This window comes from Brevibacterium sp. FME37, assembly GCF_014897485.1.
GTDB lineage: Bacteria > Actinomycetota > Actinomycetes > Actinomycetales > Brevibacteriaceae > Brevibacterium.
On the sequence record NZ_JABUYE010000007.1, the window covers coordinates 57,672 to 115,342 of the forward strand.

Sequence of the window (57,671 nt, forward strand, 5' to 3'; positions counted from 1 at the left end):
TTGGCCGCCGTCAAGGGAGGCGATGAATCCTCCGCCCCACCGTCCGGTGAATGGGGTCTCGGGAGCATCTTCGGGCTCCGGCAGCGTTGGCCATTCGTCGCCGAGGACACTCGTCGTGTCACTGGGGAGCAGGCGCCAGACCCGGGCGTGGACGCTCGTGCGCTCCCCGTGACGCATGCTCGCTTCGATGAGTTCGATGGTCCGGCCAGGTCGGATGACATTGACGTCGATGGTGAATTCTCCCGAATGGATGACGCCGAGGATGTCGAAGCTGACTCGCGAAACCATCTTGTCCGAGGGCAGCCGGCGTTCGATCTCTGCCAACACCAGCCCGGCGGCCGGGGCCAGGTGCTGCTCACCCGGCTGCCACGCGCCCTGACTGTGCAGCGTCGAGACGAAGGTCTCCGGCGCCGTGCGCACATAGTAGGAGTCGGGGCAGGCGGCACCATCGTGACCGAGGTGTTCATTGAGTGCTTCAGGCATGACCCCAGATTATCGGTACCTCACCGGCGCCGAGGTGATGGGGCCGGTGAGTGCGTCATCTGCCGGCTCCGGCCTGCTGAGTTTGGTTTGTGCTCTGAGCTTGGGCCTGCGGCCGGGACAGCTTAGGGTGGGAGCGTGAGAATCGCGAGCTGGAATGTGAACTCGATCCGCGCCCGACATGACAGAATCGGTGCTTGGCTGGATCGCTCAGACGTCGACGTCCTGGCCATCCAGGAACTCAAGTGCAAGGATGAGCAGTTCCCCGAGGACCTGTTCACATCCCGGGGCTATGAGGTCAGCTTCCACGGCCTCAATCAGTGGAATGGTGTGGCGATCGCCTCTCGAGTGGGCATTGAGGATCCCGAGATCGGGTTCGCCGGCATCCCTTCGTTCGGTGAAGAGCCCGTGGTCGAGGCCCGTGCCCTGTCGGCCACCTGCGGCGGAGTCAGAGTGTATTCGCTCTATGTGCCCAATGGTCGCGAAGTCGACCATCCGCACTACGCCTATAAGCTCGAATGGTATCGGGCACTGACTGCCGATATCGCTGCGCAGCTCGGCGATGATCCCGATAAGAAACTCGTCCTCTGCGGGGACTTCAATGTCGCACCTCTGGATGAAGATGTCTGGGACATGGAGGAATTCGAGGGAGCCACCCACGTCTCGGAACCTGAACGTCAGGCTTTCAACACTCTCCTGGACGCAGGACTCACGGAGGTCACCAGGCAGTTCACTCCCGGCCCTGGGGTCTACACCTTCTGGGACTACCAGCGGCTGGCATTCCCCAAGAAGAAGGGCATGCGCATCGACTTCGAACTCGCCTCACCGTCCCTGGCAGCGCAGGCCACGGGCGCAGAGATCGACCGTGAGGAGCGCAAGGGCAAGGGTGCGTCCGATCACGCTCCCGTCATCGTCGACTACGAGGTGTGAGCCGCGGCTTCAGCACCGCGTTAGCGGCCCCAGACAGACCGGGCGCCCTCCCCAGTCGAGCCTCGACCCCACAGCTGTCTCCGCGATCCCCTCTCTCCGCCGCAGAGCAGCATTGACGAAACACCACTTCACCAGTGATCCTAAGAACAACGTGTCGCCGCTCATTTCCCATTAGCGAGCAAAGACATCGCTGAACACAGACTTAGTGAAAATCACAGCGACGTTACATTGAGTAACCAGAATTCGAGCATAGAGATCGGATACATTACTTAGTGGTAGATAATCCCTGAATCCCCACTGCCAGAGGTCCCCAACCATGTATAACTCCGCCGACCAGGGCGTTCCCCCTCCCCCGACACCCCCCTTGCCCACTGATGGAATCTTTCCCGGCGAACGCGAAACGACCGCTCATTCATTCGCGACCCGCCTGACCGAATTCGCACCCGATCTGCCTGAGCACGTATGGAAGGCCCTGTTTCTGCAGACGTCTGGCCACCTCCTCGCGGGCCAAGCCGTTCTGCAGGGCGCCGATGCAATGGGGCTTGGCCTCTCGAGCGTCGATGCCGACCATTATTCGGATCTCCTCGCCGCCGACGTGCTGGCTCAGATCAGACATCAGGCACCGGACAGTCCCGAGCTGCGGCTGGCCCATCTGCTCTCCTTCATGCGCGACATCAACGCAGACACCCTCGCTATCGCCGCCGGTGCCATGCCATGCCTGGGGTCGTTCCCCGTCCCGGCTGCGCCAGAAGGTTCTGATCCGTTCGACATCGCGGACCTCTCTGCGCATCTGGCCGAAGAGGGTCTGCTGCTCCCCACTCTGGACCGCACCGGCCAGCACACGATCCCGGCGGTTATGAGGACGATCTTGAGGCGGCTCTACGATGACAGAGATCGACACAGCGAATCACGGTCGCGGCGCTCGCTGGGGGTGAGCGCAGCCGAATGGCTGAATGCTCCGGCCGCCTATCACTCCGAGGGCTTCGCCGAGGCACTCCGACGGGTCGCGGATGCCGGGGACTGGAACGCGTTGTCCGATCTCTGGGCGAACCGGGGTCATGCGCTCATGGTCGACCATTTCGACGCGACGATCGAGGCATTCTCGAAGGTCCCTGAGGCCCAGGCGCAGAACTCGGCAGTGTTGGCCGAAGCCATGGGCGACTGTCTGCAGGTCGAGGAAGTCAGACGGCACCTGGGAGTCAGCGATGCTCTGACCGTCCTCAACGAGGTCAACTTCGAGCATGCTGCTGTCCCGGCCCTTGACTCGCAGATGGAGAGAATCAAGGACGGCGACTTCACCGTCGATGACATCATGACCATGGCCATCGCGTCGATGCGGCGCCAGAGGCTGCTCGGTCGGTCCGTCCAGGGCCTTCAGCTGGCCCGATTCGCCCAGGAACTCATCAGCGATGATCGACGTTTCCAGTCGGCTCCCAGTCGGCTCTGCGAAGCACGATTCCACCTCGAATATGGGATCACCGCCATGTTCGTCGGCGACCTCACCGACAGTGTCCAACAGCTGCGTCGGTCGATCATCATCACAGAGCTCGCAACCGCATCCTCGCCTTATCTGCTGCTTCCGGCGCACGCCTACAGTGCCCTGGCGCACGCGATGCTCGGCAATGGGCCATCGAGTGACGTTCACCTGCACCAATTCGACGAACTCAAGGACCGAACTCGGTTCAGCAGCCCTCACGCGCTCGCCGCCTACACTCTGGCGCGCATGATCCGCGCCATGGACTCTCTGGACCTCGACGCGGCACGTCGATACTCCGAGCGGCTGGCCGACCCCTCGCTGGGTCATCACTCGTGGATCGGCGTCATTCAGTACAGATCGCTGCTGGGCATTCTGGGCAGTGAGGTGAGCATCGAGGGCAAACGTCTGCAGCAGGTCATCGACACCAACCGCTCATCCCTGCCGCCCGACGGAATCCTCCGCCACACGCTGCAGCACATCCTCGTCTGCATCCATCTCGCGCAGGGCCAGACTCACCTCGCCCAGAACGTCCTCCTCGACGCCGAGTCCGAAGCGCCCTACATCATCTTGGCCAGAGCCCAGCTCCATCTGACCATCGGGGAACACAGCACCGCGGCGCACCTGGCGAACCGGGTCCTGTCTCAGAAGCCGGTCGACCTGCATGCGAAGGCTTCTGCCCAGGTGGTCCAGGCCGCCAGTCTGTTGGGCAAGGGAGAACTTGTCGAGTCGGATTCTGCGTTCGTCGACGCGCTCGAGTACTGCAGGATCACCGCCAGCCTCATCCCGGTGGCACTGATTCCGAAGTCGTTGCGCGATCAGCTGCTCCAGCGCAGCTCTCAGGCTGCCGAGTGGGACCTGCTCGCACCAGTCTTCGCGCCGGGTCGCCGCGCCACCGAGGTGCCCGACTCCGCTGACGCACTCGCCCCCGCTGGCCAGCCCCATTCCGACAGCGCCGGCTTCGGCGATGGGTCCATCGGCTGGCCCAGTCAGGGGTCGAATCCCGACGAGGGGCCCAACGCCGACGAAGGGTCCACTCCCGGCGAGGAGCTTCGCCAACGACTGCTGAAACTCGGGGAGACACTGCACATCCGCGCTGGTCATGCCCTGCTCAACCCATCGCAGAGGCAGCTTCTGGCCCTGCTGGACACCCAGTCATCTGTGTCCGCTATCGCGACTGAGCTGAGCCTCGTCGAAGGAACGGTGAAGAACAAGCTGTCGAATCTCTACGCGCGCCTCGGCGTCCGCAATCGCCGGGATGCGCTGGCTCGCGGCTACGAATACGGGTACCTCCCCGCCGAGAGCTGACCACTGAGCAGGGTTCCGGAGAACAGCGCTGCGCATTCGCGAAGAAAGCTTCGCAAGGAAAGCATGGACATCCACCTCGTCTTCTGGTGAAGTTGAATCAGGAGCTAGGAAGGTGACGAGGATGTCAGCAACAGTCCGCGAACTGGTCGACGAAGCCTACGAGAGGCGTGAGTCGACGTGGAGGGCCGCCCTGGAGACGGTCAATGATTGGGTCGAGGCCGCGTGCTCGGGCTCCGCGCTGTTGTCGGGAGACAGAGTCACCGTCGGAAACGGTCGGATCAAAGATCGGCTGCGGGCCGGAGAGAAGCTGCGCCGGAAGCTTGCCGATGCCAATGACGAGATCCACGAAGCCGTCGAGGTCGAGAACCAGGTCATCGATGTCGTCGGTGCCCGCGCCGTGTGCCGCACCGAGCGCGAGCAGAGCGCGCTCTGGGATCTCCTCACTGACAGCAATGACGAATCGAATCTCTCCGTCGCCGAGGTGCGCGAATACTCCGCCCAGCCCAAACCGTCCGGTTACCGCGGGCGCCATCTCATCGTCGAGGTCCCCTTCGATGCCGAGCCGTCTGTGCTCGTGGAACTGCAGCTGCGCACCGTCATGCAGGATGCGTGGTGCGTGCTCGCCGAGGAACATCTGTTCAAACCCGGTCAGGCGTTGAAGTCCGATGCCCAGCAGGAGCGGCTCTCCGTCGTCCTCTCCGGCCTCCTGGCCCAGGCCGATGTGGTTGCCGGCTATATCGCCGACGACGTCGGAGCCTATTTGGGGATGGGGAACTCCTCACCACCGCGGACTATACAGAATCTCGATGCCGCAGCCGACGTCCCGTCGATCGAGGTCACCATCCGTGAGCTCAATCATTCCTATGTCCTCGCCGCCGATGAGGTTGGTCGGCACGGGATCATCCGCCTGGAGAACTTGGGACTCACACCGGAGAACCCCGAGAAGTCAGCGTTTCCGCACCCAGGAGACAAACTGCAGGTGACGATGGATGAGTCGAACACCACCCGCTACTTCATCCCGGTCGCGGGGCAACGCTGATTCACCTCGGCAAACGGGATGCGTCCTGAGTCGCCAGACCGACTAGACTTGTCTCCCATGGGTAAGAAGTCGAAGCGTTCCAAGGAAGATCTCATTGCCAAGCGTTTGGCACGTGCACAGGCCACGGCCTTCGTTGCACGTCCGTTCGAGGGCCTGCCGTTCGAGGCGGACCTCATCTGCCTGCGGGAGCTGGTGCCGGCGGCGACCGCCTCGGCGAAGCTGAAAGAGGAGTTCGGTGGTCAGGAGATCACCATCACCTCGCTGCTGCCCGCCGCGTGGCAAGCCTGGCACCGTGAAGACGGTGCGCTCTTGGCCGGCATGCAGGTGCCGGTGTCCTCCACCGATGCCTCCCGCGACGTCGCCCACGGCATCCTCGCCGCCGCCGAGGCGACGCCTGGGACCACGATCGAAGCGACCACCGAGCCAGGTCAGGGTCCGCGTCTCCAAGACATCCTCGACACCGACCACCCGTTCGACATCCGCGTACTCGAAACCTTCGAATACTGGAAGCTGCCAGAGGCCGAAACGGATTCCGATGTCGCCGCAGCTCTCGAACAGGCCAACGACTCCATCTCACCGACGGAGAGGATCGCCTCGGTGAAGTCCGCATACTGGACCGAGATGTCAGGCCGCACCTACGTCCGCTGGGCTCGTGCCGAGGGCGAGGATTCGATCGTCGACGCTCTCGCGAGCCTGCAGGTCGAGGGCCTCAACGACCTCGCCGGCCCAGGAACCTTCCTGGGATACTTCCGGGCCCACGGAATCATCGTGCCCGTCTGGGAACTCGAATTCGGCACACAGGTCGACGACATCGAAGAGCCCATCGCCGAGTTCGGCAAGCGCCTCGATGCGACCCTGAACTCAGGTGAGTCTCTGACCACTGAGGCACGCCGTGCGCGTTCAGGCATCGTCGCTCGTCAGCTGACCATCCACTGAGTTCTGTCGTCACGTCCGCCGGTGAGCCCCTGCGCGAGCTCGCCGGCGGCGACGGCGGACAGGAGAAGAGTTTCCATGCCCGAAGAGTCGAACACCCCGTCCTCGGAGACGGCCCCACGAGCGATCGCCGCCATCATCCCCGCGATGAACGAGGCCGACCGCATCGCAGCGACCGTGAGAAGCACCAAGCAGATTCCCGGTGTCGACATCATCATGGTCGTCGATGACGGGTCTTCCGATGACACCGGAGTTCTGGCTCGCCGGGCCGGCGCCGAGGTGGTCACCCACCGTAAGAACAAGGGCAAGGCCGCGGCCATGATGACCGGCGCGTTTGCGATCCGCAATCGTGAGATCTCCGATTCGGATCCCGACCAGCATCCGGACCACCGCGCCCTCCTCTTCATCGACGGCGACCTCGAAGATTCGGCAATCAGCACGGCCCCGCTCGCCGCACCTGTCCTTGCCGGTGACGCCGATATGACGATCGCAATCCTGCCCGCGCAGAAACGCAAGGGCGGCGGATTCGGCTTCGTCGTCGGACTCGCGAAGAAGGGCATCGCCGAACTCAGCGGGTTCGAAGCGACCCAGCCTCTGTCGGGAATGCGCTGCCTGAGCCGTGAGGCCTTCGACGCGGCACTGCCCTTCGCCGCCGGATGGGGAGTCGAAGCAGCCATGACGATCGACGTCGTCAACGCCGGACTGCGTGTCGAAGAGGTCGAATGCGACCTCCACCACCGCGTCACCGGCAAGGATCTCAAGGCGCAGATGCACCGTGCCGCCCAGTACCGCGACGTCGCACGTGCCATCGTCACTCGCCGCCTGCAGGCCAAGAAACTGCGTGGAACGACGCTGAGTGGCCCTAGTTCGCACAGCTCGAAGGGAGCATCGAAGTGAGCGCCGATCGCTACGCCTATCTGGGTCCCGAAGCCACATTCACCGAGGCCGCACTGCTGCAGTACCTCGACGCCCAGGACCTGCGCTCGAGCGCGTCGACCCAGCCCATGCGCAATGCCGTCGCCGCCCTGGAGTCCGTCCTCGACGGCGACTGCCTGGCCGCGGTCGTGCCGATCGAGAACTCCATCGAAGGCGGGGTGCCCGCCACGATCGATGCCCTGACCGATCATGGCAAGCTGCAGATCATCGCCGAGGTGGTGGTGCCCGTGCGCTTCGTCCTGGCGGTGAAGCCGGGAACCGACCCCAGCACAGTGACCTCATTCGGGTCCCACCCGCACGGCGAGGCGCAGGTCCGCTCCTTCATGGCTGCGAACTTCCCCGATGCCGTCTACCTCCCGACCTCGTCAACGGCCGCGGCTGCACGAGATCTGGCCAATGACGCCGCCGACCATGTGGCGGCAGTGTGCCCAGCTCTGGCCGCCGAACGCTATGGCCTCGAGGTCCTTGCCAATGACATCGGAGAACGTCAGGACGCTGAGACCCGCTTCGTCGTCGTCACTCGTCCCGGTGCTGTTCCCGCGCCGACAGGATCCGATAAGACCACCATCGTGGCCTCACTGCGATCAGATCGCGCCGGTGCCCTGTTGGAGATGCTCGAGCAGTTCTCCAGTCGGGGTGTGAACATGTCGCGCATCGAATCTCGGCCCACCGGTGACGGGCTCGGGCTCTACCAGTTCTCGATCGATCTGCTGGGCCATGTGCACGAGTCCAGAATGGCCGATGCGCTGCAGGGAGTCCACCGAGTGACGCGGAGTCTGAGCTTCCTCGGCAGCTACCCCAGTGCCTCCATGACCACGGTGCCGTTGGACCCCACGACGACGGACGATTCCTTCGCCGCTGCTGCTGCCTGGCTGGATTCGACGCTCAACGGCTGAAACTCTCCTGCAGACTTTGGAGGCAGCAGTCCCGGGGGCAGTAGTCTGAGTAGGCACGGGTCGCACGACCCCCAGGATTCGCAGCACCGGGCCCCACCCACACATCGACGAAGGAGTCGCCTTGGGAACCACCTCTCCGACCACTGCCCGCGACGAGGCGCTCAACTCTGACACGGGTCATGGCCCTGACCCGGTCGAAGCCTATGACGCCATCGTCGTCGGGGCAGGTCTGGCCGGACTCGTCGCCGCCCATGAGCTCAGCCTCGCCGGCAAAAGGGTACTCATCCTCGACCAGGAGAATCGGGCGAACCTGGGTGGTCAGGCGTTCTGGTCTCTCGGCGGGCTCTTCCTCGTCGACTCACCCGAGCAGCGCCGGCTCGGTGTCCGCGATTCGCTCGAATTGGCGCGCCAAGATTGGGCCACCTCGGCGGGATTCGACCGGGATGAGGATCGCTGGCCCCGGCAGTGGGCCGAGGCCTATCTGCAGTTCGCCGCCGGGGGGAAGCGCCGCTACCTCCATGACCTAGGGCTGCGCCTGACACCCGTCGTCGGCTGGGCAGAACGCGGCGGGTCGGGCGCTTCCGAACACGGGAATTCCGTGCCGAGGTTCCACCTCACCTGGGGCACCGGCCCCGAGGTGGTCCGGATCTTCCGCGAGCCAGTGGAGCGGGCGGAATCCGCGGGTCTCGTGACGATGGGATTCCGGCATCGTGTCGACGAGCTCCTCGTCGAGGACAGCGGCATTGGTGCTAGCCCCTCGGTCGTCGGGGTTCGCGGGCGGACGCTCGCCCCCAGCCACACCGGCAGGGGGGTCGCATCGAACCGTGACGAGGTAGGAGACTTCGAACTCCGCGCCCCCGCAGTCATCGTCACCAGCGGCGGCATCGGACACAATTTCGAACTCATGCGCCAGTACTGGCCGGTCGAACGCCTCGGCGAATTCCCGCAGACGATGCTCGCCGGAGTGCCCGCTCATGTCGACGGTCGGATGCTCTCCATCGCTGAGGATGCGGGTGCGAGCCTGATCAATCGGGATCGGATCTGGGCGTATACAGAGGGCATCGAGAACTGGAATCCCGTGTGGCCGAACCACGGCATCCGCATCATCCCGGGACCCTCATCACTGTGGTTCGATGCTGAAGGCAATCGGTTCCCGGCCCCGAACTATCCCGGATTCGACACGAACCGGACCATGAAGACCATTCTCTCGACCGGGCATGACTATTCGTGGTTCGTGCTCAACGAGTCGATCATCCGCAAGGAGTTCGCGCTCTCAGGCTCGGAGCAGAATCCCGACATCACGAAGAAGGACTGGCGTGTGACCCTCGACCGCGCCCGATCCTCCGATGCTCCCGGCCCGGTCGAAGCGTTCAAGAGGTTCGGTCCCGACTTCGTCGTCGCCGACACCACCGAAGAACTGGTCGCCGGGATGAATGAGCGGGCCAGGGGGCCCGTCATCAATCATGACCACCTAGTCCACCAGATCGTCGAACGCGATCGGCAGATGGATCATAAATTCTCCAAGGATGCGCAGGTCCAGGCCATCCACAGTGCCAGGAACTACCTCGGCGACAAGATCGTGCGGGTTCAGAAACCGCACAAGATCCTCGACCCTGGTCACGGACCACTCATCGCGGTGCGACTGAGTCTGCTTTCACGCAAGACTCTGGGCGGCTTGGAGACGAACCTCGACGCTCAGGTGATCGGGGCAAACGGCACACCGATTCCCGGACTCTACGCCGCCGGTGAGGTCACGGGCTTCGGCGGCGGAGGAATGCACGGCTACAACGCGCTGGAGGGAACCTTCCTGGGCGGGTGCATCTTCTCCGGGATGCGAGCCGGACGAGCTGTGGCGGGACGTTCGGAAGCCGGCGAGTACGAGGCAACTGACGTGGAACGAACGGAGCGCTGAAAATGGCGAACACGAACCTCACGGTGCTCGTCACCGGCGGCACTTCAGGGATCGGCGCTGCACTGGTGAAGATGTTGGCAGACAGAGGGTGCATGGTTCTGACCACGAGTCGCGACCCGGAGCGGATCCCGCAGTCCGAGCGGACTCCCGGTGTGCGCTATCTTCGGCTCGACTTGGCCGATCCCGACAGCGTCGAAGGATTGGGCGCTGAAGTCGCGAACGTCGACGTCCTCGTCAACAACGCCGGTGAGAGCCAATCCGGCCCCTTCGAGGAGCTGCCGTCCGAGGCCATCAATCGGCTCTTTCAAATCAATGTCTTCGGACCGGTCTGCCTGAGCCAACTCGTCCTGCCTGGCATGCGCACGCGGCGTCGCGGTCGGATCATCATGGTCGGTTCCATGCTCGCCAGCTTCCCCCTGGCACATCGCAGCTCCTACGTCGCATCCAAGGCGGCCTTGCGCGGATTCACCACGGCCGCGCGCCAGGAACTCTCGTCATTCGGAGTGTGGCTCAGCGTCGTCGAACCCGGATCCATCGCCACCGGGATCGGCAACCGACGGACGAAGTACCTCTCCCCCGATTCCGTCTACACCGACGATGTGACCGCGATGCTGAAACACCTCGACGAGAACGAACGGCAGGGAATCTCACCCGAGGCCGTCGCCACGACCATCGTCACGGTCATCGAAGCGGCCAGGCCTCGCGAGTTCTATGCTGTGGGCAGCCGGTCACCACTGCCGTTCCTGCTCAAACGCGCACTCCCACGCGGATTGATGTCACGGATCGTCGCCGGCCAGCACGGACTCAAGCGGTGAACTCTGCGTAGCTGTGCGGCTATTGGAATCGTGAGGGCAGGAGGAACTGTGTCGTAGAGATTCCGAGCACTCGCTGCTGACGAGTCAGGTTGTACGTGCGATCGTGCTGGAGGTACTCGACGAGGAAGAGCTCCGCGCGGTTGCCCCGTTTGAAGAACGTCTTGATCTTCAGTCCCAGCTTCGCGGTGAACAGCGCTTTGTCCTTCGCGATCGCCTCGATGACGACGGGCTCGTACTCCATGCGCGCGAAGTGAGTGGAGACGGCGTCCTTGAGCTTGTACGGGGTCGGGTCGCCGATGTTGAACGGGCCCGAGGCCGACGGCACGTCGACGCAGGCGATCGCCGCGCGCACCAGGTTGTCGATGTGGGTCAGGGTGATCTTCTGCCTGCCGCCGCCGGGAAGTCGCAGGACTCCCTTCTTCGCCACTCGGCTCAGATACGGCATGAGCATCGTCTCGCCGTGGCCATAGACCGCGGCGGGGCGAAGGATGGCAGCGTCGGGACGGATCCGTGTCACGAGCTGCTCTGCCAGGGCATGCGTCTTGGAATAGGCGTCGTGGAAGTCGTTGGGGTCCTTGGGGCCGGCTTCTTCCCACAGATCCGTATGAGGCGTGTTCGTGGAGTAGACGGTCGTCGAGGAGATGTGCACGATGCGCGCCTTCGCGAATGCGTCGAGCACGTTCCTGGTCCCGGTGACCTTGACCTTGTACAGCTCATCGTCGTCGGCACTGACTTCGGCGATGCCCGCGCAGTGGAAGACCGCTGTGGTCTTCGCCGCCAGTGATTTCACCGCCTCGGACGCAGGTTCGGTGAGGTCCCAGGCCTGGAAGTTCACACCCGAGATCTCCGGGTCGCGTCGCCCCAGCGCATAGACCGTCTCATCCCTGGTCGCCAGGGCACGGGCGATGGCGCCACCGATGAAGCCGCTGGCTCCGGTCACGATTACCGCCACGTCTGATCCTCCATCATCGTCTGACCCGTCTCATCCGGTGGTTCCGAAGAAGTCCACAGTCATAGGAAATCACACTGTCAGTTCCGATGCTGCCACTGAGGCTCTCTTCTGCTGAGAAAAGCGTCGATCCCCTCCTGCGCATCGGCTGCGACGGCGTTGCGCGCCATCACCTCTGACATGTGCGCATAGGCGTCAGCCACAGGCAGATCACGCTGTTCATAGAACGCTGCTTTGCCTACTGCCACTGTAGCCGACGAGGCGGACGCGACTTTCCGTGCCAGTTCTACGGTCGCTGCCTCCAACTCGTCATCGGCGACCACATCGGAGACCAGACCGTGGGTCAGGGCATCGGCGGCGTTGAGGAAGTCTCCGGTCAGCAGCATCCGCATCGCCGTCTTCGCCGGCACCGCACGAGTCAGAGCCACCATGGGCGTGGAGCAGAACAGACCGATCTTCACACCCGGTGTCGCGAACCGAGCCGACTGCGCCGCCACCGCCAGGTCGCAGCTGGCGACAAGCTGGCACCCTGCCGCCGTCGCCACGCCTTGGACCTGGGCAATGACCGGCTGCGGGATCGACTGAATGAGCTGCATCAGCTGTGAACAGACGGCGAAGGTCTCCTGCTGCACTTCCAGCTTCGCCCCGCTGATCTCCTTGAGATCATGGCCGGAGCTGAAGACGTGTCCTGCGGTGGCCAGGATGACCGCACGGATATCGGTGCGCCGCCCCACCTCGGCGAGGGTGTCGATGAGCTCATTCATCACCGAACGCGACAGCGCGTTCCGAGTCTCCGGTTCGTTGATCACAATCGTCGCGACCGCGTCGTCGCAGTGTGAGAATACAATTGAGTCAGACATAACAGCATTCTGCCAAAATATCGTTGGTCCGGCGCGGAAATCTGAGAGGGATTTCTTTCGAAGTCCTTGCAAGGTGCCCCTCGAGCAGACGATGTTCTCTGACATCGATGCCAATGCTGCGGTGCGCGGCACATGCCACCCAGACCGAGGAGACGGCCATGACGACCCTGCTGATGATCATCGGATTCGGCGCCGCGACCAGCGTGGTCGTTGGCCTGGGACAGAAGCTGCGCCTCCCCTGGCCTGCACTTATGGTCGTCATCGGCATCGCCGGCGCCTTCATCCCCACATTCGCCGACATCACCATCGAACCCGAACTCATCTTGCCCCTGTTCCTGCCGCCCCTCCTGTTCGCGGCCGCACAGAAGACCTCCTGGGCTCTCTTCGCCATCCGCTGGCGCACGATCCTGGGCATGGCCGTCGCGCTCGTCGGGGTCACGGTGGCAGCCGTGGCCGGGACCGCTGTCCTCCTGATCCCCGGAATCACCATCGCCGCCGCGGTGGCACTGGGAGCCATGCTCGCCCCACCCGACCCTGTCGCCGTCGATGCGGTCGCTGGAACCGTGTCGATACCTCGGCGAATCATGTCCACGCTGCAGAGCGAGGGACTGTTCAACGATGCTGCCTCCCTGGTGATCTTCCAGACCGCGATGGCCGCGGCCATGTCCGGCACCGAGGTGAACTTCGGACATCTGGCTCTGTCCTTCCTGCTTTCCGCTGTCGTCGCCATCACCGTCGGCCTCGTCGTCGTGTTCGTCGTGTGGTGGGTGATGGAGAAGATCGACCACACGATCGCCCGGTCCTCGCTGATGCTGATGCTGCCCTTCGGGGTCTACCTCATCGCCGAACACCTCCACGCCAGCGGCGTCATCGCCGTCGTCGTGGCTGCGCTCGAGGTGCGCCGGCGCGATGTCGAAGGCAACTCCGCCGAGCGCGTCACCCAGGCATCGACGTGGCAGGTCCTCGAGATGCTCATCACCGGCATCGCCTTCGGCCTCATCGGCCTCGACCTGCGCATGGTCGTCGAATCCGAACATGCCGACCTAGGCCGGGCCGTTCTCGTCGGTCTGGGCATCGCGGTCATCGTCATCGCAGTGCGATTCGGCTGGCTGCTCATCGGGACCGTCCTGGAGAACAAGAGCAGAGAAGACGATCCGGATGCGGCGCCGTTGAACATCAGGGATGCCACGTTGATGACCTGGGGTGGGATGCGCGGATTGGCCACGATCGCACTGGCCCTGTCGATTCCGGCGACCACCGCGGCCGGCGAACCGTTCCCCGGCCGTTCCTACATCCTCGTCGCGGCAGCCTTGATCCTGCTGGTCACCTTGGTGCTGGCGGGGCTCACCTTCCCCACTATCGTCAACGTCCTCGGCATCGACGATGAGGCGGAGAAGGAACGCCAAGCCACGAAGGACATCGCGGCGCGGGCGTACAAGGCGGCCCTCCACCAGATCAAGAACGACGACTCCCTGCCCGATGAGGTTGCCGAACCATTGCGAGCCAGGTTCAAGGTCCTGTATGCCCAGCTGCTGGGAACCTCAGATGATCAGGCGAGTTCTGAACAGGCGACGACGCTGCGGGAGCACCGGGAGGTCATGGCGAAGGTGCAGACCAAGGCACTGCAGTCCGCCCGCACGGAAGTGCTCAAGGCCCGACGCGAACGCGGTACCGATCCGGAGATCGCCGACAGGGTGCTGCGTCGGTTCGATCTCCAGTCCGTTTTGCTGCGGTGACGCGGGCGCTACGGGGCAGCATCGCGATGTGCGTGCCGTGAGACGCGTGCTGAGGTGACGTCGATTCTCTGAATATTCTAAAGTTGAGTGGAATAGACTCAACTTTGTTGGTGTTGAACTCTTCGAGAGCAATTACTGTTCACGGAACACTTGTGAAGGAGATGCGCATGGACGCACAGATGACAACCAAATCACGCGAGACACTGCAGTCAGCGATCAACGACGTCGTGGCCAGGCGGAACAATCAGGTCGAACCTGCCCACTTGGTCGCAGCACTGCTGGATCAGCCGGACTCGCTGGCCTCGAACCTGGTGACGAAGGTCGGTGCCGATCCGCGGACCGTCCTGACCGCGGTCCGCAAGACTATCGACGACCTTCCCACAGTCAGCGGGCAGACCGTCGCCCAGCCGGGACTCTCCCGCTCCGGCCTCGAGATGATGAACCTCGCGCAGGAGGAGATGACGAGCCTCGGCGATCAGTTCGTCTCGACCGAGCACCTGCTGCTCGCGGCTGCCGCAGGCAAGGACGGCGCAGGTGAGGCGCTGCGTCACAGCGGTGCCGATCGTGATGCCCTGCTGGCGACACTGCCCGAACTGCGCGGCGGCAAGAAGGTCACCTCGGAGAACCCCGAGGACACGATGCAGTCTCTGGAGAAGTTCGGCGTCGACCTCACCGCCACGGCCCGGGAGGCCAAACTCGACCCGGTCATCGGACGCGACAAGGAGATCCGACGGGTCATCCAGGTCCTGTCGCGCCGGACGAAGAACAACCCGGTCCTCATCGGCGAACCCGGCGTCGGCAAAACGTCCGTTGTCGAAGGACTGGCCCAGCGGATCGTGGCCGGCGACGTGCCTGAGTCACTGCGCAACAAGACCGTGATCAGCCTGGACCTGTCAGCCATGGTCGCCGGTGCGAAGTACCGCGGCGAATTCGAAGAGCGGTTCAAGGCCGTCCTCGAGGAGGTCAAGAACGCCGATGGCCAGATCATCACGTTCATCGATGAGCTCCACACAGTCGTCGGTGCCGGCGCCACCGGAGACTCCGCCATGGATGCGGGCAATATGCTCAAGCCGATGCTCGCCCGCGGTGAACTCCGCCTCGTCGGTGCCACCACCCTCGATGAGTACCGCGAGAACATCGAGAAGGACCCGGCCCTGGAACGCAGATTCCAGCAGGTCTACGTGGGCGAACCCAGTGTCGAGGACACGGTCGCGATCCTGCGCGGACTCAAGGAACGCTACGAGGCCCACCACAAGGTCTCGATCAACGACGGCGCCCTGATCGCAGCCGCCGCGATGTCCAATCGCTACATCACAGGCCGCCAGCTGCCGGACAAGGCCATCGACCTCGTCGACGAAGCCGCGTCCCGCCTGCGCATGGAGATCGACTCGGCACCAGTCGAGATCGATGAGCTCCGTCGCGCCGTGGACCGGTTGAAGATGGAGGACATGGCCTTGTCGAAGGAAACGGACACGGCGTCGATCGAGCGCCTTAACGCCCTACGTGCCGATCTGGCCGACCGGGAAGAGGAGCTGCACAGGCTCGAGGCCACCTGGGAATCCCAGCGTGCCGGCCTCAACCGGGTCGGTGAGCTCAAGACGAAGCTCGACGAGCTGCGTTCGCAGGCGGACAAGGCTCAGCGCGACACCGACCTGGAGACCGCCTCACGTCTTCTCTACGGCGAGATCCCTGCCGTGCAGAAGGAAATCGACCTCGCCGAGGCCGAGGAGGCCAATGCGGAGACCGAGACCGATCCGATGGTCAGCGACCGGGTCTCGAGCAACGACATCGCCGAGGTCGTCTCCTCCTGGACGGGCATCCCGGCGGGACGCCTGATGCAGGGTGAGATCGAGAAGCTGCTGGGCGCCGAGGATGTGCTGGGCAAACGTCTGATCGGCCAGAAGAGTGCTGTGGGCGCGGTCTCCGATGCGATCCGTCGCTCGCGTGCCGGCATCGCCGACCCGGACCGTCCAACAGGGTCGTTCCTGTTCCTGGGCCCCACCGGCGTGGGCAAAACGGAGCTCGCGAAGTCCCTCGCGGACTTCCTCTTCGACGATGAGAAGGCCCTGATCCGCATCGATATGAGCGAGTACGGCGAGAAGCACACAGTCTCGCGACTCGTCGGTGCCCCTCCAGGCTATGTCGGCTACGACGAGGGTGGCCAGCTCACCGAGGCTGTGCGCCGTCGCCCGTACTCCGTCGTCCTCCTCGACGAGGTGGAGAAGGCACACCCGAGTGTCTTCGACATCCTGCTCCAGGTCCTCGACGATGGTCGACTCACCGATGGTCAGGGGCGCACGGTCGACTTCCGGAACACGATCCTCATCCTGACCTCGAACCTGGGGTCACAGTTCCTCGTCGACAAGTCACTGAGCACCCAGGAGCAGAAGGACGCGGTGCTGGGAATCGTGCATTCGACGTTCAAGCCCGAGTTCCTCAACCGCCTCGATGACATCGTGCTCTTCGACGCACTGAGCACCGAGGAGCTGTCCTCGATCGTCGACCTGCAGATCCAACGGCTGGCGTCTCGCCTGACCGAACGGCGCATCACGCTGGAGGTCACCGATTCCGCCGAGGACTGGCTCGCTCTCGAGGGCTACGATCCCGCCTTCGGTGCCAGGCCGCTGCGCAGGCTGGTCCAGCGCGAGATCGGGGACAAATTGGCCCGCGCACTGCTTTCCGGAGATGTGCAGGACGGCGATGACATCGTCATCGGCCTGCCCGAGGACCCGGAGACCACCGGTCTGGAGCTGCGCCCGAAGCGGTGATACTCCGCGGGGTGCTGTGAGGTGCCCGTAGCGTTGGTGCCCTCTGACAGCGTTCAAACTACAGAAACGCCTCAGTTCGCGGAACAGTACACGGGTTGCAACCTGTGTACTGTTCCGCAGACTGAAGCAGACGGGATGCACTCCGCGAGCAGTTAGGGCGCCGTCGATGCGCTGGGGCGCGTGGGGTGCAGCGCCTGGACGCGGCGTTGTGACGGCGCGGATCGGTCGTGTGCGCAGCCGAAGCGGGGTGTGCAGGCACCTCGCAACTGTCGAAGTCAGGCTGAGTTGGTTGCAAACCAGCTCAGCCTGACTTCGACAGTTGATATTCCGACTTCGCTCACGAACAGCGGGCGCTCACGAACAGTGGGTGCTACGACCGAGCGGCGTGTACGCGGTCAGCTCGAGGACTTCACCTTCGCGCGTTCCATGCCCTCGGTCGTCGACGTCCACCAGCGGCTCACGAGTCTGTGGACCTTTTCGAAGCTGCGATCACGGATGAAGATGGCATCGACGGCGATCATCGTCAGCGAGAACCAGGGCAGCCCCATCAACAGGGCGATTCCCAGGTGGAAGGAGAGGATACCCACCAGCCCCACGATTCGCGTGTACCTGTTGAACAGCATGAATGGGAACGCGCACTGGAACAGAACCGAGCCCCAGGAGATGGCCACAACCATCGGCCCCCAGGCGGTCATGAGATCCGAGAGCACAGGCCAGGTTCCGAACTGCTGGGTGTGCAACGGGTTGTACACCGCGAATCCGTGCTGCCAAGCAGCGCCGCCGGCCTTGTACAGACCACCCGACATGTAGATCGCGCAGACCTGGAAGGCCAGCACGACGATCGCCAAGTTGTTGGCCATGATGAGGACCCAGCGGAAGCTGCCGCCATCGGTCTCGGGGAACTTCAGGTTCTGCTTCTTCTTGCGCCTGGCATCCAGTGACCACCGGCGGGTGGTGTCTGCGAAGAGCATGGCGATCATGAACATGCGATACGCATTGTCGCCCTGATCGCCGGCCCCGTCGTTGAGCTCGATGTAGCTGACCCACAGGACAAGATAGAACGGCAGAACGATGCGAGTCCGCCAGCCGAGGATGATGACGACGGCGAGTATGGCCAGACCGAGGATCATGGCGGTGAACAGCGGCGGATTCGTCACTGCACGGTGGAAGAGTGAGAACAGCCAGATGTTCGGGAAGTCGCTCTTGGGTTCAGCGATCTCGCCGTTCCAGGCGCTGCCCACGCCGAAGGCATAGTGCCGGGCGTTGAAGTTCGTCAGCAGAAGCCCGAGTCCGGTGAAGCCGATGAGGATACGGGTCACCGCGAGGCCGTAGGTCGCGTGAAAGCGACCGGTGAGCATCTCCTCTAGCCAATCCCAGCCCTGAGAGATCTTTCCCAGTACGCGGGAAGTGACTGGAATACGTTCGTTCGAGTCCGCCCGCGAATGGGAATCCACTCCCGAAGAGGAAGTCGCACCCGAATGGGAATCGGCCGCCGAATCAGAGGTCGCCCCCGACTCAGAGCTCAGCTTCTTCTTGGACACGGCCTTCTCCGAGGTTGTTTCGTCCACGTCGATCTCTTCACCCTTGACCCGAGTGTTCCTGTCACTGCTCACCTGCGCACCTCACTTTGTCGGAGGCACAGAAGTACTTCGCGAACTCCTCATCGGACTGGTGTGGTTCGGTCACCAGTGCTCGCCACCCGACCGGCACCGGCTGGATCTTCGGCCGTTTCGCGTCGCCGTTGTTGCGCTGCGCAAACGGCACAACATTCTGTCGGGCCGCTTGGTACTGGACGCGCTGGACGTCCTCACCCCAGATCGCCTTGGCCACCTGCGTCGCATAGGCCGTAGCCAGGTGCTCGCTCTTCAGGTATCCGGTGACGGCGTTATCGGGATCGTCGTACTCTCCCAACTTCGACGTCAGGCGGTCAACGGAGTCAGAGCCCTTGAAGTAATCGAGCTTGACGATCGCCTTCTGGTCGTTGGGAAGGTCCTCCCACGACCCCTTGATGTCAGAGGCGACCCCGACACCCAGCCCGGCCGAGCGGGGTGGGAACAGCTTGTAGGTCGAATGGTCGAGTTCGACGTCGGTGGCGCGCACCCAATCCGTGACCTCTTCACCACCGTCAGGAGTCTTCACGACCGCGCGAACATCGAAGTAGTAGTCACCGTTGATCGGCTCGGGAGCGAAGACGCTCCACGACTGGCCCCACAGTGGGATCATGTACTCGGAGAGAAGGTTCCCCGGAATCACCTCCCGCGCCGTCGACGACGGAGCGATCCAAAGGAAGCTTGCGAGCAGGTGAAACGCGGTCAGCAGCATGGCCACAACCATCAGCACGCGTTTGACGACCGGCCGCTTGACGGCATTCGTCTCAGTCTTGTCTGTGTCCATCTCAGTCCTGGAATCTGGTGCGCCACTACGCGAAATCCGCCGTGACCAGAAATGGACTGCTCAGGATCTCCCCAGTGACTAGGGTGCATTCATACAGACTCTAGGGTACGTCAGTGAATCCGGAAGTTCAGCCCGGACACCACTGGACATAGCTCGGAACACGACTCAGAACATGACCGAAGGCATGACTGAGCCCATGACGGTGAAATGACTGCTCTCAGCGTCGGATGCGCAGCCAGTCCTTGACCGCTTCGGTGCTCTCCCCCAACTGCGGTGGTGCCAGATCGTAGCTGGGAGGCGTCTCGGACATGCGGATCGGGTTGGCCACCGTCGGGATCACACGATCCCCGGCCCCTGCCTCGGCGACGGGCTCGAGTCCCATCGAGGCGGCCAGGTCGACACCCTGGGCGATTGTGTTGATCGGGGCGCACGGCAGGCCGGCTGCGGACAGGATGTCGAACCATTCCTGGTTCGTCTTCTGGCTCAATGCCTCGATGAGTTCGGGCTCGAGTTCGGCGCGGTTCTCGTTGCGGTCTGAGAAGTTCGCGAAGCGTTCATCCTCGGCCCATTCGGGATGGCCCAGCTCACCGGCCAGCGACCGGAACTGGTTGTCGTTGCCGACGGCGATGATGATCTGGCCCTCGGCCGTGGGCATCGGCTGGTAGGGGTAGAGGCTCGGATGGGCGTTGCCCATGGCCTGCGGAACGACGCCGCCGGCCACATACGCCGAGGTCTGGTTCGCCAGCCCCGACAGCGCCGAGGACAAGAGGTTCGTCTCCACCAGCTGGCCCTCGCCGGTGTCCTTGCGGTGGGCCAGCGCCGCGAGGATTCCGACCGTCGTGTGCAGACCGGTGAACACGTCGACGACGGCCACACCGGCCTTCACCGGGCCCGATTCCTGCGATCCGGTGACGCTCATGAAACCGGACAGTCCCTGGATGAGCAGATCGTAGCCGGGTTGCGGGTTGTCGCGCCCGAATCCGGTCACCGAGGCATAGATGATGCTCGGGTTCTCGCTCTTGACGGTGTCATAGTCGAGCCCGTACTTCGCCAGTCCCCCGGCCTTGAAGTTCTCCACCAGGATGTCGGCTCGCCGCGCCAGCTCCTGTGCCAGGCCCAGCTCCTCCTCGTCCTTGAAATCGAGGACCACGGACTGCTTGTTCCGATTCGCCGTGAGGAAATACGTCGCATCATCGCCTCGCCGAGGTGGCGCCCAGTGCCGTGTATCGTCACCGGCCCTGCCCTCGACCTTGATGACCGTGGCACCGAGGTCGGCAAGCATCATCGTCGCGTAGGGCCCTGCCAGCACACGTGAGAAGTCGGCGACGACCACTCCCGCGAGCGGACCGGTCCCAGTCCGACCGAACAATTCCTGCAGATCCTGCTGTTCCACGTGTTGCCTCCCATGGCGCGTCAAAGCCCTCATTTCCAGGCGCTCTGTCCTCCACGCCAGACTATACGGGCTCATCTTTCACCGCCCGGGGTGGTGCGGAATCCGTTGACCTCCAAGCGCAGAACCTCGCTACACTCGGGACAAACCAGTCAGACTCGAAGGGATGAACGATGACGTTTCACATGCCCGCGGAAACAGCTGCCCACGATCGCATCTGGATGGCGTTCCCGTCCTCCGGCTACGCCTTAGGCGACACCGAGGAAGAGGCCGAGGCGGCCCGCCGCACCTGGGCCGCAGTGGCACGTGCCACCAGCGAGTTCACCCCGGTGACGGTCGTCGTCTCGACGTCGCAGACAGACAATGCCCGCCACCACCTCGGCGAGGGGATCACTCATCCGATCACCGTCGTCAATGCCGAACTCGACGACGCCTGGATGCGCGATATCGGTCCGAGCTTCGTCGTCGACGACGACGGAGCGCTGCACGCAGTGGATTGGGTCTTCAACGGCTGGGGCGCTCAGGAGTGGGCGACGTGGGATCACGATCAGCACATCGGCCGCTACGTTGCGAACCAGGCCGGGGTCCCGATCATCGATTCCCAACTGCGCAACGAAGGCGGCGGAATCCACGTCGACGGGCAGGGCACCGTGCTGGCCACGCGCAGCGTGCAGTTGGATCCGGGACGCAACCCCGACCTGACCGAGGCCGATGTGGAAGCCGAATTCGCCCGCACGATCGGGGCCAAGAAGGTCATCTGGCTCGAGCACGGCCTCCACCGCGACAATCAGACCTTCGGCACCCGCGGTCACGTCGACATCGTCGCAGCCATGCCCAGCCCCGGGGTCGTCCTCATCCACGATCAGCGCAATCCCGAACACCCGGACTTCGAATTCTCTCAGGCGCTCAAGACCCAGTTCACCGCGGAGACCACTGCCGAGGGACAGCCCTTCGAGGTCGTGGCGATTCCCGCTCCTGAGGTGCTGCGCGATGATGAGGGCTGGGTCGACTATTCCTACGTCAACCACCTCGTCACCAATAACGGGGTCATCGCCTGCACCTTCGACGACCCGATGGACGCCGAGGCGGTGTCCGTGCTTGAGAAGGTGTACCCGGGACGCAAGGTCGTCGGCGTCGATGCGCGCGAACTCTATGCCCGGGGAGGCGGAATCCACTGCATCACCCAGCAGCAGCCGACGGTGAGCTGAGCGCCGAAATACTGTATCCACTCCACAAATCTGAGACGATATTCTTTCACTCCGGAACCATCTGCAGTATAAGGTGGAGAACCAGGGCACAATACCGAGGCAATCGACCGACGCTCAACGTTGGTCTGAGCACTCGACAGTGTCGAATGCAGTCACGGCAAGCTGAAAAGGAGAGCAGGAAGATGAAGAAGCGTTTGATTCTCCTGGCTGGTCTGGGAGTCGGTTACGTACTCGGATCACGCACCGGGCGTCAGAGCTACGAAAAGCTCAAGGCCCAGGCCCAGGATCTCTGGACCGATCCGCGAGTGCAGGACACCGTCGAAAAGGCCAACCAGTCGATTCGCGACAAGTCGCCAGCCGTCGCCGATGCTGTCCAGACCGCAGCCGACAAAGTCAACTCCGCAGCAGGATCCGGTTCAACCGGCACCGGAACCGGCGCAAGCGCTGCAGGCAATAAGTCCGCCGGCACATCAGGCAGCAAGTCCGCTGGTGGCCCAGAGGTCAAGGACGATGTCATCGCTGATCCCATGCGCGACATCGACGACGAAGGCCCATCCGGGCTCTCCGAAGACGCCTGAATACCTTTATCTGAGACACTCGCACCGAGGCTCTCGCCTACGCAGATAGGCGGCTGACCCGCTCGGCGACTGTCCTGCAGCCGTCGGCGGTAGGCGACAACGTTCCCGCACACTGGATCAGTGTGCGGGAACGTTGTCATTTCCGGCGCAGTCCATCACGCGATCACGAACTCACAGCAGCGAGCTCGTGAGCCTGGCGACGTTCTCTACATACTTGTTCAGCAGCGGTCGATCGTTCCACTCGTCTGCGTCGAGCTCGACAGAGTTCGGAGTATATTTCTCCGCTTCGAGGTCATACATGCGCTGGGTGAATTCCTTGTCGACGATGAACATGGTGACCTCCATGTTCATTGCGAACGAGCGCTCATCCATGTTCGAAGACCCGATGATCGAGACTTCATCGTCGATGAGAAGGAACTTCGAATGCAGGACGGTAGGTGCGTGATACAAGAAGATCCGGACTCCGGCCCGCACCAGATCGGCGTAATAGGACTGCTGGGCCCGCTGCGTGACCCAATGATCGCTTGTCTCTCCCACATACAGGCGCACGTCGACTCCGGACCGGGCCTCGGTCGTGAGCGCATGCATGAGCGATTCGTCGGGCACGAAGTACGGTGAGCAGACGACGACGCTGCGGTTCGCGTTGTAGATGAGGTGGTTGAACAGGCGCAGATTGTTCTCATCTTCGAATCCTGGCCCCGAGGGCACCACCTGCGCCTGGATGCCACCGTTCTGCGGAGCCTGAAGTTCCCCTTCGGACGATTCTTCGAAGAACTCTCCAGTCTCCGAATACCAGTCCGTGATGAAGACAGCATCGAGTTCATCGACGACTGGGCCGGTGCATTTCAGCGATAGGTCCATCCATTGGAAGCCCTTCCGCCGGTTGCGTCGCTTATTATAGGACCGGTCGATGATGTTCTGGGAGCCGGTGAAGGCGACGGATCCGTCGACGACGAGGATCTTCCGGTGGTTGCGCAGATCGGGCCGCTGGTACTCGCCCTTCCAGGGGCGGATCGGCAGGGCTCGACGCCATGCCACTCCGGAGGAGTTGAGCCTTTTGACCAGTTCCGAGTAGCCCGGATATCCCAGTGAGCCCAGATGGTCGATGAGGATTCGGACCTCCACCCCGCGCTCATGCGCGGCCAGCAGCGATTCGAGGAGCCGCCTCGTCGTGTCATCGATGGCGACGATGTAGAACTCGAAGTGGACGAATCTCGTGGCCGCGTCGATCTCATCGGCCATCGCCTCCATGCACGCGTGGTTGTCGGTCTGGAGCTCGAAGGAGTTGCCATGCGTCATCGGCAGAGCACCCAGATCGTAGTTCAGCTGTGCCGCTGTGCTCAGAGGCTCGGGCATGTGGGCGAAGTCGCCGATGATCGCCTGGTCATCGGTCTGATCACGGAAGATGTCGTTGACAAGCAGCTGTTTGTCCCGCCGCCGCTTCGGCAGCTTGGCGGAGCCGAGCAGCAGGAAAGCGAGAATTCCGAGGTAGGGGAGGAGGAAGATCGCGAGCAGCCAGCCGAGGGCGACAGAAGGTCTGCGGTTGTGCGGAATCCAGCCCAGAGCGACGATGCGGATGATCATATCGACAGTCAGGAGCGTGAATATCAGCCAGTTGGGCCACGCCTGGTCGATCGTGAAGAAAGGATAGATCTCCAGTCCGCTCATTTCCGCACTCTTCCGGTCTGCGGGCTCTCGACGCCCGGTGCCGTGCGCCGATTCTTAAACTCCAGCGCTCAAGTCGACCTGAGAAATTCGCCGTCGTTCTGCTCTGGTTCCATCGTATCCTGCCGCATGTTCGCTCAGCTGATCGCCCCGGCACCTCCCCGACCGGGCCCTACCGCACCCCGCCTCCGCCCGGTGCAGTCCTCAGCGTCATAATGGGAGGTGACGACCAGACACAGAAGCGAGGGTGCTGACAGTGATTCGAGATATCTCCCCCGAGGGGTCCGACCGTTCGGACCTCGCCGACTCCTCCAGCCGCGGCCCCGATGTGCCCGATCCGAGTGCGGTGCCGATCAAGCCCGCCGTGAGCGTGCTCATGATCCGCGATGGCAGCACCGGACTCGAGGTCTTCGTCCAGCATCGCGTGTCGACGATGGACTTCGCCGCCGGTGTCGTCGTCTTCCCCGGCGGTCGCGTCGATCCCATCGATGAGCAGACCGCAGCATCCATCGAGGTCCCCGACCCGCAGAGTCATCAGGCGGCGTGGAAGGACTCCACCATCGCCGAGGTGAGCGATGGGTGGCGCGTCCTGCTGGCCACCGCCGTGCGTGAGGTCGAAGAGGAGACCGGAGCCGTGCTCGATCCCTCCGGGCTGAAGCCGTGGGCGAACTGGGTCACCCCGGTCGGACGGCCGAAACGCTTCGACACCTACTTCTACGTGCTCGCAGGCGGCGTCCTTGAGTCGGCCCATCATCAGACCACCGAGGCACATTCGAGCGAATGGATGTCGGTGCGCGAACTCCTCACCGCCGAGGCCGAGGAACGTCTCAAACTGATGCGTCCGACACTTGTGCTCCTGCGCGAACTCGACACCTTCGCCACCGTCGCCGAGGCGGTCGGATCCGACCGGAACATCGACCCGGTCCGCCCGGAGTTCCCCGGCAAACACGGCTGAACTGCAGCCCAACGTCACAGCTGAACCGCTGGCCGCCGGCCCACTGTTCGTCAGCCCACTGTTCGTCAGCCCTTCGATCGCTTGGCCATGGCGGCCAGACGTTCCTGTACGACCTGGCGCTGTTCGTCGGTGCCGATGAGTGAGGCGAGCGCCTCCTGCTCCGCATCGAGGCCCGTGGTCAGATCGGCCTCATAGGAGAGGTCGACGAGCTTCTTCACCCACACGAGAGCCGAGCGTGACTTCCCAGCGATATCGCCGGCGAGTTCGAGTGCTCGCTCAACTGGGTCCTCGGCCAGTTCTTCGACGAGCCCGATCCGCAGTGCCTCCTCGGCTCCGACGGCCTCACCGGTGGCGATGAGCTTCTTCGACATTCCGGGACCGACCAGGCGCGGCAGCAGCTGAGTTCCGCACATGTCCGGGATGATCCCCCATTTGATCTCCATCAACGAGAGTTGGACGTCAGGACCGGCGATGCGGATGTCGGTACCCAGAGCAATCTGCATTCCGCCGCCGAGGGCCGGGCCTCTGAGCCCGGCGATGACGGGAACCTCGATCAGAGACCAGACGTGCACGGCCTTCTGAGCCAGTGCGCGAGCGGACCCGAGGCGCTCACCCACGTCAACGGTGCCACCGGTCGATGAGGCATTCCCCGCACCCGCCTCGGCGGTGGACGAGGTCTCGGTACCGGTCTCGGTGGTGGCGGTGCCCTCGTCGGCGAGCCGGGACATTTCGGTGAAGTCCAGACCGGCGCTGAAGGCACGTCCTCGACCGGAGAGCACGACAGCCCTGACCTCAGTCGATTCCTTGAGCGCGAGGCCGACCTCGACGAGGTCTTCGAACACCTCTCTAGTCAGCGAGTTGAGCTTCTCAGCGCGGTCGATCTCCACATGGGCGACGCCCCGCTCGATCGCATAGGTGACATTCGAATGTGCTGCGTGGGGCATGAGGTCCTCCGGTTCTTAAGCTGAACGTTTGATCAGCTGCGCTTCTTGAACCCTACCGAAGCCCCGGTCAGGGTCAAGATCAGAACCGCGAACAGGGCGCTCATGCACATGAACGCCACACCCGGCCACGCGAAATCGGTGAACAGGACCGCCGACAGCCACGCGCCCAAACTGGTGCCCAGGTAGTACACGGTGAGGTAGATGGCCGCCGAGCGAGTGGAGTCGATTCCGGGACGGGAGGCGCTCGCTGCCGCGGATGCTCCCGTGTGCCCGAGGAAGAAGCCCCCGGTGAGCAGGGACATGCCGATGATGATCACGCTCAAGGAGTCCACGAGGGTGAGCCCGGCACCGATGAGCGCCGTGACCATCCCGATCAGCGTCAGCGAGGTGCGCGAGAGTTTTGTGGCCAGTCGGCCGTAATACGTGGTGACGACGGTGCCGACGAGGTAGATGAGGAAGAACAGGGCGACCGCGCCTTCGCTCAGTCGCCAGGGATCCTGCTGCAGCCGGGTGCCGAGCATCGTGAAGGACCCGCCGAAGACGAGCATGCAGAGGAATCCGGTGAGATAGATCCGCCACAGCCCCGATCCCAGTGGAATGATCGCTCGCCGAGGTGGTGATGCGGTGTGCGCATCAGCCGAGGGCTGCGCGGCTGCCGAGGACTTCGGCCCAGCCTCGGCAGCCGCCCGAGCGGCTTCGGACTTCGACGTCGTGAAGAGGTCATGGCGGAGCAGCCAGACGACGATGAGTCCGAAGAGCAGGGACACTGTTGCGGTGAACGCCAGTCCGCCGTGCCAGCCGAGGATCTCCGCGGCAAGGCCGGTCAGCAGCCGCGAGGAGAGCCCACCGATCGTATTGCCGGCGATGTAGACGCCGATCGCTCCGGGCAGCGCCGCCGCCGGCAGGCGCAGCGACAGATAGGCCATCGCGGTGGCCGGTACCGCAGCGATCGCCACACCTTGGAGGAAGCGGACGGCGATGAGCAGTTCGGGGCTCGGCATGAAGGGCAGAATGAGTGCCAGCAGCGCGGCCAGGACCACGCCGCCGGCGATCTGTCTGGCATGCCCGATACGCGGGGCGAGCATGGAGAACGGGATGAGGAAGACCGCCATGGCGACGTTGGTGGCCGAGACCGTGAGACTCGCAGTCGGAGCGTCGACGTCGTAGGCACCGCGGATGGCGGGGAGAAGCCCCTGCGTCTCGTAGAGGACAAGGAAGACCGAGACTCCAGCCAAGAAGACTGCAACGATGGTTCGCCGAGTACTCGTCGCGCTCGGTTCACCTGTGCTCATGGAACCAACGCTATGTCGACATTGGGGAAAACCCCAATGCGCTCACACCCATGGGTTTCCTAGGCTGTACTCAGGTCCCCCACCTGACGCCCATCCCCCGGCTCTCCGCATCGCTTCGATCGCATCACGGAGAGCGGCAAGCACGAGAAGGAGCACACCATGTCCGTGCCATCTCTGGCCCCCGACCTGCCTCCCATCGACTCCTCTGCCCAACGGGACCAACCGGACTGGCGGAACCGACCGGATGCTGAGGCCGAAGCCGCACCGGAGCGCGCCAACCGTTCCTTCCTCGTCACCTGGATCCTGTCACTGGCATTAGGATTCCTCGGCGCCGACCGTTTCTACACGGGACGTTTCGCCACCGGCGGGCTCAAGCTTCTGACCTTGGGCGGGCTGGGTCTGTGGTGGATCGTCGACCTCGTCATCGTCATGGCCGGCGGTCTTCGCTATAACCGTGCTCACCTGCGTGGCTATGAGACCGGAAAGGAAGCCGCGTGGATCACCACCGGGTTCCTCCTCATCGTCGGCTATTCGCTCCAGCTCGATTCGCTGCTCCCGGCACTGCTGGCGCAGCTGTTCTGAAATTTAGCCCACCCTTTCCTGAAATCCCCGCGTTCTCGGTCTAGGCTCGCATCAAGTACCGACCGAAGAGGCTCAATGCAAAATAAGTTCCCCAGGGTTCATCTGGTCACCGGTCACTCGACTGGAAGGAAGATGGCTCGTGCCGCCGCAGCCGTCTCAGCCCTCGGGCTCGGCGCCCTTGCCGCCTGGGACGTGACCCAGAAGAAACATTCGATTCTGCGCAACTATCCAATCGCCGGCCATGCACGGTTCCTATTGGAATCGATCCGTCCCGAGATTCAGCAGTACTTCATCGAACGCAACTGGGACGGCCGCCCGTTCAGCCGCGATACCCGTACGACGATCTACGAACGATCCAAGGGCAAGCACTCCGAGCATGCTTTCGGCACCGAGCACGACGTCAACCGCACGGGCTATGAGGCCCTCATGCATTCCGCGGTTCCGATCACCAACTCTCCGACTCCCCCACGCGTGCGCATCGGCGGTGAGGACTGCACCCAGCCCTATGACATCTCCCTGCTCAACGTCTCGGCCATGAGCTTCGGATCACTGAGCCACAACGCGGTGCGCTCACTCAACAAGGGTGCCGCCATGGGTGGCTTCGCCCATGACACCGGAGAAGGATCCATTTCGCCCTACCACCAGGAATTCGGTGGCGATCTGATCTGGGAGATCGGCACCGGCTACTTCGGCGCCAGGACCCCCGAAGGTACTTTCGATCCGGACATCTTCGCCAAGAAGTCCCAGGATCCACAGGTCAAAATGGTCTCTCTCAAGCTCTCACAGGGCGCGAAGCCCGGCATCGGCGGTGTCCTCCCCGGCCCGAAGGTGACCGAAGAGATCGCGGAGATCCGCGGCATCCCCGTCGGCAAGACCTGTATCAGCCCACCGAACCACAGCGTGTTCTCCACACCGATCGAACTCCTGCAGTTCATTGCGAAGATGCGTGAGCTCTCCGGCGGTAAACCTGCCGGCTTCAAGCTCTGTGTGGGCTCGCGCACCGAATTCCTCGCCATCTGCAAGGCGATGGTCGAAAGCGGGATCACCCCCGACTTCATCATCGTCGACGGTTCCGAAGGCGGCACGGGCGCAGCACCCCTGGAGTTCGAGGACCATGTCGGCCTGCCGCTGACGCAGGGCCTGATGATCGTGCACAACGCGCTCATGGGTTCGGGTCTACGCGACCGGATCAAGATCGGCGCATCCGGAAAGATCGCGAGCGGCTCCGACATCGTCAAACGCCTCATCCAGGGCGCGGACTTCACGAACTCCGCCCGCGCCATGATGATGGCCGTCGGCTGCATCCAGGCCCAGGCCTGCCACACGGGCAAATGTCCCGTCGGCGTGGCCACGCAGGATCCTCGCCGGGCACGTGCCATCGATGTGCCCGATAAGTCGACCCGAGTGAAGAACTACCACGAGGGCACCGTCGCCGAGGCTGTGCGCCTGATGGCTTCGATGGGGGCAACGCACCCGGATGAGTTGGAGCCGACCATGCTGCGCCGCAATGTCTCGGCGTCCGAGTCGTGGTCCTATGCCAGACTCTACGACTGGCTCAAGCCCGGCGAACTGCTCAACGGGGCTCCCGATTCGTGGGCCGATGATTGGGCGACGGCACGCGCCGATTCCTTCGCCATTCCACACGGTCACAGCCGCTGAGACACATGAGCCACGGCCGCTGGATCGGTCGAGCCACGGCCACTGAGGCAGCCGAGCCGCTGCGGCTCCTGTCGCGATGCGGCTCGGCTGCATTCAACTGACGAAACAGGAGACAGCCATGACAACCCTCGTTCTGCTCCATTCCGCACTGGGCAAGACTCCCGGTATGGAAGCCATCGCCGGTCGCTACACCGCCGCCGGGCACACCGTCGTCACCCCCGACTTCTACGAAGGACGGACGTTCACCACCGCCGAGGCGGGGGTCGGTCACTCACAGGAGGTCGGGTTCTCGCAGCTCGTCGACCGGGTTGCCGCGGCATGTGCTGATCTGCCGGATGAGATCGTCTTCGCCGGTCTCTCACTCGGGGCCGGCATCGCCCAGCAGATGGGCAAGAACGATTCGCGTGCACGCGGTGCGCTCCTCTTCCACGGCGGCGGCTTCCCCAAGCCGACTCGGTGGCAGGGGAATGTGCCCGTCCAGATCCACTTCTCCGTCGATGATGAGTGGAGAGACTCAGGTGCGCCGCAGACTCTGATGGAGTCGGCCGCGCGAGCGGGAGCACGGGCGGAGTATTTCCTCTACCCCGGCGGGAGCCATCTGTTCAGCGACCCACTGGTCGATGACTACCGTGAGGACAGCGCACAGCTGCTCCTCGACCGCAGTCTGGCGTTCCTCGACCGAGTGTGACCCCAGTCGCCTCAGCCCATCACCAGACCGTTGTCGACGACGAGGTTCTGTCCCGTCACCGCCCGCGAAGCCGGGGATGCGAAGAACACCACCGCCGAGGCGAATTCCTCCGGAGTTGTCACGTGGCCCAGCGGAGTCTGCGCCGCAATCTGGTCGAAGACCTCTTCCGGAGTCGCCGAGGAGGCATCGGTCGTGCGCAGCAGCCCACCGGAGACCATGTTGACTCTGACTCCCGAGGGTCCGAGGTCCTTGGCGAAGGTCCTGGTCAGCGACAGCAGAGCGGCTTTGGCCGCGGTGTAGTCGTGGTAGGGCACGACGGGGTTCTGCACGAGGTTGGACCCGATGTTGATGACGCGTCCCGATCCGATCTCGCGGAATCCACTCATCGCTGCCTGCACGGTGTTGAGCGCGGCCCCGACGGCTCCACGGAACTGGTCGGTGAAATCGGAGAAGTCGATTTCGTCTGCCGGCTGCCGCTCCTCTCCGTTGAAGGAGAAGTCGACGAGAGCATTGTTGACCACCGTCGACACAGGAGCGCCGAATTCGGCGTGCGCGGCGGCGAACAGGGCGTCGACGGCGCTTGAGTCGGTGACATCGGCCTCGATCGCCACTGCACGCCCACCGCGAGCACGGACCGCCTCGGCGAGTTCCTCGGCTGCTTCAGCGGAGTAGCGGTAGTTGATGACGAGCGCTGACTGCTCATGTGCGAAGGCCTTCGCAATCGATGATCCCACTCCGCGTCCGGCACCTGTGACAAGGACGATCTGCTGGTCAAGGGGCATGGCCGCTGTTGTGAATGCCTGGGCGTTGCTCATCGCGATTCTCCTTCGAATGCTGGGCGGACCCCACTGCTTGAGAGCTCGGGTCAGGTCGTGATCTCACCCTACAGTCGCGGCACGACATCTGTGTGAACGTGATTACCGCTCCGTTCCTCCATAGACTGAGCACACGACCATCATTGTCCATCCCCAGGAAGTCCCTCATGAGCGAGCTCGGCGCCAGCATCTCAATCGGAGTCCTCGCGGCACTCGTCGTCCTCATCGTCTACCTCATCGCGTCTCGGATCGGCAGATGGCAGCCGGCTCCGCAGCGTCGACCCCAGGCCGGACAGGCGCCACAGCAGCAGGGCTACGGCCCGGGCGGCTACGGTCAGCCGGGCTATGGCCAGCAGGGCACCGGCCCGGGGGCTCGACCGCGAGGCGGCTCCTACGACCAGTCGACTCGGGCGTACAACCAGTCGACGCAGGCCTATGATCAGCCCAACCGCGTCTACGGCATACCCGAGGACGAGACCCGCGTGCTGCCCGCGACCGGAGCCGACACCGATACGCGTGCCACGAAGGCAGAACTGCGGGACAATATCGGGCAGTCGGGGCAGATGGTCGAAGCGAACCGTCGCGCGGCCACCTCTTCGAACGGTGACACGCTGGCGGTGTTCACCTATATCTTCGGCGCCGCCCTCATCGCCGTCATCGCGTTCGTGTTCTTCAACAATCTGCTCCTTCCCGCCACGGTCGGCGCCCTGGCCGGCGCCATCATCTGCGTGGCGTTGGCGTCGACCTACACGCTGAAGTCCCTCGAATTCTGGCCCGACAATTCGACGATCACGATCATCAACCTCCTCGTGGCCCTTGCCGCCGCTGTCGCCATGTTCATCGGCGCAGAGCGGACCGAACGCGACGGCTTCACTCTGGGCCGCATCACCGATTCCTTCGACGCGCTGCCCTTCAGCGAAGGGTTCACCGGCTTCGCCACTGCCATCGCCGACCGCGTCGTCGACTTCTTCCGCGAATTCGGGTTCATGGGCTTCATCTTCCTGCTCCTCATGGGCATCGGCTGCATCATCGTCTTCACACTGGCGGCGAAGTCCCTCATCGACGTCATGGACTGGCGCATCTTCGTCCAGTTCGGACGCTTCGTCACCGACCGTCCTATGTCCCATTCGCGGGCCGTTCGCTTCCAGTCCTCGAAGGTTTCGCACACGGTGACGTCGATCATCTTGGCCGGGATCGCGGTCCTCTGCGCGACCGGAATGGCCTACGACGGTTTCACCTGGTTCACTCGTTAAGTAACTATTCAGCCTGAGGGATATAAGATAGTCTCCGGACTTCCTCCGTCGTGGCACGCCTCAAAGGTGCGTCGCATCGGCCCTCAGCAGACGACGCACAACCCGCAAAGGGATGAGAACCTCAATTGGCGAATGGCAACGCAACATTCCGGCACTCGAACGTGGCGCTTCTCGGCCTGACCGAGATCCTCGCCCCGAACGAAGTGACCTCTCAAGAATTCGACGAGCGCCTCGCCGATACCCTGTCCACCCTCAACCTGCCCACTGGACTCCTCCAGCGTGTCGCCGGTGTCTATGCCCGGCGCAACTGGGATCAGCCGAGTCAGTTCGCCGACGGTGCGATCGCCGCAGGTAAGAAGGCCCTGGAAGAGTCGGGGGTCTCCCCCGACTCCATCGGACTGATGGTCAACACCTCTGTCACGCGTGAACACCTAGAGCCCTCCGTAGCCGTCGGCGTTCACGCCGGAATCGGTCTTGGTTCTCAGGCGATGAACTTCGACATCGCCAACGCCTGCCTCGGGTTCGTCAACGGCATGACCCTGGCCGCGAGCATGATCGACGCGGGGCAGATCGAATACGCCCTCGTCGTCGCTGGCGAAGACGCCTCCCGAGTCCAGGAGGCTACCCTGCGACGGCTCACCCGAGAGGGCATCAGCCGTGAGGAATACCTCAACGAGTTCGCTTCCCTCACACTGGGATCCGGCGCCTCCGCCGCGGTCCTGGGACCGGCGGACAAACACCCGGAAGGCCACCGCATCCTCGGCGGCATCACCCGCGCCGCGACCCAGCATCACGCACTGTGCGTGGGCGATCATAACGGCATGTTCACCGACACCAAGGGTCTGCTGGCCGGTGGTATGGAACTCGTCGTCGCCGCGTGGGAGGAAGCCCATGAGGACGGCTGGAACTGGCGCGAGATGGATCGCTACGTCATGCATCAGGTCTCCGACGTACACGTGAACTCGATCAAGAAGGCCGCGAATCTCGACTCCGAGCGAATTCCGGTCACCTATCCCGAATTGGGCAATGTGGGACCGGCATCCCTGCCGATCACGCTCGCCCGTGAGGCATCAAGCCTCAAACCCGGCGATCGGATCCTGTGTATGGGAGTCGGATCCGGGCTCAACACCGCAATGACCGAAATCGAGTGGTAGAGGTTCAATGAGATTTCCTGCACGGCCGGCTCAGGCTCCCCCGAAGCTGCCCGAGTGGGACCCCGCCTGGTCCCGAATCGTCGAGGCCACGACACCCGCGGGACCGCATTCCTTCCACGTCCTCGACACCATTGAGGTACTCCGTGCCGAAGGGCTCGAACCGAGCGGCACGATCCTTGCCCTGCACGGCAACCCGACCTGGTCGTACCTGTGGCGACACCTTGCCCAGGCGACCGTGGACACGGCTCGCGCCGGCGGTCGCGTGTGGCGGCTCATCGCCCCCGATCAGCTCGACATGGGCTACTCCGAACGATTGGCCCATGAGTCGCTGCCGACTCCCCACGGCGCCGAGGTGCGCCGCATGTCCCAGCGCATCGACGACTTCGACGCCGTCGTCACGCCCCTCCTCGCCGAGGCAGCCGGCAGTGCCGCACCCACAGACAGCGCCGCGTCCTCCGATCATCCGATCGTGACGATCGGACATGACTGGGGCGGCGTCCTGTCCCTGGGATGGGCGGCACGCAACACCGACCTCGTCTCCGCTTCGATCAGCCTCAACACGGCCGTCCGCCAACCTGAGGATGCGCCGATCCCTGCACCGCTGCGAGCCACACTGGCCGGGCCCATGCTCCCGACTGCCACCGTGGTCACGGACGGATTCCTGCGGGTGACGATGAGCCTCGGCGATCTCGATCCCGAGATCAAGGACGCCTTCCGGTCCCCGTATGAGAATTCTTCCCGACGCCACGGGATCGGCGGCTTCGTCGCCGACATCCCCGTCGATGAGAACCACCCGTCCTATTCCGAGCTGCAGCGTGTGGGCGCCGATATCGCGGCCTTCGATCATCCTGCGCTCCTCGTGTGGGGACCGAAGGACCCGGTCTTCCTGGAACGCTATCTGCGTGACCTGCGTCAGCGTCTGTCCCAGGCCGATGTGCACCGCTTCGAGCTGGGCTCACACCTGGTCAGCGAGGACTACGATGTGGCCGGTGTCGTCACTGACTGGCTGCGGACACAGTTCCCTGCTCGCGGTGCTGGAGCCGACGCCGCTTCGGATTCATCGGCCGCAGACAACGAGGCCACAGCAAAGCGCGCACCCGCTTCGAAGGACGAGTCTGCCGCGGCCCCTGCGCGCGGGGTGACCGCGATCCTCGACGCACGCCACGATGACGAATCGATCGCCTCGGTGGACTTCGCCCAGAACCCGGCGCAGCAGATCACCTGGCGCCACCTCTGGCATGTGACGACGAGCATCGCCAACGGACTGCTCGAACTCGGCGTGCGCCCCGGCGATCGCGTCTCCATGCTCGTCCCGCCCGGCAACAACCTCACCGCAGCCCTTTACGCCTGTCTGAAGGTCGGCGCGGTCGCCGTCGTCGCCGACGCCGGACTGGGACCGAAGGGCATGACCCGGGCGACCACCTCGGCGGATCCGCAGTGGATCATCGGAGAGCTGCCGGGACTCGGTCTCGCCCGTGCCTTCAACTGGCCCGGCCGCCGCATCTCAGTGTCCCCACTGGGCACGGTGGCGGCCAAGCTGTTCAAGGTCGAGACCAGCCTGACCGCGCTCTCGCGCACCACCCACCACGCGCAGCTGCCCCTCCCGGCAGCCACCGACGATGCGGCGATCCTCTTCACCTCCGGGTCGACGGGACCGGCCAAGGGTGTGCGCTACACCCACGGCGACATCTCCGCACTCGCGGCGGTGCTGACCCGAGTCTTCGACGTGCGCGAAGGCACCGGCTTGGTCGCCGGCTTCCCACCTTTCGCCCTTCTGGGACCGGCCATCGGGGCCACCTCGGTGACTCCGGACATGTCCGTGACCAAACCGAAGACGCTGACCGCCAGCGCCATCTCCGATGCGATAATCGCCGGTCATTCGACCATGGTCTTCGCCTCCCCTGCCGCGTACAAGAACGTCGCGGCCACTGCTGCTGAGCTGGATGAGGAGCAGAAGGCCGCGTGCGCACGGGTCGAACTTGTGCTCTCCGCAGGGGCGCCCGTGCCTATGGAGCTGATGGATTCCATCGCCGAGGTGTTCCCGAACGCGAGCATCCATTCGCCGTATGGGATGACCGAGGGCCTCTTGCTCACCGACATCGACCGTGCCGGTGTGGCCGCCGCCGATGCCACACCCAACCTCGGCGTGTGCGTGGGCCGCCCCATCGACGGCGTCGAATTGGCATTGGCACCGATTGATGACACCGGTGCGTCCGCAGACGTGCTGGAACAGGGCAGCGCTGCGCAGGGCCGTTTGGGTGAATTCGTCGTCAGCGCCGCCCACATCAAGTCCGGCTACGACAACCTCTGGGCCACCACGGCAGACTCGGCTCGCGATGACCTCGACGGTCGGACCTGGCACCGGACGAACGACATCGGCCATATCGATGCCGAGGGACGAGTCTGGCTCGAAGGCCGTCTGCAGCATGTGGTCACCACACCTCTCGGACCGGTGGGACCTGGCGGTCTCGAAGCGCTCATCGATTCCGATGCGCAGGTCAGCCGCTCGTCGATCGTGGGCATCGGTCCGGCGGGAACACAGTCGCTGGTGGCCGTCCTCGACGCTGAAGGAACCGATCTCGCCCCAGGTCTGGCTCCGTTGGACCTGACGTCTCGGCTGCGTGAGCTGGTTGCAGAGGTCGTGGGGCACGACCTCACCGCTGTCCTCGTCGCTCCCACGTTCCCGACCGACATCCGCCACAATTCGAAGATCGACCGATCCCGCCTGGCCAATTGGGCCGATCATGTCCTGTCCGGCGGTTCGGTGCGCACCAAGGTCTGAATCTCGCCCGTCTGAGGAGTCCATATGAAGATCACAGTCACCGGAGCCTCCGGGCTCCTGGGTTCGTCCGTCGCTCGTGCGCTTGTGACAGGCGGCCACGAGGTCACGACTCTGCAGCGTCGCCCCTCCTCTGTGTCGGGCGCCCACGACGTCATCGGGTCGGTTACCGACCCGAGCAGTGTGGCTCAGGCCCTCACCGGCGCCGAGGCTGTTGTGCACTTGGCGGCGAAGGTGTCCATGATGGGCGACCCCAGTGAGTTCGAGGCCGTGAACATCGGCGGCACCCGCACTCTCGTCGATGCCGCTCAGGCGGCTGGCGTGAAGCGAATGGTGCACATCTCGTCGCCGTCGGTGGCCCATACCGGTGACTCGATCATCGGCGAAGGTGCCGGTCCTGCCTCCCCCGATCTGGCACGTGGTGAGTACGCGCGGACCAAAGCCGCCGGTGAACTCATTGCTCTGGAAGCCGATTCAACAGACTTCAAGGTCCTCGTCCTGCGCCCGCACCTCATGTGGGGTCCTGGTGACACGCAGCTGACGGAGCGCGTCATCGATCGCGCTCGTGCCGGCCGGATGCCGGTGCTCGGGTCAGGGGCCCCGCTCGTCGATGCTCTGTTCGTCGATAATGCGGTCGAGGCGATCGTTGCCGCCGTTGATGCCGTGGCCACCACGCACGGCGAGTCGTTGGTGGTCACGAACGGTCAGCCGCGCCCCATCGGGGAACTCATGTCACGGATCGCGATCGCCGGTGGCGCTCACGCGCCGAAGATGCGCATCCCCGTGGGCCCCGCGCTGGTGGCCGGTTCGGTCGTGGAGAAGGTATGGGATCTGGGCGAGCATGATGATGAACCGCCCCTGACGAGGTTCTTGGCGGAGCAGCTCTCAACGGCGCACTGGTTCGACCAGCGCCGCACCTACGAGGTTCTTGGGTGGAAGCCGCGGGTCAGCATCGAAGAGGGGCTTGAACTCCTCGCCGCTCACTACACGCAGTAGGGTCGCTCAGCGCTATCGGCGCTCAGCGCGTCGGATTGGTCAGCGCGTCGAGTCGGTCTCGTCGTCGACGGGATCGTCATCGGCGGCTCCATCGGTGTCTGCCGATTCGGCATCTTCAAGTGCGTCGACGGAGATTCCCGGTTCTCCGGTGGGAGGACTCTCCAGTGATGACCCCGTTGCCTCTTCGTCATACTCATCGGGCGCAAGCGTCTCTGGCTCGCCGGCCGCACGGAGGTCCGGCTCATCTTGGTCCGGCTGATCCTGACCCAAGTCTCCTGTGTTCTCCTCGTATCGTGATTCGCCGCCGTTTTCCGGCTCCGCCTCGATCGAGGACTCGTCAGCTTCCGGCGACTCTTCGTCCTCACTGACCGAACGCTTCGGCGGGGCAGCCGCCGCAGGAGTGCCCTCGGCCGGCTTCGCTTCAGTTGCATCATCCTGACCGGCAGATTTCGACTCGGTCTCCGCATCATCTGCCTTCGACTCCGTAGTGCCCTTGCCGGAATCAGTGTCGTCGAGACTCACACCCGCCTCGGCGGCCAATCGAGAGCGACGCTCGGCGCGTGCCTTCGCACGCTCCTCCTCACTCATCGCAGGCTTCGCCGGTGCGGCATCCTTATTGCTGGGCTTAACGACTTCCCAGACCAGGAGGACGATGACCATCGTGATTCCGACGGTGGCGCCCATCGCCAGAGAATTCCACGGGCGTGGCATGGAGAAGAGGTCTGCGAACGCGTTGACGCCGAACAGGGCGCCAATGCCGATGATCAGGGCAACAAGATATCTCATGCCCCCATTGTGCCTTGTCTGCGCACACAATCTGGGGTTAGTGCGCCGCTTCCTCACAATGTATGCAGACGGAGTCCGAACGGCCGACCAGCTGCTGTCCAACTTCGAATTCGGTTTCTGCCACGGGGACCGGATCCGGCTGCATAGACCAAATCTGCCTCCTGCGCAACCATCGCTGACCCGGAAATCGGCCCCTCCCATCCCTGCACTCAGCTGTGCCATGAGTCACAATGGAGCTATGAACACGATCGCACAGTCCCCCAGCTACGACGATGTCATCGCTGCCATCGATGCCGATCCTGAGGAGTTCTGGCTCGACCAGGCGAAGACCCACATCGATTGGGTCACCGAGCCGACTCGCGCCGTCGACGCCGCGAACGCCCCGATCTATCGTTGGTTCCCCGACGGCGAGCTCAACGTGTGCTTCAACGCGGTCGACCGGCATGTGGCCGCCGGGCGTGGAGATCAGGCAGCCATCATCTATGACTCGCCCGTCACCGACACGATTCGCACGATCACGTACTCGGAGCTCCTCGACGAGGTCTCCCGCTTCGCCAGAGCCCTGTCGGACAGGGGCGTAGTCAAGGGCGATCGCGTCATCATCTATATGCCGATGGTGCCCGAGGCTGCGATCGCCATGCTCGCCTGCGCCCGCATCGGCGCGATCCATTCGGTGGTCTTCGGCGGATTCGCCCCCAACGAGCTGGCCGTTCGCATCGACGACACCTCCCCGAAGGCCGTGATCTCCACTTCGTGCGGGGTTGAGAAGAGCCGTGTCCTCGAGTACAAACCCATGGTCGACGAGGCGATCAGCATTGCCGAGAAGAAGCCGGAGTTCACCGTCATCGTCCAACGCGACGAGCATCGCTGCGCGATGGGCGAGAACGATCTCGACTACGCGGAGCTGCTGGCCAATACGCCTGAAGGCATTGACCCTGTCACCGTCAAAGCCACCGATGAGCTCTATGTCCTCTACACCTCCGGCACGACGGGCAAACCGAAGGGCATCGTGCGAGATTCCGGCGGCTACGCAGTGTCATCGGCATTCTCGATGCCCAGCCTCTTCGGGCTCAACCCCGGCGACACGATGTTCACCGCCTCCGACGTCGGCTGGGTCGTCGGGCACACGTACATCGTCTACGCGCCGCTGCTGGCCGGTGTCACCTCGGTCCTGTTCGAGGGCAAACCGGTCGGCACCCCAGATGCCGGCACCTTCTTCCGCATCATCGAAGACCACAAGGTCAACGTCCACTTCACTGCGCCGACGGCCATGCGCGTGGTCCGTAAGGAAGATCCGAACGGCGACCTGATCAAGAAGTACGACCTGTCCAGTCTGCGGGCTTCGTTCCTCGCCGGTGAACGCCTCGATCCGGATACCTATGAGTGGACGACGAACATCCTCGCCGAGGCGACCGGTCGTGACATCCCCGTCGTCGACAACTGGTGGCAGACGGAGACAGGCTGGCCGATCGCCGCCAATCCGCTTGGCCTCACCCGGTTCCCGCTCAAGGCGGGGTCCCCGACGAAGCCGGTGCCGGGCTTCCAGGTCGAAGTCCTCGACCCTTCAGGCAAACCCATGCCGGCTGGCAAAGAGGGACTCATCGTCATGAAGCTGCCCATGCCACCGGGAACGATGGCCACCGTCTGGGGCGATGACTCCAGGTTCGTGTCCTCGTACCTGTCGGCCTTCGACGGCTACTACCTGACCGGTGATTCGGGATATCTCGATGAAGACGGGTATGTCTTCGTCATGGGCCGCACCGACGATGTCATCAACGTCGCCGGACACCGCCTTTCCACGGGTGTCATCGAGGCCGTCATCGCTTCCCATCCGGCAGTCACGGAGACCGCGGTGATCGGTGTTCACGATGACACGAAGGGGCAGAATCCGCGTGCGCTGGTCGTGCTCGGTGATTCCGCCGAGGCGGCCGATCCGGATGCGGTCATCGCCGAACTCGTGGCGCTGGTCCGCAAGGAGATCGGCCCCGTGGCCGCCTTCAAACAGGTCGATATCGTCTCCGCCCTGCCGAAGACCCGGTCGGGGAAGATCCTGCGCAAGACGATGCGCGAGATCGCCGACGGAGTCGATTCTCCGGCCGTGCCCTCGACGATCGAGGACCCTGCAGTGCTCGACGCGCTGGAGTCAGTGCTCCAGCGCGGCTGAGCCCTCAGGACCGGACACCGCGTTTGTAGCCTGCCGCGAATCCGTGTTCGAACGCAGCTCCGACCATCCGGCCCTTGCCTCCGCGTCGGCCCCCGGCGCGGTGGCTTCTGCCCCGGTGGTCGGCGCTGTGAGCATGTGACCCACAGCCTCCGTCACGGCGGTGATGGTCGAAGCGCCCTTCGTCCACGTTGTCCTCTGCCCATTCCCGGCGTGAGCCCCAACCATCTTCCAGATCCCGCTCGCGACGCGGATTCCGATTCCGCCGTGGGCCGCGGTCACCACGAGAGTCGAATCCGCGCCCGAGTGTTCGTACGTGTCCGAGTCCGAACTCTGACTCGAAGTCACGTCCGGGTTCAGGCCCGAACTCTGACCGGAGCCTACCTCCGAACCCATACTCCTGGCCCAAGGCGGATCGTCCTTCAGCGCCGAAACGGCGGGCGCATTCGCGACGAGCCGCGTAGCCGCGCCGTCCAGCGAACTCTCGGCGCTCATCCCACTCATCATTCCTGCCCTCAGCGCTAGCGCCCTCTGCATTCCTGCCGAGCACGTCAACGATTTTGTCCAGAGAGCCCGTCAGGGATTCGAGCTCCCACTCCGATAGCGCCTCATCGACCGCGGCGGCAACCTGCTCACGGATCCCCTGGCCGCGGTGTCCGAATTCCCCTGCCTTCGCTGCGGTGAAGAACTTTCGGCGCAGCAGGAGGCTCGCTTGCCTGAGCAGGTCCGTTACCTCTGGGCTCTCGTCGCGGACGTCGGAACGCTCACTCCCCGCGGCGCGCGTCTGGTCGAATTCATTGTCGTCTTCGTCATTCATCTTTGCACTTTCCTCACTGAGAGCCTCGTGGAGCTTCTCGTTGCCTTCATCAGCACGGTCTCTGTTCTCATCAGCACGTTCATCACGGCCTTCTCGACCATTGATGGTGCTGTCATTCTGCTTGTCGCTGTTGAGCGAGTTCATGCCATCTCCTTTACTTGTCATCTGACATGTATATGTATCATGACATGCAATTAGAAAGCATGTCAACCAACATGTAAAATTGGGGTATGAGCAATGACGGGAAGCGCGATCAGGGTAGGGGTACGGACGATGCCAGCCAGAGGATCGCCGAGGCGCTCACGCGCCTGCAGTGGAGGCGCGGGCTCGGTGGCGGTCCGCGCGGATTCGGGCTTCCCGGAGCTGCGGCTGGCGGCGATGGCCATCCCAGATTCGGCGGACCAGGACGGGGAGACTTTCCGTTCGGACGCGGTCGGCGCCCACACGGCGACGAGGATGAATATTTCCCTCAGAGTCCGCGCGATCCACGCACGAAAGGCGCGCCCCACGACGAGCGTCTCCGGGACAGCAATCGCGATCGGCACGAGGGAGAACACGAGTGGAAAGGCAAGTTCGGGGCTCACTTCGGTGGACGAGCACAGCTGCGACTGCTTATCGCCCTAGCTCAGGCCGGCCGCTCTCTCGGCGTCAGCGCAATCGGTGAATCGATCGGGGTCGATCAGCCGCGTGCTTCCCGCCTCGTGTCACAGGGCGTCGAGCTGGGACTGCTGCGACGTGAGGCTGACCCTGATGATGCCCGTCGCACTCTCATCGCGTTGACGGATAAGGGCAGAGCGATCTCGAGCAGGTTCCGGGGAGCCCAGCGCGAGAACGTCGACCTGGCCCTCGATGGGTTCACCGATGAAGAGCGCGCCCTCTTAGCACAGCTGCTCTCACGCCTGGCAGATGCCTGGCCACGATGAGCAGCTGAAGCCTTCAGCGTTCAGCGAGTGCCTTGAGCCTCTCAACTGATGCCAGCAGGTTCTCAGACTTTGTCGACTGCGCACGTGGCAGTCGTTGCAGGTCTCTCAACTCGGTCCAGTCATAGGTGTGGCGAACCAGGCTTGAACGGTCTCCTGTCGCTGTGACCTCCCACGTCCATTTCTGGCCGAAGGGTTCACCGCCGACTTCGGAGGGCTTCCAGGCGATGAGCCTGCCCTCTTCGAAGTCGACGATGTGGTTCTCGCGGTCGACGCCCTTGGTCAGGGTGGTGATGAAGGAGGTTCCGACTCCGGTCGGTCTCTGCCCCGCTGCGGCTGTGCCGAGGTTGTCGTTGCCGTCCCATTCGGGTTGGCGGGCAGGATCGGCGACGAGTTCGAAGATCTCCGAGGCTGATGCGGCGACCTCGATTTCGATGCTGACCACTTTGAGCGCCGGGTCGATCGTGTCGAAGACTGCGCCGTCGGAGGCTGTGGTTACCTCTGCGGGAACCTTGCCCCCGTCGGTGGGGGCAGATGAGTCAGGTGTCGGCTCGGTCATGGAGTTCCGCCTCTTCGCTTGAATCCGGTTCCGATGGCTGGTTCGCGCCGCCGGAATGCAGTCGAGGCCAGGATACACAGTGTTTACAGTCCACGACTTCTCGCACCATCGATGCATGCCGGCGAATCCTGATTGCACATGCGCTCAGTCTTCGAGGCCCCGTTCCTGACGTTCGGCTCGCAGCTCTGCGGTGCTGAAACGGGTGAATAGCCGTGAAGAATCGCTTGACAATGACAGCAGCACGGCGACCTGCATGGCAATCGTCGTCAAGGCGTACATGTTGGTCGCGAGGTCCCGGTCTCCGGTGAAGTAGTTCGTCATCGATACGATCACAGACACCGTGGAGAGGGTCAAGATCCACAATCGGGCTCGATTGCTGCCTCGGAACACAGAGATGCTCGCGATCACCTGCAGGCACCCGATGAGGAGGCTGAGTCCGATGAGCACTCCCGCCACGATCCGTGTTGCCGCTTCGTTGCCGAGGGTTTCGATGTCGGCACTGTAGTCCACGACCTCGGTGCGCAGGCCGTCCCAGTCGAGCACCGTGCCCAGTACGTCCCAGGCTTGGAAGAGGAGCAGGATGAGAACGAGTGCGGCACCGACGACCGTCTGCAGCGGTCGCCTGTGCCACAGCGTCTTCGTCACTTCTCTGACCGACCGAGCATCGGTGTAGATCTGGGTCGCATCGAGTGCCAGTTCGAGTCGGTCCGGGGAATCGGATTCGTCTGTATCCACTTCGGCAACTTCGATGATCGGGAGATCGCCGTCCGTGATGATCGCGTCTCCGCCGCCGTTGCGTGAGTGGTAGCCGGTCGAGAAGTCTTGGACGTGTTGGACGACAACCGCATCATCGGCCGAAGCCACCGTGTCAACGATGTAGTCACGTTCGACATCGGTGTTCTCTTCGATTTTGTGGGTGAACTGCAACGTGAACAGCGAGATCCCGACGCTCTTGTCGTAGGTGCCCGCGGCCAGCCAGTCCGCCTGATGCCCACCAGGCAGCAACCAGCCACTGGGACATTTCCAGAACCGCACATGGTGACGCTGCCCCGGATCCCCGTCGACCTCCTGCTGATAAGCGAAGTCCTGCCGCCTGCCGAACAGCAGCAATGGCGACACTGGCGCTTTGGGGTAGCTCCGACGCGTCAGAGTGGATCTGATGATCTCCCAGGTCGAGGCCGGGGTGATGCCATCGGCAAGGATCCAGCCTGCGGCTTTCATCGCGTGATGGATCTGAGTCTCGTCACCACGCCATGCGAGGTTGACAGGATCTCCGAGCAGGCCATCCGAGGTCCGGGCTCGACCGATGAAATAGTTCGGGACGTAGATCTGGGAGAGGATGCGGTGCAGTCGCGGAAGTGCCAGGTAGGAGACCACTCCCCAGAATACGAGCAGGGTCAGCACCTGCCACCAGCCCAGTGAGAACCCTTTGAACAGGATCAGCATCGCCAGCCACGTTGACGAGGCGCCTCCGAAGAGGAAGAAGAGATAGTCGAGGACCCCGGTGACAGTGAAATGGTGGCGACGGAATGCGAACGGCTGCCGCTGTCGTCTCTTCGCAGAGGCGGGCGAGCGATCGGGCCCAGGTTCAGGCGTCGTGGTTCCGGAGGTCATGGGACAAGTTTAATGATCGCGGCGCCGATTCAGGGTCGCGGTCGCCGTTGCTGCGACCTCGAAGCTTTCGTCGGTGCACAGTTCGGCAATGAAGTCATCGACTTCAGCACCCGGAATCTCAATGAGAACCTGCAGCACTCGGAACCGCACTGTCGCCTCTGGGGAACGGGCGTGCCGGCGCAGATCCGACATGATCCGTCTCGCGACTTCAGCTCGCTCCCCTTCCTCCGGGGCTTCGTTGACGAAAGCAGCAAGCGCTTCGGCGGCCTCAATGTCCTTTGGTCCCTCCATCGCTATTTCAAGCAGATCCGAAACCGCGACAGGATCCCTCATCTGCCCCAGAATGAGTGCGGCGCCGCTGCGCACCTGAAGATCCGTGTCGCCGAGACCGGAATGCAGGGAGGCGATGATGGTCGCTTCCGCAACGGACCCGAGTTCTTCCTTCGCGGTATTGCGCCGGATTTCATCGAGCGCCTGCAGAGCATTGCGCCGGACGACGACGGACAGGTCTCCCATCCCCTTCGCCAGGTAGCGGACCGCTTCGGGTCCCGACTGAGCCAAGGCCCAGCGCATCGCTCCGGCAGCATTGAGCACCGGCTCGTTGAGAACGGCTGCGGACAGGGACTCAACGGGCACAGCTCCGTCGACACCGCTGCCCAGCGCTGCCTTGTGCCGCTGGATGACGTCGCCGGATTCAAGGGAGCGCATGAGATCGATGGTCAGCAGCAGCGCCTCCCCATCGGCGTGGTGGAGGCGGTCGATCCGCTCGAGGTTCGACAGCAGTTCCTGCTCGACTGCGATGCGTCGCTTCGAGGTCTCGACCAGCTCGTCAATCACTCGACTGGGATCGAATGCGGGATCGTCGAGAAGGGGTCCGATCTCTGCCAGCGACATTCCCAGTTTGCGCAGTCCTTCGATATGGAAGATTCTCCCGATATCGTCCGCGGAATACTCCCGGTACCCGCTCGGGGTGCGCTCATTGGGATCGATGAGGCCCAGGGATTCGTAGTGTCGCAGCATCCGAGCACTCACGCCTGAGCGTTTGGCCACTTCGCCAATCAGCATCAGCACCCCTCTCCTGTCTCCACTATAGACAGGCCACTCTGTCATCGCTCTGCCTTTAACGCGCCCAATCCATGAGGAAGGAGCCCGAGGCGCCGCACGCAGCGCTGCGTGAGCTTGCCCCACCCGGCAGCGCCACCCCGGTCGCCCCTTCCCAAAGTCGACCTATGCTGATGCCTCGGACCCCAGTGCAACCACGCGCTTGGCTTCACTCAAGGCGTGAGCGAAACCGGCGTCCGGATCGGTGAACATGTCCCGGGTCGCCAGAGCGTGTGTCTGCACTGTTTCTCCCTCTGCCTGCAGTCTTTCATCGAGCACTGACACGAGATCCTCGCCCAGGGAGACGATGGCTCTGCTGAGGCTTTTCTGCGTGTCCATGTCACCCCGTCCAAGCTGGGTGACGAGGGACAATGCCAACGTCTCTCGGTCATCACCGGGGACAAGCGCCACGGCGGCCCTCCACGCACTGCGGGCCACCTCGGTGTCGGAATGAGCGATCAGCTTGTCTCCGATGTTTTCCGGGCTCATGGCCGACCAGCTGCGAGGGTCACCGATCTTCGACAGCGTGTGCAATGCCTGGCTCTGGGCCTGCGGCACATCTGAGCTCAGCTCGACAATGAGCGCAGGCACAGCCTCCTCCGCGGGCATCCGGGTGATTGCCCAGGTGAGCATGTCACGGACGAAGAAGTCCGGTTCGTATCTGCAGCGCTGTATGAGTGCACCGAGGTGGCTTCTCTCGGCTGTGGTTCCGACAGACAGTGCCGCCTGCAGTCGCTGCTGCGGGTTCGACGACGACAACGCCGCGACGACGGACTCCGTTTTCGGTGAGGGCCGCGAATCATGGTGCGAGATGTGCTGCACAGGCGTTTCGGTGATGTGTGGATTGGTCATTGTGTCCACCTCCTACAGCCAGTGAAGGCCTTGACACCGTGTCAAGGTCAAGCTGGTTCGCGATAACAAACAGACATCACGAGATTGCTTCAGAGTTCAGTCACCAACGTCGGCGCCCAAAAAATCCAGCCCCGTGACCGTTCTGTGATTATTAGCACGGCGTGGACACATGCGTCCCTCAGTTTGTTGCATTATCGTTATATTCATGGCTGGTAAGACTCGACACCGCAACGGATCTCGGTCCGTGCTTCGTGGTGCCCTGATGGGTCTGGGAGCAGCGGTGATGGCCTTGGTCGTCGCCGCCGTCATCATCGTCAATTCCCCTGTCTCCTTCGGCTCAACTAAGATCAGGCAGATGCAGATGGCTACCGTGAATCAGCTGACCGAGCAGCAGATCGACAACGCCCGGCTCATCATCGGCATCGGGCGGGGCGGCGACTTCGACGACCGAGCAATCAGAATCGCCCTCATGACAGCCCTCCAGGAATCCTCGCTGCGCAACCTCGACGCGGGTGACCGCGACTCGATCGGCCTGTTCCAGCAGCGTCCTTCTCAAGGATGGGGCGAACCAGAGCGCCTCAACGACCCCATCTTTGCCACGAAATCCTTCTACGGAATCAATCCGGATATCGAGAATCCCGGTCTCGAACAGATCGAAGACTGGCACACGATGAGCCCCACCGAAGCCGCACAAGCCGTACAGCGATCCGGCCTGCCTGATGCCTACGAGCAGTGGGAGTCACTGGCAGACGACCTCATCGGCACCCAGGACGACGTCGAAGCTCTGAGCTGAGCGGTGCGAATCGAACAGAGGCCATTGGCCTTGCCCGCCCTGGGGCTCACTGCTGTTCTGGCACTCAGCGGATGCTCGCTCCTACCGAATCAGGCAAGTCACGCCAAAGGTCCCTATCCGCAGACGCTCGACTCTCCCTATGGCAGCACCACGATCAAGACACAGCCGGAGAAGATTGCTGTGACCAGTTCGGTCGACTTCGACATAGCTGTGGCGCTCGGCGCGGATCCGGTCATTGCACCGGCTCTATCGGGGAAGAAGGCCAGCCCGTGGGCCATGGAGGCACTTGATGATTCCGGCATGGAGACTCCGACTCTGTATGACCCGAAGAAGGGGCCAGACGCCGAGGCGATCCGTGAAGCAGAACCCGATGTCATCCTCGCCACCGGCCTCGACGATGCCGGTGAGCATTTCGATGAGCTCTCGGATATCGCCCCCGTCGTTGCGGCCGAAGACGATGCAACGTGGACCGACAGGACCGCCGCCGTCGCCACTGCCCTGAATAAGGGACAAGAGGCCCAAGAAGTCGTCGAGGACGTTACAGGTCAATCCGAGAAGGCCGCTGACCATCACCTCGAATTCGAAGACACGACGTATGCCCTCGCCGACGTCAAGGCCGAGTCGATCGACTACCTGTCGTATGCTGGCAGCGACGACAGCTTCTTCACCGGCATCGGCATGCTCCAAGATTCCGCAGCGCAAGATTACTCGGCCCAGAAGCATTCGGTGACGAAGCCGCAGGTCGACCAGCTCGACGCCGATGTCCTCCTCATACATTTCCCTGACTCTGGTGCTGGCACTGGTGCTGATGCCGGCTCTGGTGCCGACCAGGCGATGCTGGATGAAGACGAGCTGGAGGACCCGTTCTATCGGGAGGTCAAGGTCATTCGCGGCAAGCACTACACCGTGCTCGATGACACCACATTCGCAGCTCTGACCAACCTGTCGCCGTTGAGCTACGACTGGCTGCTGCACAACCTTCCTGACGATCTCAGCAAGGCCGAACAAGGCGTCCTCTGAACTCGAACGCCGCACGGTGTTCGAGTCTTCTGCCGACCGCGTGCCTGCGGCCTGTCCGCCTGCAGCGATGTGGGCGTGAGTTCACGTTGCAGAATTTCCGGTAATCTCTATCCATGGCTTCCACTTCAGATTCCACCCCGGTCAATGCCGCAGTCGAGCAGCTCCTGCGCAACCCCGAGGACAATCTCGAAGCCATCTCCGAGACCGCCGACCTGTTCAAAGCACTGGCCACACCGTCCAGATTGAAGATGCTCCTGGTCCTCGCTCACGGTGAGGCGACCGTGACGCACATCGTCGAGTCGACCGAGCTGTCGCAGCCCCTGGTGTCCCAGCATCTGAAGTTTTTGCGCGGCCTCCACCTCGTCGGGGTCAACCGGATCGGCCGCGAAGCCTACTACTCGCTCAAGGACGACCACGTCGCTCACATCATCCTTGATGCCTTGGCCCACACAGTCGAAGGCCACGAGCACTGAGCTGTTCCTGAATGGGTCACCGTCGACTGCGCAGCGCCTCCGGACCGCCGCCGACGACCCAGACAATCACAACAACCAGCACCGCGCCGATCCACTGCGCCGGCTGCAGTCGCTCCCCGGCGATGGCCGCGCCCAATACCACGGCCGACAGCGGTTGGAGCAGCATGAGGGCGGCCGTCCGCGACACCGTCACAAGCGGGCTCGAGATGCTCAGCAGCACCCATGACAGGGCCTGACCGAATACAGCCAGCGCCACCATCCATGCCCACCCGGCCCAGCCCAGGTCGAAGTCGAGGCCGCCGAGAGTCACACCAGCGATCGCCGTCATCACTCCCGCCCCAAGTGTGCCCACTGCGACGGGTGCGACCACGAAGTTCGGTGCCGCCTTCCGGCAGTGGTGGATGCCGAAGATGTAGACGCCGTAGAGAATTCCAGACAGCACTCCGAAGATCGCCCCACGTCCCGGGTTCGCCGCTCCGGCATCGGCGCCGAAGACTCCCCCGGTCAGCAGCATGCCCGCGATCATGACGGGGATGCATGCAATGAACAGCCAGCCCGGACGTGTTCCTCCGAAGACCCACACCAGCGCCGGAAACACGATGACCTGAACGCTGATGAGGACTGTGGAGACACCGACTCCAGCATCGAGGACGCTCTGTGCCCACAGCACATAGTCGATGCCCAGCGCCGCACCCGAGACTGCCGCGACAACGAGCGCCCGGGACGGCAGCATCCCGTGACGTCGGAGTTCGCGGATGGCCAGAGGCGCCAGGACGATGACAGCGATCCAACAGCGCAGGAATGCTGCGGTCGGGGCGCTCGCATCGGCGAGGATGACGAAGAGTCCGGCCGAGCCCAGGAGCAGCGCAGAGACGATGATGCCCAGTGTCGGCAGCCCAGACGAACTCCGGTTCTGAGCTGCAGGCGAGTTCGGAGTCATCTCATGAAGGCAAGGATTCGATCCAGCGCCTCGGCGGTCTTGTCCGCACCGACGGCCAGCGACAGTCGCACCGAGCGGGACCCATTGAGGGAGTCGAAGTCATCACCCGGCGCCAAGGCGACCCCGGTGGACTCGAGGAGCGACTGGCACCAATCGGTCGCGGTAACGATGTCATCATTCGACCGCTGCAGGATCTCATCGATGCGGGCATACATGTAGAACGCCCCATCGGGCGGCGCCATATCGGTGAAGCCCAGGTCAGCAGTCGCTTCGAGGACATGTTTTCGGGCACGGGCGAAGGACTCCACCGCGGCCTCACATTCCGCATAGGATTCCTCGGTAAATGCCTCCACCGCCGCATACTGGGCGGGAACCGGGGCGCACAGCGAGAGATTTCCGGTCACGTTCTGGGCCGCACTCGTGAGCGATTCTGGCAGGATCGCCCAGCCGAGTCGCCAACCGGTCATCGCCCAGTACTTCGAGAACGAGGAGATGACGATGGCATTGTCGTCATGAGTCAGCGCGGTCTCACCACGCGTGCCGATGTAGCTGATGCCGTGGTAGATCTCGTCAGAGATCACCTGCACACTGTGCTCGGCACACCAGGAGATGAGTTCGCCGAGGTGGTCGCCGGTGATCATCGTGCCCGTCGGATTCGCCGGCGACGCGAGCATGAGTCCTTTGAGCGGAGCCTTCGCGTGTGCTTGTTCGAGGAGCTCGACAGTCGGCTGGAACCCGTGGTCTGCTCCGCAGTCGAGTTCGACGATCTCGCAGTTCAAAGCGGCGAGGATGTTCTTGTAGGCGCCGTAGCCCGGGCGGGCGAGCGCGACGCGATCACCCGCATCGAAGCAGGTCAGGAACGCCGTCTGGAAGGCACCGGAGGAGCCTGTGGTGATCGCGATTCTGTCGGTGGGCACGTCCACGCCGTACCAGTCGCGGTAATGCCCGGCGATGGCTGCGCGCAGTTCGGGGATCCCGAAGATCGGGGAGTAGCCGAGGTTCGTGCCGTCGGTGACAACCTCGGCGGCCTTCCTGCGCACCGGACCCGGCGCACCTTGTGTCGGTTCGCCCAAGCACATGGCGATGGTGTCCCGGCCGTTGCGCGTCATCTCCTGGACTTTGGCCACGATGTTCATGGCTGCGAAGGGTTGAACCAGTCCGGCTCGATCGGAGACCCGGGGTGCGCTCGTGTGGGTGCTCATGGTCATCGGTCACTTCCTCTCACGGGGGACGCGGCCCATGAGGTAGAACTCGGGGTTGGGCATCATTCCCCCGATGTGCGCCATGCGGTTCGAGAGGCCGAAGAAGCCGGTGATTGCGCCGATGTCCCAGGCGTCCTCGTCATCGAATCCGTGCTCGGCCAGGACGGTGAAATCAGCGTCACCGACGGTCCAGGGTTCCTTGCAGACCTTCATCGCGAAGTCGAGCATCGCCATCTGGCGGTCGGTGATGTCGGCCTGCCGGTAGTTGACGGCCACCTGGTCTGCCACATGCAGTTTCTTCTCCATGATCCGCAGCACGGCTCCGTGCGCGACGACACAGTAGAGGCAGTTGTTCACCGCCGAGGTGGCCGTGACGATCATCTCCCGGTCGCCCTTGGTCAGGTTCCCGGTGTCCTTCTCCATCAGTGCGTCGTAGTAGGCGAAGAAGGCACGGAATTCGGCGGGTCGCCGGGCCAGGGACAGGAAGACATTGGGCACGAAGCCCGACTTCTCTGAGACGGCCAGAATGGTGTCGCGGATATCGTCTTCGACATCGTCGATGTCAGCGTAGGGGTAGCGCATACTGCTCATGCTAACCCTCGAAGCCTGACTTATGTGCTGCGGGCCACGGACCGGGCTGGGGTGCCACTGTGCTCAGGGATAGGGTGTGGAGCAGACTATCGATGACGATGAGAAGGAGTGTCAATCATGAGCGATGAGAACACCGGTTCAACAGGTGAGGTCCAGCTCGACAACGGAGTCTTCCGCGTGACCAGGTGGACCATCCAGCCCAATGGGGTCATCCCCATGCACAGACATGAGTATGAGTACGTCGTGATTCCGATGGTCACCGATGCGATGCACGTGCGGAGCTCGGATGGAACGTCGATGGTCGCCGACCTCGAGGCGGGAGTCAGCTATACACGCGCGGCAGGATCCGAACATGAGGTCTCAAATCCAGACGGGACCGACGACATCGTCTTCGTCGAAGTCGAACGCCTCTGATTCAACACAGCTCGGCACCAGTTCAGGCCCGCACCACCGCTGCTGAGCGTGGCGAGTCCCTGCTTGCCTCAGACGGGCACGTCCCAGGTGTGGACGGGCTCGCCTGAGGCCTGGTTCTTCACGTAGGCGTCCATCATCGCCTTGAGTCCCTCTCGGCGCTCCGGTGAGTCCGGGGCGCTGTTCGGTGCCAGATGGTCGAGCATCCTCAGCTGCCAAGTCGCGCCGTTGGCACGCAGTTCGGCCCGACCTTCGATGATCGACATGTACTCGTCGATGACGTCTTTGTCGATGCCCAGACGGCTCAGGCCTCTGCGAGCTTGCGGGATGAGGACGTCGAGCACAAGGTCCGCGACGTCGATGTGGCCGATCTTGGGCCACGTCACGCGGGCATGGATGCCGTCCTTGGCACAGGCGAAGAAGTTCTCCTCCGCCTCACGGAAGGACATTCGCGACCACACGGGACGGTTCTCTCCGACGAGGAACTCGGCCAGACCGTAGTAGAAAGCGGCATCGGCAACCATGTCGACGGGGGTCGGCCCGGCTGGGAGCAGCCGGTTCTCCACACGAATGTGGGCCCCGGAGTCAGAGGAGTCGTAGATCGGTCGGTTCCAGCGCCACACGGTGCCGTTATGCAGGTTGAGTTCGTAGAGCTTCGGAGCATCGGCTTGGGAGAACTCGACGAAGTCCTTGATCTCCGGCAGCAGGGGTGGGAAGTAGCGGACGTTCTCTTCGAAGAGGTCGAAGACGCTCGTGATCCAGCGTTCCCCAAACCACACCCGTGGCCGAACTCCCTGATTCACGAGCTCGGGGGTGCGCGTATCGATGGACTGGGTGAACACCGGAATCCGGGATTCGTGCCAGAGTTTCCGGCCGACGAACAACGGGGAGTTCGCACTCATCGCGACCTGGGCTGCAGCGATCGCCTGGGACGCGTTCCACGCCTCGGCGAACTTGTTGGGTGCGACCTGCAGGTGCAGCTGCATCGATGTGCAGGAGGCTTCCGGGGCGATGTCGGAGAATTCGTGTTTGTACTTCTCTTCGCCGTCGAGTTCGATGCGCACATATTCACCGCGAGCATCGACGATCGAGTTGCTCAGCGCCTCGTAGCGGTTCTCCTCGGTGATCCACGTTTCTTCGGTGAGGAATTGGGTGCTCAGGGTCGGCAGCGTTCCGATCGACGTGACCTTCAGACCTTCCGCCTCGGCGGCCTTCTGAGCCTTGCCGAGCCGGTGGGCCACTCCCGCCTCCAAGGTCTTCAGCCCACGTCCGGCCACCTGGAGCACAGGGTGGTTGAGTTCGAGGTTGAAGCCGCCGATCTCCGATTGGTACTCGTCGTCGAGGCGTTCGAGAACCTTCGTGTTGTTCAGGCTCGGCTGATTGTCTAAGTCAATGAGATTGAGTTCGAGCTCCAGACCGATCGTGCCCGCGGATTTGAACTCCGCGTGGCGCAGATACGTGTCGAAGAGCTCGAGGTTCTCCGCGAGTTTCTCTCGATACAGCGTGCGTTCTTCCGGCGTGTACCGCTTGGAACTGACTTGCTCACCCATGGGTCAAGCAAACCACAGACTTAGTGTTTGCGCTTGCCGAATTCCGAACATGATGCGGACGCCGCAACCGGTCTTGCAGACCCCATCGTAGAATCGGCGCATGACCACCTCTCTGTCCTCAGAACTCCAGTCCGCTGACCTCGTTGCGAAAGCCGCCGACCGCCTTCCCCTCATCCTCGATGACATCAAACGCGTCATCACGAAGGAGACGCCGTCGCACGACAAAGAAGCCGTGGCCGCCGGTGCCCAGGATTTCGTCGAACTGCTGCGTGAGCGTCTCGAGGCCACCGCGGAGGTCATCACCATCGAGGACACCGCCCATGTGCGCCTGCGCTTCGGTTCGGGTCCGGCTCGTGTGGTCCTTCTCAACCACCAGGACACGGTGTGGCCGCACGGAACCTTGGACCGCATTCCCTTCTCCACCGACGACGGTATCCTGCGCGGACCGGGCAGCTTCGACATGCTCACCGGGGCGATTATGAGCATCCACGCGAGCGCGATCCTGCGCGAGCACCTCGGCGAGGGTGGCCTCAGTGGTCTGTCGATCCTGGTCACCGGTGATGAGGAGATCGGGTCGATCTCGTCCTCGGATCTCATTCGCGCCGAGTCGGCCGAGGCGAAGGCCGTGTATGTGATGGAGGCGAGCGCCGGCGGTGCACTCAAGGTCGAGCGCAAGGGCACGAGCAATTACACCCTCGTCTTCGCAGGCAAGGCCTCCCACGCCGGGCTCGAGCCGGAGAAGGGGATCAACGCCGGTATGGCCCTGGCCCTTCACCTGCCTCTCGTCGCCGATCTTGCCGACGCTTCGGCCGGCACCTCGGTGGTCCCGACCGTGATCAGCGCGGGCACCACCTCGAACACGGTTCCCGCCGAGGCACGCGTCGATGTGGATGTGCGTGCACGCACCGCCGCCGAGCTCGACCGTATAGATGCCGCCATGCGTGAGCTCGCCACCCGCCCTCAGCTGGAAGGTTCATCGATCGAGGTCATCGGCGGAATCAACCGTCCCCCGTTCGAACGTGAGCAATCAGCCGCACTCTTTGAACGTGCCACCGCCCTGGCCGCTGAACTCGGCCTTCCTGCACCAGAAGGTGTCTCCGTGGGCGGTGCCTCGGACGGAAACTTCACCGCCGGTGACGGCATTGCGACACTTGACGGCCTGGGTGCCGTGGGTGATGGGGCACATGCCGAACACGAGCACGCGGTCATCGATGAGATCGCCCCGCGCACAGCACTGCTCGCGGCCCTCATCGCCGATCAGCTGCAGAGCTGAGAGCAGCCGCTCACTTGACCGGGTAGCCTGCGACCCGCATGTCCTCTGGGTTCTTCGTGGTGAAGAGCCAGTCACGGAGATGCGGGTCGGGCACGATCTCGTCTTTGGCGCTGAGGTGATCGGGGCCGACGAGATAGTAGTGGTAGTCGAAGCGGTCGAGGATGCGCATCAGCTGTTCGGGCTGTGCCCTATCGTCGAGGACCTCACACAGAATGTCCGGCTGCAGTGTGCCCAACAGTTCTCGACCGTTGTCGAGCACGTCGTTCTCGGCACCTTCCACATCAATCTTCACGGTCACCTGCGGACGGCCGGGCGGCAGATCCGGCAGGAGCTCGTCGAGCGAAGTGAAGCGCACCTGCGCACCGGAGTCGAAGTCCATGCCGGTCCCATAGAACGATGGCAATGCCGATCCTCCGTCACCGGTGGGCACCTGCATGGTGGTGCCGGGCTTGCCGACGCCCGTCGGATGAACAGTCACCCGATCGCCGAGGTGGTTGCGGGCGACGTTCTTCTCCAAGCCGGTGACGACGGCGGGGATGATCTCGAAGGAGTGTGCGACGGCCGCCGGGTTGGCCGCCAGAACGGCCATGGTGAACACCCCTGTATAGGCGCCGATGTCGAGGAACACGTCCGCGTCGCGGGACAGGTCGACCATGAGGTCGAGCGCGAAGGCGTCCTCGGTCTCCGTGCGGCGGCCCTTGCCCCAGTAGAATTCCTTGGCGATCTCACAGCGGAAGGGATCGACGAGATAGAAGCCGGCGCCTCCGGCACGCCCGCGCACCTCGGTGAGGCCGATCGGTGCGGGCAGCCGGCCGATCTTGATGCCGTTGATGTGGGGTGCCACCGTTCTCAACATCGGGTGGAGATACGGTTGCGCGAGGGCAGTCTTGACTGGCAGTTTGAGTCCGAACCACTTCTGCTTCCGGCCCTTGAGTGACCGCAGGTAGTCGTTCACGAGGCTCTCCCTTACGTTGAGCGCGATCTTTGACTCACAGTATCAATGTCGACACAGCTGTCTCCAGAAGCAGCACGGCCATGAGATGAGCAACGCAACCTGCCGCACATCGCTGTGTGCCGTTCTGTCCCAGACTCCGATGCCCGCCGAGGCGGTTCTGCGAGTGGTTATAAGCTGGGTGACAGGATCATCAGCCCCAATCACAAAGAAGGTGCATGGCGCATGAAGCTCAAGTCAATCACTCTCCACCAGGTGTCGATTCCTCTGGTCACTCCGTTCGAGACCTCGTTCATGCGGGAGACGGAGAAAGACTGCTACCTCGTCGAGGCCACCTTCGACACTCCCAAGGGTGAGATCACGGGCTGGGGAGAGTCGGTGGCGATGATCTCCCCCCTCTATTCCTCTGAATACGTGGCATCTGGCATCGACGTCACGAAGCGCTGGCTGGCGCCGATCCTCTTTGGCGTCGACGATCTGACAGCGGAGACCGTGTCCTGGCACCTGCGTCACGTGATCGGCCATCCGATGGCGAAGTCGGCGCTGGAGATGGCGGTCATCGAGGCCCAACTCAAGCTCAATGACCAGTCCTTCAAGACCTACCTGGGCGGCGTCGTCGACTCCGTCCCCTCCGGAGTCTCCGTGGGCATCCAGGACTCCGTCGAAGAGACCGTCAAGGTCATCGGCGGCTACCTGGAAGAGGGGTACGCCCGCATCAAACTCAAGATCAAACCGGGCAAGGACATCGCCCCCATCGCCGCGGTGCGCAAGGCCTTCGGCGATGACTTCGGCTTCCAGGTCGATGCCAACGCCGCCTACACCCTGGTCGATGCCTCCCACCTGCGCAGGCTCGACGAGTACGGCCTCCTCCTCATCGAACAGCCCTTGGGGGAGGCCGACATCCGCCAGCACGGTGAGCTCGCGAAGCTGATGGAGACCCCGATGTGCCTCGACGAGTCGATCGACTCTGCCGAGGCCGCAGCCGATGCGATCTCCATGGGTGCAGCCGCTGTCATCAACATCAAGCCCGGACGAGTGGGCGGCTTCATCGAAGCGAAGAAAATCCACGACCTCTGCGCCGCCCATGGTGTGGCGGTGTGGCACGGAGGAATGGTCGAGACCGGTTTGGGCCGTGCCGCCAATGCCGCACTCGCCTCGCTGCCCGGGTTCACCCTGCCCGGAGACATCTCTGGCTCGAATCGCTTCTTCCACGAAGACATCACCGAAGAGATCATCATGCACGATGGCAAGGTCGACGTACCCACCGGTGTCGGCTTCGGCGTCTCGATCAACCCCGAGAGGCTCGAGAAGTTCCGCACCGACTCGGTGCAGATCCTGCCGCAGAGCTGAGCACCTCACGTGGGCAGAGCCGCAGTACTCGCGAGACTGCAGAGCCGCAGGCCTGACCCGCGGGCAGAGCAGCGTGGCTGGTCCCAACAGTCGGTAAGTTCTGGTCGATCCCAGCGCTGGAATCGACCAGAACTTACCGACTGTTGCGTCTCGCGGCGGTTGATCACCGAAACCGGCAGCCGCCGATCACGAAATCGAGCGACAGCTATGGCGGGGGCCGACAGCCTCAGGTGTGGGTGTGGGTCTCCAATGCCGCATCCTTCGCCCTGTCGAACTGGAACGTCGAATGTTCGATCGCAACCTCGAAGTGCTCAGCCAAGCACTCCTGCAGCGCGACGAGGATTCGTGGGGCATGACCGTCGTAGAAGCATTCGTCGGCGAGGACCACATGCGCGGTGAGCACCGGGAGATTGGAATCGATGCGAGTCACGTGCAGGTCGTGAACCTCTTGGACGTGATCGACCCCCTCGATGTGCATCTTGACCTTGTCGAGATCGAGTTCCCTGGGTGCGACCTCGAGCAGGATCGACCCGGTCTCCTTCAGGATGGAGAACGCCCTGGGCACGATCAATGCAGCGATGAAGAGGGCAGCCACCGCGTCGGCGCGAGTCCAGTCGAAGAGCCAGATCGAGACCGCGGCGAGAATGACGGCGACAGATCCCAGCGCATCGGCGATGACCTCAAGGAAAGCAGCCTTGAGGTTGAGAGACTGTTCTTTGGAGGAACTGAGGATGATGATCGACACGATGTTGCCGGCCAGACCGACGGCGCCGAAGATCATCAGTTCGGGGCCGGGGACCTCGGGCGGGACGAAGAAGCGACGGATGCCCTCGATGAGACTGTAGACACCAAGACCGAGCAGCAGAGTCGCCTGTGCCCCGGCGGCAAGCACCTCGGCCCGACGGAACCCCCAGGTCT

At 63.4% G+C, this 57,671-nt stretch carries 50 protein-coding genes (2 of these 50 cut by a window edge); 28 read left to right on the plus strand and 22 right to left on the minus strand.

Annotation, left to right across the window (positions count from 1 at the left end):
- Positions 1-483, minus strand: the 5' portion of a protein-coding gene (locus tag INT29_RS10050; protein WP_193071532.1) for a thioesterase family protein. It extends 342 nt beyond the left edge of the window; 483 of the gene's 825 nt are visible here — the first part of the coding sequence; the start codon lies at positions 481-483; the stop codon falls past the left edge of the window.
- Between the two features lie 135 nt (positions 484-618).
- Here INT29_RS10050 and INT29_RS10055 point away from each other — a divergent pair, with 135 nt between their 5' ends.
- The 8 genes from INT29_RS10055 to INT29_RS10090 all read left to right on the plus strand — a co-directional run bounded on the left by INT29_RS10055 (position 619) and on the right by INT29_RS10090 (position 10,723).
- On the plus strand, positions 619-1,410 hold the full coding sequence (locus INT29_RS10055; protein WP_193071533.1) for an exodeoxyribonuclease III: 792 nt from the start codon (positions 619-621) through the stop codon (positions 1,408-1,410).
- 316 nt (positions 1,411-1,726) lie between these two features.
- Positions 1,727-4,192, plus strand: coding sequence for a helix-turn-helix transcriptional regulator (locus tag INT29_RS10060; protein ID WP_193071534.1), 2,466 nt, complete (start codon positions 1,727-1,729; stop codon positions 4,190-4,192).
- Between the two features lie 121 nt (positions 4,193-4,313).
- A complete protein-coding gene (locus INT29_RS10065; protein ID WP_193071535.1) occupies positions 4,314-5,231 on the plus strand; it encodes a GTP pyrophosphokinase family protein in 918 nt (305 codons plus the stop codon).
- 57 nt (positions 5,232-5,288) lie between these two features.
- On the plus strand, positions 5,289-6,167 hold the full coding sequence (locus tag INT29_RS10070; RefSeq protein WP_193071536.1) for a DUF5926 family protein: 879 nt from the start codon (positions 5,289-5,291) through the stop codon (positions 6,165-6,167).
- Positions 6,168-6,242: 75 nt separating this feature from the next.
- Positions 6,243-7,061, plus strand: coding sequence for a glycosyltransferase family 2 protein (locus INT29_RS10075; RefSeq protein ID WP_193071537.1), 819 nt, complete (start codon positions 6,243-6,245; stop codon positions 7,059-7,061).
- Positions 7,058-7,996 carry a prephenate dehydratase gene (gene pheA, locus INT29_RS10080; RefSeq protein ID WP_101571474.1) on the plus strand — a complete coding sequence of 313 codons (939 nt, stop codon included), beginning with the start codon at positions 7,058-7,060 and terminating at the stop codon, positions 7,994-7,996. The genes INT29_RS10075 and pheA overlap by 4 nt, the downstream gene beginning before the upstream one ends.
- A 211-nt stretch (positions 7,997-8,207) precedes the next feature.
- Positions 8,208-9,908 (plus strand): FAD-binding dehydrogenase, encoded by a 1,701-nt coding sequence (locus tag INT29_RS10085; RefSeq protein WP_193071609.1) that lies wholly within the window; start codon positions 8,208-8,210, stop codon positions 9,906-9,908.
- Between the two features lie 2 nt (positions 9,909-9,910).
- The gene (locus tag INT29_RS10090; RefSeq protein WP_193071538.1) at positions 9,911-10,723 is read left to right on the plus strand and encodes an SDR family oxidoreductase; all 813 of its coding nucleotides are present in this window, start codon (positions 9,911-9,913) and stop codon (positions 10,721-10,723) included.
- A gap of 19 nt (positions 10,724-10,742) precedes the next feature.
- On the opposite strand, the gene INT29_RS10095 is transcribed toward INT29_RS10090, so the two are convergent.
- Entirely contained in the window at positions 10,743-11,675 is a 933-nt protein-coding gene (locus INT29_RS10095) for an NAD-dependent epimerase/dehydratase family protein (protein WP_193071539.1), read from the minus strand.
- A gap of 77 nt (positions 11,676-11,752) precedes the next feature.
- Positions 11,753-12,532 carry an enoyl-CoA hydratase gene (locus INT29_RS10100; RefSeq protein WP_193071540.1) on the minus strand — a complete coding sequence of 260 codons (780 nt, stop codon included), beginning with the start codon at positions 12,530-12,532 and terminating at the stop codon, positions 11,753-11,755.
- A gap of 158 nt (positions 12,533-12,690) precedes the next feature.
- Here INT29_RS10100 and INT29_RS10105 point away from each other — a divergent pair, with 158 nt between their 5' ends.
- Together INT29_RS10105 and clpB are read left to right on the plus strand one after the other, a co-directional pair.
- Positions 12,691-14,268 carry a Na+/H+ antiporter gene (locus INT29_RS10105; protein ID WP_193071541.1) on the plus strand — a complete coding sequence of 526 codons (1,578 nt, stop codon included), beginning with the start codon at positions 12,691-12,693 and terminating at the stop codon, positions 14,266-14,268.
- Between the two features lie 167 nt (positions 14,269-14,435).
- On the plus strand, positions 14,436-17,036 hold the full coding sequence (clpB, locus tag INT29_RS10110) for an ATP-dependent chaperone ClpB (protein ID WP_193071542.1): 2,601 nt from the start codon (positions 14,436-14,438) through the stop codon (positions 17,034-17,036).
- A gap of 395 nt (positions 17,037-17,431) precedes the next feature.
- Here the strand turns inward: clpB and INT29_RS10115 are convergent, their stop codons facing one another.
- The 3 genes from INT29_RS10115 to INT29_RS10125 form a co-directional block, all read right to left on the minus strand.
- The gene (locus tag INT29_RS10115; protein ID WP_319020875.1) at positions 17,432-18,649 is read right to left on the minus strand and encodes an HTTM domain-containing protein; all 1,218 of its coding nucleotides are present in this window, start codon (positions 18,647-18,649) and stop codon (positions 17,432-17,434) included.
- Positions 18,639-19,430, minus strand: coding sequence for a DUF5819 family protein (locus INT29_RS10120; protein WP_193071543.1), 792 nt, complete (start codon positions 19,428-19,430; stop codon positions 18,639-18,641). Before INT29_RS10120 ends, INT29_RS10115 begins: the two co-directional genes overlap by 11 nt.
- 217 nt (positions 19,431-19,647) lie before the next feature.
- Positions 19,648-20,823, minus strand: coding sequence for a CaiB/BaiF CoA transferase family protein (locus INT29_RS10125; protein WP_101571486.1), 1,176 nt, complete (start codon positions 20,821-20,823; stop codon positions 19,648-19,650).
- A 182-nt stretch (positions 20,824-21,005) separates the two neighbouring features.
- On the opposite strand from INT29_RS10125, the gene INT29_RS10130 reads away from it, so the two are divergent.
- Positions 21,006-22,028, plus strand: coding sequence for an agmatine/peptidylarginine deiminase (locus tag INT29_RS10130; RefSeq protein ID WP_219618858.1), 1,023 nt, complete (start codon positions 21,006-21,008; stop codon positions 22,026-22,028).
- 182 nt (positions 22,029-22,210) lie between these two features.
- Positions 22,211-22,606: a YtxH domain-containing protein gene (locus tag INT29_RS10135; protein ID WP_193071544.1), complete on the plus strand. Its 396-nt coding sequence runs from the start codon at positions 22,211-22,213 to the stop codon at positions 22,604-22,606.
- 171 nt (positions 22,607-22,777) lie between these two features.
- On the opposite strand, the gene cls is transcribed toward INT29_RS10135, so the two are convergent.
- Entirely contained in the window at positions 22,778-24,274 is a 1,497-nt protein-coding gene (cls, locus tag INT29_RS10140; RefSeq protein ID WP_101571492.1) for a cardiolipin synthase, read from the minus strand.
- A 253-nt stretch (positions 24,275-24,527) separates the two neighbouring features.
- On the opposite strand from cls, the gene INT29_RS10145 reads away from it, so the two are divergent.
- Positions 24,528-25,226: an NUDIX hydrolase gene (locus INT29_RS10145; RefSeq protein WP_101571715.1), complete on the plus strand. Its 699-nt coding sequence runs from the start codon at positions 24,528-24,530 to the stop codon at positions 25,224-25,226.
- Positions 25,227-25,291: 65 nt separating this feature from the next.
- Here INT29_RS10145 and INT29_RS10150 read toward each other — a convergent pair whose 3' ends face one another.
- Positions 25,292-26,170, minus strand: a complete 879-nt coding sequence (locus INT29_RS10150; protein ID WP_101571494.1) for an enoyl-CoA hydratase-related protein — start codon at positions 26,168-26,170, stop codon at positions 25,292-25,294.
- A gap of 32 nt (positions 26,171-26,202) precedes the next feature.
- Positions 26,203-27,462 carry an MFS transporter gene (locus tag INT29_RS10155; protein WP_193071545.1) on the minus strand — a complete coding sequence of 420 codons (1,260 nt, stop codon included), beginning with the start codon at positions 27,460-27,462 and terminating at the stop codon, positions 26,203-26,205.
- Between the two features lie 159 nt (positions 27,463-27,621).
- Between INT29_RS10155 and INT29_RS10160 the strand changes: the two genes are divergently transcribed.
- The 3 genes from INT29_RS10160 (at position 27,622) to INT29_RS10170 (ending at position 30,391) form a co-directional block, all read left to right on the plus strand.
- Positions 27,622-28,044 carry a TM2 domain-containing protein gene (locus tag INT29_RS10160; protein ID WP_101571498.1) on the plus strand — a complete coding sequence of 141 codons (423 nt, stop codon included), beginning with the start codon at positions 27,622-27,624 and terminating at the stop codon, positions 28,042-28,044.
- Positions 28,045-28,119: 75 nt separating this feature from the next.
- Positions 28,120-29,703, plus strand: coding sequence for an FMN-binding glutamate synthase family protein (locus INT29_RS10165; RefSeq protein ID WP_193071546.1), 1,584 nt, complete (start codon positions 28,120-28,122; stop codon positions 29,701-29,703).
- Between the two features lie 118 nt (positions 29,704-29,821).
- Positions 29,822-30,391, plus strand: a complete 570-nt coding sequence (locus INT29_RS10170) for a dienelactone hydrolase family protein (protein WP_101571502.1) — start codon at positions 29,822-29,824, stop codon at positions 30,389-30,391.
- An 11-nt stretch (positions 30,392-30,402) separates the two neighbouring features.
- On the opposite strand, the gene INT29_RS10175 is transcribed toward INT29_RS10170, so the two are convergent.
- On the minus strand, positions 30,403-31,206 hold the full coding sequence (locus INT29_RS10175; RefSeq protein ID WP_226841837.1) for a 3-oxoacyl-ACP reductase: 804 nt from the start codon (positions 31,204-31,206) through the stop codon (positions 30,403-30,405).
- Positions 31,207-31,373: 167 nt separating this feature from the next.
- Between INT29_RS10175 and INT29_RS10180 the strand changes: the two genes are divergently transcribed.
- The 4 genes from INT29_RS10180 (at position 31,374) to INT29_RS10195 (ending at position 37,388) form a co-directional block, all read left to right on the plus strand.
- Positions 31,374-32,459 carry a hypothetical protein gene (locus INT29_RS10180; RefSeq protein WP_193071547.1) on the plus strand — a complete coding sequence of 362 codons (1,086 nt, stop codon included), beginning with the start codon at positions 31,374-31,376 and terminating at the stop codon, positions 32,457-32,459.
- A gap of 125 nt (positions 32,460-32,584) precedes the next feature.
- Complete coding sequence (locus INT29_RS10185; protein WP_101571506.1) at positions 32,585-33,613, plus strand: 3-oxoacyl-ACP synthase III; 1,029 nt, start codon at positions 32,585-32,587, stop codon at positions 33,611-33,613.
- Between the two features lie 7 nt (positions 33,614-33,620).
- Positions 33,621-36,395 carry an alpha/beta fold hydrolase gene (locus tag INT29_RS10190; protein ID WP_193071548.1) on the plus strand — a complete coding sequence of 925 codons (2,775 nt, stop codon included), beginning with the start codon at positions 33,621-33,623 and terminating at the stop codon, positions 36,393-36,395.
- A 24-nt stretch (positions 36,396-36,419) separates the two neighbouring features.
- On the plus strand, positions 36,420-37,388 hold the full coding sequence (locus INT29_RS10195) for an NAD-dependent epimerase/dehydratase family protein (protein WP_193071549.1): 969 nt from the start codon (positions 36,420-36,422) through the stop codon (positions 37,386-37,388).
- A gap of 39 nt (positions 37,389-37,427) precedes the next feature.
- Here INT29_RS10195 and INT29_RS10200 read toward each other — a convergent pair whose 3' ends face one another.
- Positions 37,428-38,174 carry a hypothetical protein gene (locus INT29_RS10200; protein ID WP_193071550.1) on the minus strand — a complete coding sequence of 249 codons (747 nt, stop codon included), beginning with the start codon at positions 38,172-38,174 and terminating at the stop codon, positions 37,428-37,430.
- 238 nt (positions 38,175-38,412) lie between these two features.
- On the opposite strand from INT29_RS10200, the gene INT29_RS10205 reads away from it, so the two are divergent.
- Positions 38,413-40,338 (plus strand): acetate--CoA ligase, encoded by a 1,926-nt coding sequence (locus tag INT29_RS10205; protein WP_101571514.1) that lies wholly within the window; start codon positions 38,413-38,415, stop codon positions 40,336-40,338.
- Between the two features lie 4 nt (positions 40,339-40,342).
- On the opposite strand, the gene INT29_RS10210 is transcribed toward INT29_RS10205, so the two are convergent.
- Positions 40,343-41,296: a hypothetical protein gene (locus tag INT29_RS10210; RefSeq protein WP_193071551.1), complete on the minus strand. Its 954-nt coding sequence runs from the start codon at positions 41,294-41,296 to the stop codon at positions 40,343-40,345.
- 86 nt (positions 41,297-41,382) lie between these two features.
- On the opposite strand from INT29_RS10210, the gene INT29_RS20110 reads away from it, so the two are divergent.
- Positions 41,383-42,075 (plus strand): MarR family winged helix-turn-helix transcriptional regulator, encoded by a 693-nt coding sequence (locus INT29_RS20110; RefSeq protein ID WP_226830938.1) that lies wholly within the window; start codon positions 41,383-41,385, stop codon positions 42,073-42,075.
- 13 nt (positions 42,076-42,088) lie between these two features.
- Here the strand turns inward: INT29_RS20110 and INT29_RS10220 are convergent, their stop codons facing one another.
- From INT29_RS10220 to INT29_RS10235, 4 genes are all read right to left on the minus strand, one after another.
- On the minus strand, positions 42,089-42,631 hold the full coding sequence (locus INT29_RS10220) for an SRPBCC family protein (RefSeq protein WP_226841838.1): 543 nt from the start codon (positions 42,629-42,631) through the stop codon (positions 42,089-42,091).
- Between the two features lie 144 nt (positions 42,632-42,775).
- On the minus strand, positions 42,776-44,245 hold the full coding sequence (locus tag INT29_RS10225; protein WP_101571520.1) for an LssY C-terminal domain-containing protein: 1,470 nt from the start codon (positions 44,243-44,245) through the stop codon (positions 42,776-42,778).
- Positions 44,246-44,254: 9 nt separating this feature from the next.
- Complete coding sequence (locus tag INT29_RS10230; RefSeq protein ID WP_193071552.1) at positions 44,255-45,310, minus strand: MerR family transcriptional regulator; 1,056 nt, start codon at positions 45,308-45,310, stop codon at positions 44,255-44,257.
- Positions 45,311-45,472: 162 nt separating this feature from the next.
- The gene (locus INT29_RS10235) at positions 45,473-46,198 is read right to left on the minus strand and encodes a HEAT repeat domain-containing protein (RefSeq protein ID WP_193071553.1); all 726 of its coding nucleotides are present in this window, start codon (positions 46,196-46,198) and stop codon (positions 45,473-45,475) included.
- A gap of 205 nt (positions 46,199-46,403) precedes the next feature.
- Here INT29_RS10235 and INT29_RS10240 point away from each other — a divergent pair, with 205 nt between their 5' ends.
- The 3 genes from INT29_RS10240 to INT29_RS10250 all read left to right on the plus strand — a co-directional run bounded on the left by INT29_RS10240 (position 46,404) and on the right by INT29_RS10250 (position 48,484).
- Positions 46,404-46,991 (plus strand): peptidoglycan-binding protein, encoded by a 588-nt coding sequence (locus INT29_RS10240; RefSeq protein WP_226830941.1) that lies wholly within the window; start codon positions 46,404-46,406, stop codon positions 46,989-46,991.
- A gap of 3 nt (positions 46,992-46,994) precedes the next feature.
- The gene (locus INT29_RS10245) at positions 46,995-48,011 is read left to right on the plus strand and encodes an ABC transporter substrate-binding protein (protein ID WP_193071554.1); all 1,017 of its coding nucleotides are present in this window, start codon (positions 46,995-46,997) and stop codon (positions 48,009-48,011) included.
- 113 nt (positions 48,012-48,124) lie between these two features.
- Entirely contained in the window at positions 48,125-48,484 is a 360-nt protein-coding gene (locus tag INT29_RS10250; protein WP_101571527.1) for an ArsR/SmtB family transcription factor, read from the plus strand.
- A 16-nt stretch (positions 48,485-48,500) separates the two neighbouring features.
- On the opposite strand, the gene INT29_RS10255 is transcribed toward INT29_RS10250, so the two are convergent.
- From INT29_RS10255 to INT29_RS10265, 3 genes are read right to left on the minus strand one after another with little or no spacing between them, the layout of a single operon-like run.
- Positions 48,501-49,424: a DMT family transporter gene (locus tag INT29_RS10255; RefSeq protein WP_101571529.1), complete on the minus strand. Its 924-nt coding sequence runs from the start codon at positions 49,422-49,424 to the stop codon at positions 48,501-48,503.
- Entirely contained in the window at positions 49,421-50,626 is a 1,206-nt protein-coding gene (locus tag INT29_RS10260) for a pyridoxal phosphate-dependent aminotransferase (protein ID WP_101571724.1), read from the minus strand. The genes INT29_RS10255 and INT29_RS10260 overlap by 4 nt, the downstream gene beginning before the upstream one ends.
- A gap of 9 nt (positions 50,627-50,635) precedes the next feature.
- Positions 50,636-51,217 (minus strand): peroxidase-related enzyme, encoded by a 582-nt coding sequence (locus tag INT29_RS10265; RefSeq protein WP_101571531.1) that lies wholly within the window; start codon positions 51,215-51,217, stop codon positions 50,636-50,638.
- 117 nt (positions 51,218-51,334) lie between these two features.
- Between INT29_RS10265 and INT29_RS10270 the strand changes: the two genes are divergently transcribed.
- Positions 51,335-51,631 carry a cupin gene (locus INT29_RS10270; protein ID WP_101571533.1) on the plus strand — a complete coding sequence of 99 codons (297 nt, stop codon included), beginning with the start codon at positions 51,335-51,337 and terminating at the stop codon, positions 51,629-51,631.
- Positions 51,632-51,699: 68 nt separating this feature from the next.
- On the opposite strand, the gene INT29_RS10275 is transcribed toward INT29_RS10270, so the two are convergent.
- Positions 51,700-53,178, minus strand: coding sequence for a glutamate-cysteine ligase family protein (locus tag INT29_RS10275; RefSeq protein WP_101571535.1), 1,479 nt, complete (start codon positions 53,176-53,178; stop codon positions 51,700-51,702).
- Positions 53,179-53,278: 100 nt separating this feature from the next.
- On the opposite strand from INT29_RS10275, the gene INT29_RS10280 reads away from it, so the two are divergent.
- The gene (locus INT29_RS10280; RefSeq protein ID WP_193071555.1) at positions 53,279-54,451 is read left to right on the plus strand and encodes a M20 family metallopeptidase; all 1,173 of its coding nucleotides are present in this window, start codon (positions 53,279-53,281) and stop codon (positions 54,449-54,451) included.
- A 10-nt stretch (positions 54,452-54,461) separates the two neighbouring features.
- Here INT29_RS10280 and INT29_RS10285 read toward each other — a convergent pair whose 3' ends face one another.
- The gene (locus tag INT29_RS10285; RefSeq protein ID WP_193071556.1) at positions 54,462-55,406 is read right to left on the minus strand and encodes an FkbM family methyltransferase; all 945 of its coding nucleotides are present in this window, start codon (positions 55,404-55,406) and stop codon (positions 54,462-54,464) included.
- A 222-nt stretch (positions 55,407-55,628) separates the two neighbouring features.
- On the opposite strand from INT29_RS10285, the gene menC reads away from it, so the two are divergent.
- Positions 55,629-56,753, plus strand: coding sequence for an o-succinylbenzoate synthase (gene menC, locus INT29_RS10290; protein WP_193071557.1), 1,125 nt, complete (start codon positions 55,629-55,631; stop codon positions 56,751-56,753).
- A 226-nt stretch (positions 56,754-56,979) separates the two neighbouring features.
- Here the strand turns inward: menC and INT29_RS10295 are convergent, their stop codons facing one another.
- On the minus strand, positions 56,980-57,671 hold the 3' portion of the coding sequence (locus INT29_RS10295) for a cation diffusion facilitator family transporter (protein WP_101571543.1). 217 nt of this gene lie beyond the right edge of the window; the window shows 692 of its 909 coding nt (coding positions 218-909); the start codon falls outside the window, past its right edge — the gene reads right to left on this strand; it ends in the stop codon at positions 56,980-56,982.

Excerpts from the sequence above, each read along its gene's own strand:
- INT29_RS10200 (WP_193071550.1), bottom strand. The coding sequence starts at position 38,174 with ATGAGATATCTTGTTGCCCTGATCATCGGCATTGGCGCCCTGTTCGGC.
- INT29_RS10240 (WP_226830941.1), top strand. The coding sequence starts at position 46,404 with ATGGCTGGTAAGACTCGACACCGCAACGGATCTCGGTCCGTGCTTCGT.
- INT29_RS10235 (WP_193071553.1), bottom strand. The coding sequence starts at position 46,198 with ATGACCAATCCACACATCACCGAAACGCCTGTGCAGCACATCTCGCAC.
- INT29_RS10260 (WP_101571724.1), bottom strand. The coding sequence starts at position 50,626 with ATGAGCACCCACACGAGCGCACCCCGGGTCTCCGATCGAGCCGGACTG.
- INT29_RS10155 (WP_193071545.1), bottom strand. The coding sequence starts at position 27,462 with ATGAGCACAGGTGAACCGAGCGCGACGAGTACTCGGCGAACCATCGTT.
- INT29_RS10210 (WP_193071551.1), bottom strand. The coding sequence starts at position 41,296 with ATGAACTCGCTCAACAGCGACAAGCAGAATGACAGCACCATCAATGGT.
- INT29_RS10280 (WP_193071555.1), top strand. The coding sequence starts at position 53,279 with ATGACCACCTCTCTGTCCTCAGAACTCCAGTCCGCTGACCTCGTTGCG.
- INT29_RS10180 (WP_193071547.1), top strand. The coding sequence starts at position 31,374 with ATGAGCGAGCTCGGCGCCAGCATCTCAATCGGAGTCCTCGCGGCACTC.
- INT29_RS10135 (WP_193071544.1), top strand. The coding sequence starts at position 22,211 with ATGAAGAAGCGTTTGATTCTCCTGGCTGGTCTGGGAGTCGGTTACGTA.
- INT29_RS10065 (WP_193071535.1), top strand. The coding sequence starts at position 4,314 with ATGTCAGCAACAGTCCGCGAACTGGTCGACGAAGCCTACGAGAGGCGT.
- INT29_RS10195 (WP_193071549.1), top strand. The coding sequence starts at position 36,420 with ATGAAGATCACAGTCACCGGAGCCTCCGGGCTCCTGGGTTCGTCCGTC.
- INT29_RS20110 (WP_226830938.1), top strand. The coding sequence starts at position 41,383 with ATGAGCAATGACGGGAAGCGCGATCAGGGTAGGGGTACGGACGATGCC.
- INT29_RS10270 (WP_101571533.1), top strand. The coding sequence starts at position 51,335 with ATGAGCGATGAGAACACCGGTTCAACAGGTGAGGTCCAGCTCGACAAC.
- INT29_RS10120 (WP_193071543.1), bottom strand. The coding sequence starts at position 19,430 with ATGGACACAGACAAGACTGAGACGAATGCCGTCAAGCGGCCGGTCGTC.
- INT29_RS10105 (WP_193071541.1), top strand. The coding sequence starts at position 12,691 with ATGACGACCCTGCTGATGATCATCGGATTCGGCGCCGCGACCAGCGTG.
- INT29_RS10230 (WP_193071552.1), bottom strand. The coding sequence starts at position 45,310 with ATGCTGATTGGCGAAGTGGCCAAACGCTCAGGCGTGAGTGCTCGGATG.
- cls (WP_101571492.1), bottom strand. The coding sequence starts at position 24,274 with ATGAGCGGACTGGAGATCTATCCTTTCTTCACGATCGACCAGGCGTGG.
- INT29_RS10060 (WP_193071534.1), top strand. The coding sequence starts at position 1,727 with ATGTATAACTCCGCCGACCAGGGCGTTCCCCCTCCCCCGACACCCCCC.
- INT29_RS10190 (WP_193071548.1), top strand. The coding sequence starts at position 33,621 with ATGAGATTTCCTGCACGGCCGGCTCAGGCTCCCCCGAAGCTGCCCGAG.
- INT29_RS10170 (WP_101571502.1), top strand. The coding sequence starts at position 29,822 with ATGACAACCCTCGTTCTGCTCCATTCCGCACTGGGCAAGACTCCCGGT.
- INT29_RS10255 (WP_101571529.1), bottom strand. The coding sequence starts at position 49,424 with ATGACTCCGAACTCGCCTGCAGCTCAGAACCGGAGTTCGTCTGGGCTG.
- INT29_RS10150 (WP_101571494.1), bottom strand. The coding sequence starts at position 26,170 with ATGCCCCACGCAGCACATTCGAATGTCACCTATGCGATCGAGCGGGGC.
- INT29_RS10220 (WP_226841838.1), bottom strand. The coding sequence starts at position 42,631 with ATGACCGAGCCGACACCTGACTCATCTGCCCCCACCGACGGGGGCAAG.
- INT29_RS10275 (WP_101571535.1), bottom strand. The coding sequence starts at position 53,178 with ATGGGTGAGCAAGTCAGTTCCAAGCGGTACACGCCGGAAGAACGCACG.
- INT29_RS10090 (WP_193071538.1), top strand. The coding sequence starts at position 9,911 with ATGGCGAACACGAACCTCACGGTGCTCGTCACCGGCGGCACTTCAGGG.
- INT29_RS10165 (WP_193071546.1), top strand. The coding sequence starts at position 28,120 with ATGCAAAATAAGTTCCCCAGGGTTCATCTGGTCACCGGTCACTCGACT.
- INT29_RS10070 (WP_193071536.1), top strand. The coding sequence starts at position 5,289 with ATGGGTAAGAAGTCGAAGCGTTCCAAGGAAGATCTCATTGCCAAGCGT.
- INT29_RS10225 (WP_101571520.1), bottom strand. The coding sequence starts at position 44,245 with ATGACCTCCGGAACCACGACGCCTGAACCTGGGCCCGATCGCTCGCCC.
- menC (WP_193071557.1), top strand. The coding sequence starts at position 55,629 with ATGAAGCTCAAGTCAATCACTCTCCACCAGGTGTCGATTCCTCTGGTC.
- INT29_RS10130 (WP_219618858.1), top strand. The coding sequence starts at position 21,006 with ATGCCCGCGGAAACAGCTGCCCACGATCGCATCTGGATGGCGTTCCCG.
- INT29_RS10160 (WP_101571498.1), top strand. The coding sequence starts at position 27,622 with ATGTCCGTGCCATCTCTGGCCCCCGACCTGCCTCCCATCGACTCCTCT.
- INT29_RS10075 (WP_193071537.1), top strand. The coding sequence starts at position 6,243 with ATGCCCGAAGAGTCGAACACCCCGTCCTCGGAGACGGCCCCACGAGCG.
- INT29_RS10175 (WP_226841837.1), bottom strand. The coding sequence starts at position 31,206 with ATGAGCAACGCCCAGGCATTCACAACAGCGGCCATGCCCCTTGACCAG.
- INT29_RS10205 (WP_101571514.1), top strand. The coding sequence starts at position 38,413 with ATGAACACGATCGCACAGTCCCCCAGCTACGACGATGTCATCGCTGCC.
- INT29_RS10250 (WP_101571527.1), top strand. The coding sequence starts at position 48,125 with ATGGCTTCCACTTCAGATTCCACCCCGGTCAATGCCGCAGTCGAGCAG.
- INT29_RS10265 (WP_101571531.1), bottom strand. The coding sequence starts at position 51,217 with ATGAGCAGTATGCGCTACCCCTACGCTGACATCGACGATGTCGAAGAC.
- INT29_RS10100 (WP_193071540.1), bottom strand. The coding sequence starts at position 12,532 with ATGTCTGACTCAATTGTATTCTCACACTGCGACGACGCGGTCGCGACG.
- clpB (WP_193071542.1), top strand. The coding sequence starts at position 14,436 with ATGGACGCACAGATGACAACCAAATCACGCGAGACACTGCAGTCAGCG.